The sequence below is a fragment of the Shewanella sp. HN-41 genome, assembly GCF_000217915.1.
GTDB lineage: Bacteria > Pseudomonadota > Gammaproteobacteria > Enterobacterales > Shewanellaceae > Shewanella.
In genome coordinates this window covers 1-57,671 of record NZ_AFOZ01000037.1, presented here as the reverse complement: position 1 = coordinate 57,671, position 57,671 = coordinate 1, and the positions used below count along the sequence as shown (strand labels likewise).

General features: G+C 46.7%; 49 protein-coding genes, 5 pseudogenes and 1 other annotated feature (1 of these 55 running past the window's edge). Of the genes and pseudogenes, 39 read left to right on the top strand and 15 right to left on the bottom strand.

The window, feature by feature from the left end:
- Positions 1-1,188: the 3' portion of a tyrosine--tRNA ligase gene (tyrS, locus tag SOHN41_RS13595; RefSeq protein ID WP_007649952.1), read on the top strand. 6 nt of this gene lie to the left of the window's left edge; 1,188 of the gene's 1,194 nt are visible here — the last part of the coding sequence; its start codon lies off the left edge, out of view; its stop codon occupies positions 1,186-1,188.
- An 87-nt stretch (positions 1,189-1,275) separates the two neighbouring features.
- Here tyrS and SOHN41_RS13590 read toward each other — a convergent pair whose 3' ends face one another.
- From SOHN41_RS13590 to gltB, 8 genes are all read right to left on the bottom strand, one after another.
- A complete protein-coding gene (locus SOHN41_RS13590) occupies positions 1,276-1,710 on the bottom strand; it encodes a hypothetical protein (RefSeq protein ID WP_007649951.1) in 435 nt (144 codons plus the stop codon).
- A gap of 124 nt (positions 1,711-1,834) precedes the next feature.
- The gene (locus SOHN41_RS13585) at positions 1,835-2,326 is read right to left on the bottom strand and encodes a nuclear transport factor 2 family protein (protein WP_007649949.1); all 492 of its coding nucleotides are present in this window, start codon (positions 2,324-2,326) and stop codon (positions 1,835-1,837) included.
- A gap of 1 nt (position 2,327) precedes the next feature.
- Complete coding sequence (locus tag SOHN41_RS13580) at positions 2,328-2,954, bottom strand: trimeric intracellular cation channel family protein (protein WP_007649945.1); 627 nt, start codon at positions 2,952-2,954, stop codon at positions 2,328-2,330.
- Entirely contained in the window at positions 2,951-3,328 is a 378-nt protein-coding gene (locus SOHN41_RS13575) for a DUF2721 domain-containing protein (RefSeq protein WP_037459213.1), read from the bottom strand. Before SOHN41_RS13575 ends, SOHN41_RS13580 begins: the two co-directional genes overlap by 4 nt.
- Positions 3,329-3,384: 56 nt before the next feature.
- Complete coding sequence (locus tag SOHN41_RS13570) at positions 3,385-4,374, bottom strand: cobalamin biosynthesis protein CobD/CbiB (RefSeq protein WP_007649942.1); 990 nt, start codon at positions 4,372-4,374, stop codon at positions 3,385-3,387.
- Between the two features lie 22 nt (positions 4,375-4,396).
- Positions 4,397-5,107, bottom strand: coding sequence for a 5'-methylthioadenosine/adenosylhomocysteine nucleosidase (locus tag SOHN41_RS13565; protein ID WP_007649941.1), 711 nt, complete (start codon positions 5,105-5,107; stop codon positions 4,397-4,399).
- Between the two features lie 232 nt (positions 5,108-5,339).
- A complete protein-coding gene (locus tag SOHN41_RS13560; RefSeq protein ID WP_007649940.1) occupies positions 5,340-6,746 on the bottom strand; it encodes an FAD-dependent oxidoreductase in 1,407 nt (468 codons plus the stop codon).
- Positions 6,747-6,752: 6 nt separating this feature from the next.
- Positions 6,753-11,201, bottom strand: coding sequence for a glutamate synthase large subunit (gene gltB / locus SOHN41_RS13555; RefSeq protein WP_007649938.1), 4,449 nt, complete (start codon positions 11,199-11,201; stop codon positions 6,753-6,755).
- A 586-nt stretch (positions 11,202-11,787) separates the two neighbouring features.
- Here gltB and SOHN41_RS13550 point away from each other — a divergent pair.
- From SOHN41_RS13550 to oxyR, 3 genes are all read left to right on the top strand, one after another.
- Positions 11,788-12,717: a TIGR01212 family radical SAM protein gene (locus SOHN41_RS13550; protein WP_007649932.1), complete on the top strand. Its 930-nt coding sequence runs from the start codon at positions 11,788-11,790 to the stop codon at positions 12,715-12,717.
- 182 nt (positions 12,718-12,899) lie between these two features.
- Positions 12,900-13,265, top strand: a complete 366-nt coding sequence (locus SOHN41_RS13545) for an Hpt domain-containing protein (protein ID WP_007649930.1) — start codon at positions 12,900-12,902, stop codon at positions 13,263-13,265.
- A gap of 252 nt (positions 13,266-13,517) precedes the next feature.
- A complete protein-coding gene (gene oxyR / locus SOHN41_RS13540) occupies positions 13,518-14,429 on the top strand; it encodes a hydrogen peroxide-inducible genes transcriptional activator OxyR (protein WP_007649928.1) in 912 nt (303 codons plus the stop codon).
- Positions 14,430-14,554: 125 nt separating this feature from the next.
- Here oxyR and SOHN41_RS13535 read toward each other — a convergent pair whose 3' ends face one another.
- Together SOHN41_RS13535 and mutH are read right to left on the bottom strand one after the other, a co-directional pair.
- Positions 14,555-15,562, bottom strand: coding sequence for an adenylate/guanylate cyclase domain-containing protein (locus SOHN41_RS13535; RefSeq protein WP_007649926.1), 1,008 nt, complete (start codon positions 15,560-15,562; stop codon positions 14,555-14,557).
- Positions 15,563-15,744: 182 nt separating this feature from the next.
- A pseudogene (gene mutH, locus SOHN41_RS13530) lies at positions 15,745-16,417 on the bottom strand (DNA mismatch repair endonuclease MutH).
- Positions 16,418-17,107: 690 nt separating this feature from the next.
- On the opposite strand from mutH, the gene rppH reads away from it, so the two are divergent.
- From rppH to SOHN41_RS13480, 10 genes and pseudogenes are all read left to right on the top strand, one after another.
- A complete protein-coding gene (gene rppH, locus SOHN41_RS13525) occupies positions 17,108-17,632 on the top strand; it encodes an RNA pyrophosphohydrolase (protein ID WP_007649917.1) in 525 nt (174 codons plus the stop codon).
- A gap of 23 nt (positions 17,633-17,655) precedes the next feature.
- Positions 17,656-19,890 carry a phosphoenolpyruvate--protein phosphotransferase gene (ptsP, locus tag SOHN41_RS13520; protein WP_007649909.1) on the top strand — a complete coding sequence of 745 codons (2,235 nt, stop codon included), beginning with the start codon at positions 17,656-17,658 and terminating at the stop codon, positions 19,888-19,890.
- Between the two features lie 58 nt (positions 19,891-19,948).
- Positions 19,949-20,749, top strand: coding sequence for a sulfite exporter TauE/SafE family protein (locus SOHN41_RS13515; protein WP_007649908.1), 801 nt, complete (start codon positions 19,949-19,951; stop codon positions 20,747-20,749).
- Between the two features lie 42 nt (positions 20,750-20,791).
- A complete protein-coding gene (gene lgt / locus SOHN41_RS13510) occupies positions 20,792-21,598 on the top strand; it encodes a prolipoprotein diacylglyceryl transferase (RefSeq protein ID WP_007649907.1) in 807 nt (268 codons plus the stop codon).
- Positions 21,598-22,393: pseudogene (gene thyA, locus SOHN41_RS13505) on the top strand (thymidylate synthase). Before lgt ends, thyA begins: the two are co-directional and overlap by 1 nt.
- Positions 22,394-22,510: 117 nt before the next feature.
- Positions 22,511-23,680 (top strand): Na+/H+ antiporter NhaA, encoded by a 1,170-nt coding sequence (nhaA, locus tag SOHN41_RS13500; RefSeq protein WP_007649904.1) that lies wholly within the window; start codon positions 22,511-22,513, stop codon positions 23,678-23,680.
- A gap of 2 nt (positions 23,681-23,682) precedes the next feature.
- On the top strand, positions 23,683-24,069 hold the full coding sequence (locus SOHN41_RS13495) for a hypothetical protein (RefSeq protein ID WP_007649903.1): 387 nt from the start codon (positions 23,683-23,685) through the stop codon (positions 24,067-24,069).
- A 106-nt stretch (positions 24,070-24,175) separates the two neighbouring features.
- The gene (nhaR, locus tag SOHN41_RS13490) at positions 24,176-25,084 is read left to right on the top strand and encodes a transcriptional activator NhaR (protein WP_007649902.1); all 909 of its coding nucleotides are present in this window, start codon (positions 24,176-24,178) and stop codon (positions 25,082-25,084) included.
- 84 nt (positions 25,085-25,168) lie between these two features.
- Positions 25,169-25,417, top strand: a complete 249-nt coding sequence (locus SOHN41_RS13485) for a succinate dehydrogenase assembly factor 2 (protein WP_007649901.1) — start codon at positions 25,169-25,171, stop codon at positions 25,415-25,417.
- On the top strand, positions 25,398-25,838 hold the full coding sequence (locus SOHN41_RS13480) for a protein YgfX (protein WP_037459162.1): 441 nt from the start codon (positions 25,398-25,400) through the stop codon (positions 25,836-25,838). Before SOHN41_RS13485 ends, SOHN41_RS13480 begins: the two co-directional genes overlap by 20 nt.
- A gap of 31 nt (positions 25,839-25,869) precedes the next feature.
- Here SOHN41_RS13480 and nadB read toward each other — a convergent pair whose 3' ends face one another.
- Positions 25,870-27,483, bottom strand: coding sequence for an L-aspartate oxidase (gene nadB, locus SOHN41_RS13475; protein ID WP_007649899.1), 1,614 nt, complete (start codon positions 27,481-27,483; stop codon positions 25,870-25,872).
- Between the two features lie 189 nt (positions 27,484-27,672).
- Between nadB and rpoE the strand changes: the two genes are divergently transcribed.
- From rpoE to SOHN41_RS13415, 12 genes and pseudogenes are all read left to right on the top strand, one after another.
- Positions 27,673-28,251 (top strand): RNA polymerase sigma factor RpoE, encoded by a 579-nt coding sequence (gene rpoE / locus SOHN41_RS13470; protein WP_007649897.1) that lies wholly within the window; start codon positions 27,673-27,675, stop codon positions 28,249-28,251.
- Between the two features lie 42 nt (positions 28,252-28,293).
- Positions 28,294-28,920 (top strand): sigma-E factor negative regulatory protein, encoded by a 627-nt coding sequence (locus tag SOHN41_RS13465; RefSeq protein ID WP_007649894.1) that lies wholly within the window; start codon positions 28,294-28,296, stop codon positions 28,918-28,920.
- 12 nt (positions 28,921-28,932) lie between these two features.
- Positions 28,933-29,865: a MucB/RseB C-terminal domain-containing protein gene (locus tag SOHN41_RS13460; protein ID WP_007649892.1), complete on the top strand. Its 933-nt coding sequence runs from the start codon at positions 28,933-28,935 to the stop codon at positions 29,863-29,865.
- A gap of 11 nt (positions 29,866-29,876) precedes the next feature.
- On the top strand, positions 29,877-30,350 hold the full coding sequence (locus SOHN41_RS13455; RefSeq protein WP_007649891.1) for a SoxR reducing system RseC family protein: 474 nt from the start codon (positions 29,877-29,879) through the stop codon (positions 30,348-30,350).
- A gap of 166 nt (positions 30,351-30,516) precedes the next feature.
- Positions 30,517-32,307, top strand: coding sequence for a translation elongation factor 4 (gene lepA / locus SOHN41_RS13450; RefSeq protein ID WP_007649889.1), 1,791 nt, complete (start codon positions 30,517-30,519; stop codon positions 32,305-32,307).
- A gap of 188 nt (positions 32,308-32,495) precedes the next feature.
- Positions 32,496-33,413, top strand: coding sequence for a signal peptidase I (gene lepB / locus SOHN41_RS13445; protein WP_007649888.1), 918 nt, complete (start codon positions 32,496-32,498; stop codon positions 33,411-33,413).
- Position 33,414: 1 nt separating this feature from the next.
- Positions 33,415-34,095, top strand: coding sequence for a ribonuclease III (gene rnc, locus SOHN41_RS13440; protein WP_007649886.1), 681 nt, complete (start codon positions 33,415-33,417; stop codon positions 34,093-34,095).
- Positions 34,092-35,113, top strand: a pseudogene (gene era, locus SOHN41_RS13435) (GTPase Era). The gene rnc and the pseudogene era overlap by 4 nt, the downstream one beginning before the upstream one ends.
- 26 nt (positions 35,114-35,139) lie before the next feature.
- Positions 35,140-35,850: a DNA repair protein RecO gene (gene recO / locus SOHN41_RS13430; protein ID WP_007649882.1), complete on the top strand. Its 711-nt coding sequence runs from the start codon at positions 35,140-35,142 to the stop codon at positions 35,848-35,850.
- Positions 35,851-35,952: 102 nt separating this feature from the next.
- Positions 35,953-36,690 (top strand): pyridoxine 5'-phosphate synthase, encoded by a 738-nt coding sequence (pdxJ, locus tag SOHN41_RS13425; RefSeq protein ID WP_007649880.1) that lies wholly within the window; start codon positions 35,953-35,955, stop codon positions 36,688-36,690.
- Positions 36,690-37,073 carry a holo-ACP synthase gene (acpS, locus tag SOHN41_RS13420; protein WP_007649879.1) on the top strand — a complete coding sequence of 128 codons (384 nt, stop codon included), beginning with the start codon at positions 36,690-36,692 and terminating at the stop codon, positions 37,071-37,073. The genes pdxJ and acpS overlap by 1 nt, the downstream gene beginning before the upstream one ends.
- Before the next feature lie 176 nt (positions 37,074-37,249).
- Positions 37,250-37,774: a DUF962 domain-containing protein gene (locus SOHN41_RS13415; protein WP_007649877.1), complete on the top strand. Its 525-nt coding sequence runs from the start codon at positions 37,250-37,252 to the stop codon at positions 37,772-37,774.
- Between the two features lie 73 nt (positions 37,775-37,847).
- Here the strand turns inward: SOHN41_RS13415 and SOHN41_RS13410 are convergent, their stop codons facing one another.
- A complete protein-coding gene (locus SOHN41_RS13410) occupies positions 37,848-39,122 on the bottom strand; it encodes an HlyC/CorC family transporter (protein ID WP_037459160.1) in 1,275 nt (424 codons plus the stop codon).
- 101 nt (positions 39,123-39,223) lie between these two features.
- Entirely contained in the window at positions 39,224-40,012 is a 789-nt protein-coding gene (locus SOHN41_RS13405) for a cytochrome C assembly family protein (RefSeq protein ID WP_007649874.1), read from the bottom strand.
- Positions 40,013-40,340: 328 nt separating this feature from the next.
- Here SOHN41_RS13405 and ffh point away from each other — a divergent pair, with 328 nt between their 5' ends.
- From ffh to SOHN41_RS13350, 11 genes and pseudogenes are all read left to right on the top strand, one after another.
- Positions 40,341-41,714, top strand: coding sequence for a signal recognition particle protein (ffh, locus tag SOHN41_RS13400; RefSeq protein WP_007649872.1), 1,374 nt, complete (start codon positions 40,341-40,343; stop codon positions 41,712-41,714).
- A gap of 218 nt (positions 41,715-41,932) precedes the next feature.
- Positions 41,933-42,184 carry a 30S ribosomal protein S16 gene (rpsP, locus tag SOHN41_RS13395; RefSeq protein WP_007649870.1) on the top strand — a complete coding sequence of 84 codons (252 nt, stop codon included), beginning with the start codon at positions 41,933-41,935 and terminating at the stop codon, positions 42,182-42,184.
- Positions 42,185-42,204: 20 nt separating this feature from the next.
- Positions 42,205-42,735, top strand: coding sequence for a ribosome maturation factor RimM (rimM, locus tag SOHN41_RS13390; protein WP_007649868.1), 531 nt, complete (start codon positions 42,205-42,207; stop codon positions 42,733-42,735).
- A gap of 15 nt (positions 42,736-42,750) precedes the next feature.
- Complete coding sequence (gene trmD, locus SOHN41_RS13385) at positions 42,751-43,497, top strand: tRNA (guanosine(37)-N1)-methyltransferase TrmD (protein WP_007649866.1); 747 nt, start codon at positions 42,751-42,753, stop codon at positions 43,495-43,497.
- 34 nt (positions 43,498-43,531) lie between these two features.
- Positions 43,532-43,885, top strand: coding sequence for a 50S ribosomal protein L19 (gene rplS, locus SOHN41_RS13380; RefSeq protein ID WP_006080791.1), 354 nt, complete (start codon positions 43,532-43,534; stop codon positions 43,883-43,885).
- Positions 43,886-44,189: 304 nt separating this feature from the next.
- Positions 44,190-45,281 (top strand): 3-deoxy-7-phosphoheptulonate synthase, encoded by a 1,092-nt coding sequence (locus SOHN41_RS13375; RefSeq protein WP_007649849.1) that lies wholly within the window; start codon positions 44,190-44,192, stop codon positions 45,279-45,281.
- A 20-nt stretch (positions 45,282-45,301) separates the two neighbouring features.
- The gene (tyrA, locus tag SOHN41_RS13370; protein ID WP_007649836.1) at positions 45,302-46,441 is read left to right on the top strand and encodes a bifunctional chorismate mutase/prephenate dehydrogenase; all 1,140 of its coding nucleotides are present in this window, start codon (positions 45,302-45,304) and stop codon (positions 46,439-46,441) included.
- Between the two features lie 214 nt (positions 46,442-46,655).
- Positions 46,656-48,319, top strand: a pseudogene (hcp, locus tag SOHN41_RS13365) (hydroxylamine reductase).
- Between the two features lie 76 nt (positions 48,320-48,395).
- A pseudogene (locus SOHN41_RS13360) lies at positions 48,396-49,510 on the top strand (FAD-binding oxidoreductase).
- Between the two features lie 135 nt (positions 49,511-49,645).
- Complete coding sequence (locus SOHN41_RS13355; protein ID WP_007649829.1) at positions 49,646-49,981, top strand: hypothetical protein; 336 nt, start codon at positions 49,646-49,648, stop codon at positions 49,979-49,981.
- A gap of 44 nt (positions 49,982-50,025) precedes the next feature.
- Positions 50,026-51,330: a cation:proton antiporter gene (locus tag SOHN41_RS13350; protein ID WP_007649827.1), complete on the top strand. Its 1,305-nt coding sequence runs from the start codon at positions 50,026-50,028 to the stop codon at positions 51,328-51,330.
- 40 nt (positions 51,331-51,370) lie between these two features.
- On the opposite strand, the gene SOHN41_RS13345 is transcribed toward SOHN41_RS13350, so the two are convergent.
- Both SOHN41_RS13345 and pepA read right to left on the bottom strand, forming a co-directional pair.
- Positions 51,371-53,347, bottom strand: a complete 1,977-nt coding sequence (locus SOHN41_RS13345) for a chorismate mutase (RefSeq protein WP_007649825.1) — start codon at positions 53,345-53,347, stop codon at positions 51,371-51,373.
- 41 nt (positions 53,348-53,388) lie between these two features.
- Positions 53,389-53,505, bottom strand: a sequence feature (Phe leader region).
- A gap of 171 nt (positions 53,506-53,676) precedes the next feature.
- On the bottom strand, positions 53,677-55,185 hold the full coding sequence (gene pepA, locus SOHN41_RS13340; RefSeq protein WP_007649823.1) for a leucyl aminopeptidase: 1,509 nt from the start codon (positions 55,183-55,185) through the stop codon (positions 53,677-53,679).
- 253 nt (positions 55,186-55,438) lie between these two features.
- On the opposite strand from pepA, the gene lptF reads away from it, so the two are divergent.
- Positions 55,439-56,551 (top strand): LPS export ABC transporter permease LptF, encoded by a 1,113-nt coding sequence (gene lptF / locus SOHN41_RS13335; protein WP_007649821.1) that lies wholly within the window; start codon positions 55,439-55,441, stop codon positions 56,549-56,551.
- On the top strand, positions 56,548-57,606 hold the full coding sequence (lptG, locus tag SOHN41_RS13330) for an LPS export ABC transporter permease LptG (protein ID WP_007649820.1): 1,059 nt from the start codon (positions 56,548-56,550) through the stop codon (positions 57,604-57,606). Before lptF ends, lptG begins: the two co-directional genes overlap by 4 nt.
- Positions 57,607-57,671 lie beyond the last annotated feature (65 nt).

The following is a 57,671-nucleotide window of genomic DNA, read 5'->3' as shown; positions in this document are numbered from 1 at the left end:
GATTTAGACCAAGTATTAGCAGAAATTAGACGTGGTACCGATGAGATTTTACTCGAAGCGGATCTGCTGGAAAAACTCAAAGAAGGACGTCCACTACGTATCAAGTTAGGCGCAGATCCTACCGCACCGGATATCCATCTTGGACACACAGTAATTTTAAATAAATTAAGATTATTCCAAGAGTTAGGTCATGAAGTCATTTTCTTAATTGGTGACTTTACCGGTATGGTGGGTGATCCAAGTGGTAAAAATAGCACTCGTCCACCCTTAACCCGTGAGCAAGTATTAGCCAACGCTGAAACCTACAAAGAACAGGTCTATAAAATTCTCGACCCAGCGAAAACTCGTATCGTGTTCAACTCCAGCTGGTTAGAGCCGTTAGGCGCGGCTGGCATGATCCGCTTAGCGTCACAGCAAACCGTTGCTCGCATGATGGAACGTGACGACTTTAAGAAGCGTTATGCTTCGGGTCAATCGATTGCTATCCACGAATTTATGTATCCGCTGCTACAGGGCTATGACTCAGTTGCCCTCAAAGCCGATGTTGAATTAGGTGGTACTGACCAGAAGTTCAACCTGTTGATGGGGCGTGAGTTACAAAAAGCCGAAGGCCAAAAACCCCAAGCCGTGATTATGATGCCATTGCTCGAAGGTTTGGACGGCGTGAAAAAGATGTCTAAGTCGGCGCATAACTACATTGGTGTGAGTGAACCTGCCAATGAAATGTTTGGTAAGCTGATGTCGATTTCGGACGACTTAATGTGGCGCTATTTTGAGCTACTGTCATTCCGTCCATTGGCCGAAATTGAACAGTTCAAACAAGATGTGGCTAATGGGTCTAACCCCCGCGATATTAAAATCGCCTTGGCTAAGGAAATTATCACACGTTTCCACGATGAAGCTGCAGCGCAAAGCGCGCACCAAGCCTTTGTTGATCGCGCTAAGGGCATGATCCCCGACGATATTAAAGATATCGAGTTAGCTGCGGGTGAAGGTATTGCGATTGCCAATCTGTTGAAAGACGCGGATTTAGTGGCATCGACATCGGAAGCGATGCGGATGATTAAGCAAGGCGCGGTGAAAATGGACGGTGAAAAACTGGACGATAGCCGCATGACGTTATCTGCTGGTACTGTCGCTGTATTCCAGGTGGGTAAACGCAAGTTTGCCAAAGTGACGTTAGTGTAAGGGACTTTGGTTTTTAGTTTAAGCCACCGTAGTTAAACGAACAAAAAGAGCACCTTAGGGTGCTCTTTGTTTTTAAGCCTTTTAATTTCACCTGATTAAGGCGCTGTTAGCCTCATGTTCGGCAATGTTGCATCTGTCGGTGCCAAAGTGTTGCCCATCACTGCATTTCCACGCCAACTGTGCCGAATCCACCTGCCACTGTTTAGCGTTCTGCTTTAGGGACATGATCAATAGCATCTGTGGGTGTTGTTTGGAGAGTTCACTCACTTGATAGGTTAAAATGCTGTCTTTACTGGTTTGGGTCCGTACTAAAGTGAATTTATTGCCGGCGTATTGACTGCTGATTTTACTGGGATCCTTGGACCAATCTTGATGTTGCTTCTGGGCGATGCGCAGTTGCTGATTGAAATGGCTCACTGGCTGAACGGCATAGGAAACAATAATGGGTTGTAATGCTTGGGCTTTAGGTGCCAGCATTAAGCCATTGAGGGCGAGTAGGGCAATTAGTCCAAAAAATTTCATACAAACCTCATTGAAACGAAACGGCTTAGCCAGATCTGAGGCATCTAGGCTCAGCAGTATTGACTCATTGGTAAGTTCGACTCGTTTTTAAGGCTCAAGTTTCAACGCGGTGTAAATTTTGTGATTACTGCATCGCTAATTGGTCAGACATAGTCTGGTAATCGATAAGATCCACATGCTCCGTCACCCTATGATTGAGCATATCTAGCTTAAGGCTGGTCACCCCTGGTATCGCCACATCGATAATTTTCCCGGGTTTACCGAATTGCTCGCCCGGCCCCTTGAAGTGGTAGTTACCTATCATCACCACTAATGAACCCGCGTTATACATATGTTCGACGTTGAACTCATATTCCAGCACGCCCTCATGGGCGCGCTCTAAAAAATCAATAATAAAGCGTCCACCAGTGTATTTACGGTTAGCGGTTTTGTCGAAGAAAACACTGTCGCGGTTATAGAACTTTCTGAGGGTCTTGTAATCGTGTTCAGTCAACGCATTCATATATTTTATGGCTAACTGCTGTTCCTGCGGCATTTCACCTGAGTTGGCTTGTGCCGCAGCTGGATTGAGGGCTAGGACAAAAATGAAACACCAAATAAGACACAATATTCGCAAACTATTCCCTCTTGGTTTTGAGATCAAAGGCTGGTAACGACAGATGCCATTTGATTGCGCTTAAGCGGATAATCAATACAGAGGTCATTGCCAGAAACAGCGCCGTTTTTTCCCCCATACCGTAGTTCAAACTGACGGTATAGCCAATACCACCCATAATGGATGCGGTAGCATAGATTTCTGTGCGTAACACCATAGGGATTTGTCTACACAGTAAGTCTCGAATAATGCCTCCTCCCACGCCCGTGATCAAGCCCATCACAACGGCAATCATGCCACTCAATCCCATGTTGAGGGCTTTTTCGGCGCCAATGACAGTAAATAGTGCTAAACCTAGGGCATCGGCTACGGGTAAAGTGTACTGCGACATCTTGCGTGGACGCCGCACTAACAGTAAGCAAGCTAACACGGTTGCGAGTATGACTATGATGTAGTTGGGATCGCGGATCCAAAAGACGGGTGTTGCTCCTATCAGTGCATCACGGATACTGCCGCCGCCAATGGCCGTTACTGAGGCGAGTACAATAACCCCAAAGGGGTCCATTCTGTGGCGACCCGCGGCGAGTGCGCCGGATAATGCAAATACGGCTGTGCCACATAAATCAAAGAAATAGATCCAATGACTCATTTACTCATCTCTTTGATATGAATGTTCAATGCATCTACAGAGATACGGATTTCGATCACGGATAAAATCAGCGAGTAGAGTAGCAGTAACAAACTAGCACCAAAGATCACTGAGCCGGTTTTGTTAAAACCGATATAAATAAAAATCATGCACAGTACGCACAGGGCAAAACTGGACACGCCCGCTTCCTGCATTCTTCGAATAATACGGATCCGTTGGCTAAGGTTTTTAATTTGGTCCTTATGAACGGGTTTCTCTCCGTTACTTAGGGTGCGGATCAATGCGGCAAGAGCAAAAAAACGATTAGTATAAGCCAATAATAACAATGATATAGCTGGAAATAACAAGGCAGGAGTTGTTAGTGAAACGTGCATATTTTCGAGCATGGTAGTCAGCCTTTAACTTCACGTTAAGATAATGCGGCATCATATCACAGGCTTTGTAACCAACGTAAACCCGCCCAAAGCAATGGCAAGAGGATGATAAAGCTAAACCAAATAGCACAGGCCCTAGAGGTGAGTTTCAGTGCAGGTGTAATGGTATCGCTTGTTGGTAGTGGGCCATGGCTGATCCTGGCGATATCGATGCGTTGGCCTGCCAGTTTCTGTGGCCCGCCAAGCTCAATTTTTAAAATGCTGGCGACAAGGTTTACACTCAGTACATAGCCCCGCAGCGCAGGGTGATTCTTTGGAATATGAAAGAGCTTGACTAAGGCGCGAGGACCGCCCTGGATGGCGATTGAGAGACTCCAAAGCCAAGCTGGGATGGCGAGCAGTACAGTTGATAAGCTATTGACTGTTCGGCAAAAGTATTGATACTGCGGCTGTATCGGCGGCCAACTGAGTTCCAGTTGTTTAATCATACGTACCGCAAGCACCATAGGTGCACCGGCAATGGCAAAAAAGAAAATCGTCGAAGCAGTACCATAAATAGGGGCCGTCGATAGCTTTTCTATGGTCGCCTTGGCGAGGCCCACGGTCGATAGGCTGTCGGTATCGCGGATGACCCAGGGTTGGAGTAACTTTTTTGCGCTGGCATTATCTTGACGTTTGAGTGCTTTAGCGATTTCATCAGCAACTTGGCTAAAACCGGCGTCACCTAGGCATAGATAAAGGACTATGAATTCGAAAAACCACGGGAATGCCGCGAGTTCGAGCAAAAAAGTAACAATGGCCCAAAATGGAAACACGAGCAGCAGCATGGCTAAAAAGCCCGCCGTAGCCTGTTGACTCGGGGAGCGTTCAGGTCGATTTACTTTGGCTGCAAGTTGTTTCGCTAAATGGGTAAACCAAATGAGTGGCTGCATTTCCCGGGGCAGGGGAGCTAAGCGAGCGAGCAGTAGGGCGAAGAAAAGTACCAAAAAGCCCTCAAACAAAGCCCCATCAATTTCGACAAGCTGTTGATAAAAAGAACTGTGCATTCGGTACTTTCCGCTGAAATTGTTAGTTTACTAAGCTTGGCTGTAATTGCTCGAGCAATAACATCACCATCAACGCCGAGTGGTAACCCGCTTTAACAAGGTAAGCGTCGAAGTCCACGGGTGAATCATTGTTAGCATTATCAGAGAGTGAGCGGATCACTACAAATGGCACACCAAACTGATGGCAAACTTGAGCAATTGCCGCGCCTTCCATTTCACAGGCGGCCATAGTTGGGAAGTTTTTCAACATGGCTTGGGTGCGAACAGGATCGCAAATAAAGCTATCGCCGGTACAAATTAATCCTTCAATGGCTTTGACTTCACCTAACTGGGCAATGGCTTTGTTGGCCGCTTCTACTAGGTATGGTGCAGGAATAAAGGCCGCGGGTTGCTGCGCCATCTGGCCAATTTCGTAACCAAAGGCCGTGACATCCACATCGTGGTGGCGTACTTCCGATGAAATCACAATATCACCAATGGCAAGACTATCGACAAACCCTCCGGCAGAACCTGTGTTGATCACCGCATCCGGTGCATATTTCTCAATGAGTAGAGTGGTGGCGATACTGGCGGCGACTTTACCTATGCCAGAGCGAGTGACCACTACGTCTTTGCCTGCGAGAGTGCCAGCGATAAATTCAATTCCGGCAATGGTTTGCGATGATGCATTTGTCATAGCCGCAATAAGATGTGCCACTTCTGGCTCCATTGCACCAATAATACCAATTTTCATGGGAGACCTTTTTAATTCAACACGTAAGAGTGGGACTGCAGAATGTCGGCTAATATAGCACAGTTATGCTTTGGCGTTATTGTGGGATTGCGATTGCTTGATAGGGGTAGGGTAAAACGCGCGGCGGGTAAAAAAATGCGCACCCTAAGGTGCGCCAAAATTCACAAGCAAATGGTATGGACTCGTGGGGACGAGTCCGAAACTCACAGGTATAGCGGTACAACAAAAACAGTTAATCCAAATAGTTAAGAATACCTTGGGCAGCATCACGACCTTCGGCAATGGCAGTCACCACTAAGTCTGAACCGCGCACCATATCACCGCCAGCAAATACCTTAGGATTGGTGGTTTGGAATGGATTGTCGGCCAGTTTACTCGCCTTAACACGACCCCATTGATCCAGTTCAATGCCGTAATCGGCAAACCATGGCGCTGGGCTAGGTTGGAAGCCGAAGGCGATAATGATTGCATCGGCTTCGAGTAGCTGTTCGCTACCTTCGATGACTTCGGCCCGTTGACGGCCACTCGCATCGGCTTTACCCATCACAGTTTCGACACATTCGACACCGAGCACTTTGCCATCTTGGGTTTTAATCGCCACGGGCTGACGATTAAACAGGAAGTTAACCCCTTCTTCCCGCGCATTTTGCACTTCTCGGCGAGAGCCAGGCATATTTGCCTCGTCACGACGGTAAGCACACACTACGCTGCTGGCGCCCTGTCTGACTGCGGTGCGAACACAGTCCATTGCGGTATCCCCACCGCCTAAAACCACCACTCTTTTCCCTTCGAGGTTGAGATAAGGGGTTTCTGGATTTGAGGTGCCCATTAAATGGTGAGTATTACCAATTAAATAGGGTAGGGCTTGATAGACGCCTTGGGCCTCTTCGCCCTCAAGGCCCGCTTTCATCGCGGTATAAGTGCCCATGCCGAGGAATACAGCGTCGTATTCTTCGAGCAGTTTAGTAAATGGGATGTCTTTACCGACAGTGACACCGAGTTTGAATTCAATGCCCATGCCTTCTAATACGCTGCGACGGGTCGCCATGACGGCTTTGTCGAGCTTAAAAGACGGAATACCGTAGGTGAGTAAACCACCAATTTGGGGGTATTTATCAAAGACAACGGCTTTTACCCCATTACGGGCGAGTATGTCGGCGCAGCCGAGACCCGCAGGGCCAGCACCTACTATGGCCACCCGCTCAGGGCGTGGGGTGACTTTGCTCATATCGGGACGCCAGCCTTGGGCGATAGCGGTATCGGTAATATATTTTTCAACATTACCTATGGTCACGGCGCCAAAGTCATCATTTAAGGTACAAGCACCTTCACAAAGCCTATCCTGAGGACACACACGGCCACAGATTTCGGGCAGAGTGTTGGTCTCATGCACTAAATCCGCCGCTTCCATGATGCGGCCCTGCTCCGCAAGCTTGAGCCAGTTAGGAATATAATTGTGTAGTGGACACTTCCACTCGCAATAGGGATTACCGCAATCTAAACAGCGATCCGCTTGCTCTGCCACCTGAGGCTGAGCAAAAGGCTGATAAATCTCAATAAACTGAGTTGCACGCTTTGCCGCAGGGTGTTTGGTGGGGTCCTTACGACCCACTTCAATAAATTGAAAATCATTACTCATGCGCCATTACCCCGCTTTTACGACTAATTCTGGGTTTGATTGCTCTAGTTTGAGCAGATCTGCAACCGCAATATTTTTAGGTTTAACTAATACAAAGCAATCCAACCAGTTACCAAAATCACTTAGGATCATCTTGGCATGCTCACTGCCCGTTTCGGCAACATGGGCTTCAATTAAGCCTTTTAAATGCTGTTGATGAATCGGGGATTCCAGCTTTTGGGTATCGACAAGCTCAGTGTTGACTCTGCGATTAAAGCGGCCGAATTGGTCGAACACATAAGCAAAGCCGCCTGTCATCCCGGCACCGAAGTTCACCCCGGTTTTACCAAGGACAACCACAATACCGCTGGTCATGTATTCACAACCGTTATCGCCGAGTCCTTCAACCACGGCAATCGCGCCCGAATTGCGCACCGCAAAACGCTCGCCCGCTTGACCCGCCGCGAAGAACTTACCGCCAGTTGCGCCATAGAGACATGTATTACCGACAATGGCGCTACGCTCGCTTTGGAATGGACTGCCCAGTGGCGGATAAATCACAATTTTACCGCCAGACATGCCTTTACCTACGTAGTCGTTAGCATCGCCGCAAAGTTTTAGTTCAAGGCCTGGGCTGTTCCATACGCCAAAGCTTTGGCCTGCACTGCCGTTAAAGCTCAGCTTGACTGGTGCTTTCGTGCCTTTAACGCCGAGCGTGCTAGCAATATAACCGGACAGTCTTGCCCCCACTGAGCGGTCGGTGTTATTGATGCTGTAAGCCGCATCGAAACACTCGCCCTTATCGACCGCGCTTTGGCACTCGTTGAGCAGATGTTGATTGAGTAGCCCTAAATCCGCGGGGGGATTGGTTTCTTGCCATGTGCGTGATGTGCTGGCTTTGACCTTAGGCTGATACAGGATCGGCGCTAAATCGAGTCCGCGTTGCTTATCGGTTTGGCCTTCTAAGGTATGTAGCCACTCACTACGGCCGACAAGGTCCTCAAACTTGCTGACCCCTAGGGTCGCCATCCACTCACGCACTTCCTCGGCGACAAATTCAAAGTAAGTCATCACTCGCTCTGGCAAGCCGTGATAATGGTTGTCTCGCAGATTTTTATCTTGAGTTGCCACGCCTGTCGCACAGTTATTTAAATGGCAAATGCGCAGGTATTTACAGCCAAGGGCAATCATAGGCACTGTGCCAAAACCAAAGCTTTCAGCACCGAGCAGTGCCGCTTTGATGACATCGGTCCCCGTTTTTAAACCGCCATCGACCTGAAGGCGAATTTTATGACGTAGGCCATTTTCAACCAAGGATTGATGCACTTCGGCTAAACCCAGCTCCCAAGGGCTGCCCGCATATTTCACCGAGGTGATAGGGCTGGCACCCGTGCCGCCATCGTAACCAGAAATGGTGATCATATCCGCATAGGCTTTGGCCACGCCGGTGGCGATAGTGCCTACGCCGGGTTCTGACACGAGTTTCACTGAAATCAGTGCTTTAGTGTTGATTTGTTTCAGATCGAAAATCAGCTGCGCTAAATCTTCGATAGAATAAATATCGTGGTGCGGTGGAGGTGAAATCAGTGTCACTCCGGGACGTGCGTGGCGCAGACCCGCAATTTCAACACTCACTTTGTGACCGGGTAACTGGCCACCTTCGCCGGGTTTTGCCCCTTGGGCGACTTTAATCTGTAACACATCGGCATTGACTAAATAATGGGCCGTGACCCCAAAGCGCGCTGAGGCAATCTGTTTAATTGCAGAGTTGCGCTCAGTATTAAAGCGGCGTGCATCTTCACCGCCTTCACCCGAGTTAGAGCGGCCGCCTAAGCGGTTCATCGCAATGGCTAATGCTTCATGGGCTTCAGGGCTTAAGGCGCCAATACTCATGGCCGCGCTATCAAAGCGAGGATAGAGTTGTGATGCTGCTTCTACATCGGCGATATCAATCGATGCCTGCGCACCCTTAATACCGATTAAGTCACGCAGTGTGGCTACAGGGCGATTGTCGACGAGTTCAGCAAATTTTTTATAGATAGCAAAGTTCTTGTCTTTCAATGACGCTTGTAAGGTGTTGACCACATCAGGGTTGAAACAGTGGTATTCACCGCCTTCAACGTATTTCAGCAAGCCACCCTGGGGGAGTGGTATGTGGGCGCGGTAAGCGGCCTTGTGCAGTAGCGCTTGGTCTTGAGCGATTTCGGCAAAGCCTGCGCCTTCGATGCGGCTGATCACGCCCTTAAAGCACAGTTCAATCACATCACTGGCAATGCCGATGGCTTCAAATTGCTGGCTACAGCGGTAAGAACCCACTGTGCTGATCCCCATTTTGGACATGATCTTACGCAGCCCCTTTTCAATGCCATAACGGAAATTCAGCATTAAGGCCGTAGTGTCGGCAAGATCATGGCGCTTAGCGAGATCTGAGATCGATTCATACACTAGGTATGGATAGATAGCCGTAGCCCCAAAGCCGAGCAGTACGGCAAAGTGGTGCGGATCCCGCGCAGAAGCGGTTTCAACAATGATGTTGGTATCACAGCGTAGGCTCTTATTTACCAGCATTTGTTGCACAGCGCCCACCGCCATCGCTGCGGGGATTACCTGTGCAGACTTGCCAATGGCGCGGTCAGATAGAATCAGTAATGTGGTTCCGCTGCGGGCCAAACGTTCGGCTTCTGAGGTGATGCGACGAATGGCGTTTTCGAGCCCTTCCTGGGGATCATAATTTAAATCGACGATATTGGCGCGATAGTAAGTGCTATCTAGGCCAAGCAACTGATTAAAATCGCTGAATAATAAAATGGGCGAGTTGAACATCACGCGATAAGCGTGCCCTGTGGTTTCATTAAACAGATTCTGTTCGCGGCCGATACAGGTCGCCAACGACATCACGTGTTTTTCACGCAGTGGATCGATAGGCGGGTTAGTGACCTGGGCAAATTTTTGTCTGAAATAGTCATACATTGAGCGAGATTTTTTCGACAGCACGGCCATTGGGGTATCGTCACCCATGGAGCCCGTGGCCTCTTCACCCTGTTTAGCGAGAACCCAAATAACCTGCTCTAATTCTTCGCGGGTATAGCCAAATTGCTTTTGATATTGCAGCAATTGCTCGCTACTCAGTTCACTGGCACCGTGTTGCTCTGTGGTGAGTTGTTCTGCTGGGACCAAAGTGCGACTGTTTTTTGCCATCCATTCTTTATAGGGGTGACGACGCTTAAGATCGTTATCGATTTCAAAGGATTGATATAGGCGACCATTCAAAGTATCGAGCACTAATAACTCGCCGGGCCCAACACGGCCTTTTTCGATCACTTCATCGGCGGCATAATCCCAAATACCGACTTCGGAGGCTAAGGTCAAAATACGATCTTTAGTGATCACATAACGCGATGGACGTAGACCGTTGCGGTCAACGGCACAGGCAGCATGGCGACCGTTGGTCATAACTATGCCCGCTGGACCATCCCAAGGCTCCATATGCATAGAGTTAAAGTCGTAGAAGGCTTTTAATTCGTCATCCATTTCTGGATTACTTTGCCAAGCAGGCGGGATCAATAGGCGCATGGCACGGTATAAGTCCATGCCACCGGATAACAGCATTTCCAGCATGTTATCTAGGGAAGACGAGTCCGAACCCGTTTCATTCACAAAGGGCGCAGCCTGTTGCAAGTCAGGTAACAGTGGTGAATTAAACTTATAGGCACGGGCGCGTGCCCATTGACGGTTACCCGTAATAGTATTGATTTCACCATTATGGGCTAAATATCTAAAGGGTTGAGCGAGTGGCCATTTAGGGGATGTGTTCGTTGAAAAGCGCTGGTGGAACAGGCAAATAGAGCTTTTTAGACGAATGTCAGCCAGGTCGGGATAAAAGGCGGGCAGATCCACAGGCATCATCAGGCCTTTGTAGACTATGACTTGGCCTGAAAGGCTCGCGACATAAAAATCTTTATCGTCAGTAATTTGCTGTTCTAAACGGCGGCGAGCCATGTAGAGACGACGTTCAAGATCTTTCTCACGCCAGCCAATGGGGGCGTTGATCAGCACTTGATAAATTTGTGGCAGGCTAGCCTTGCCGATCTCTCCGAGCACATCGGGATTTACGGGGACCTTGCGCCAGCCCGCAATGCTCAGGGTTTCACGCTCGAGTTCGCGCTCAAGGATAAACTTAGCTTGGTCGGCCAGTTCTTCATCTTGACTTAGAAACAGCATACCTACAGCAAACTTGCGGCTTAAATGCCAATCATTTTCCGCTGCAATCGCTTCAAAAAACTGTACGGGCAGTTGCATCAATAAACCACAGCCGTCACCAGTGCGACCGTCGGAGGCGATACCGCCACGGTGCTTCATGCGATCGAGGCCATGGATAGCCGTGCGCACGATACGATGGCTGGCTTCACCATCCATTTGTGCTATCAACCCAAAACCACAATTGTCCCGCTCAAAACTGGGATGATATAAGCTCATACAAAAACCTCCCTAGACCTCAACTAATTACTACTCGGGGAGAAATGTAAAGACTTTCTATAGATATGCACCCGAACCACCCAAATTAGCCTGAGATTCACTAAAGGTCAAACCAAAATTTTGCATAAAATATGGATATTAATTCATGTTTTATACACAAATCACAATTGGCTTACGTTAACGTTAACTGATAAAAGTGCCGTATAACATTATGAATAAAAAGAATTTTAAAAATAACAACACTCATGGTTTACCAAAGTGTAACATTAGGGCTGATTGTTTTTGATTTAGAAATAGTGATTTTTATTGCAAATACAGTGATAGATTAAAAATTTAAAATAAGTGAATTGTTATTCCTTTTTGGCGTGAGGCGAGTCACAAAGTGTAAATGAAATGGGAACTGTGGCTCAGGTTATTGCCGCCAGTGCTGACTATCGAGCAGGAATTTGACTTGTCGCTAAAACATTAAGGTCAGCTTTGTTTATAATAGGATTTTTATTTTGTTTAACCCGCATTTTTCTTTGCAATTTGTGGTTTTATCTTGGTTATTTTAAATGAAACGATATGAAATTTGGTGGATGACGTAATGGGGCTCGATGCATATGTCAACACATTCGGCGCCGTGTGTAAGGCTAAATATGGTGAGCGGTTGCGTAAGCTAACGATAGATGCCCAATTCACTTGCCCTAACCGAGATGGCACCCTTGGGCGTGGAGGGTGCACTTTTTGCAATGTCGCTTCTTTTAGCCACCAGGTGGCCCAAGAGCTGAGTATCACAGAGCAACTCTCGCAGGGGAAAATACGTTACCGTGAAGCAAAGCCGAAACAAAATGCAGATAAATTTATTGCTTATTTTCAAGCCTATACTAGTACCTATGGTGAGTATCAAGTGCTGATGGATAAGTACGATGAGGCCGTGGGGGACGGTGATATTGTCGGCCTTTGTGTCGGCACGCGACCCGATTGTGTGCCCGATGAAGTGCTTGATTTACTAGTGAACTATCAAAAGAAAGGGCTCGATGTTTGGTTGGAGTTAGGGCTACAAACGGCAAACGATGCAACGTTACACAAGATTAACCGTGGCCATGATTTTGCCTGTTACTGTGATACGGTTGCTCGGGCGAGGGGACGTGGCCTTAAAGTATGTACTCATCTTATCCTTGGCTTGCCAGATGAAACCCATGATGATGTTATGGCAACACTAACAGCCGTACTGAAACAAGGTGTTGATGGGTTTAAATTGCATCCTCTCCACATTGTTGAAGGTAGCACTATGGCTAAAGCTTGGCGAAGCGGGCGTTTGCCGCTGCTCACGATAGAAGAGTATGCATCGAGCGTTGGAGAATTTATCCGGCATACACCAAAAGATATCATTTTTCATCGAGTCACTGCTTATGCGAAAAAACCTATGTTATTAGCGCCCGATTGGTGTGCCTATCGCTGGAATGGTTTAGTGGCGATTGTGGATAATTTGCAGCGTTTGGGTGGACAAGGGGATGCATTAGAGGGACGATGATAAGCACTGCATTTGGCTATGAATGCGACAAATTGACGGCATTTACTTATTTAAATAGTTGATTTTTTGTTAAATTGAAGCCTTGTTGGACAACAAATGCCGCTATAAGTTGCACAGACAATTTTAGTGGGTATCATGTCATAAACTCATTTTAAGCTTTGGACTACTTAAGGGGGGCCTAGATGGCCACAGTTGAATTAGAAGCAATCCTAGACCTCAATACTCTGGAACAGTACTGTAGTGCCATTGGCGCGGGAACATTACTCAAGAGTGTGGTGTTATTTGAGCAATTAATGCCTGAATATGTGGGGAATCTAGTAAAGGCTAACGATGCTGCAGACAAAGATACCCTCTGCTCTGAAGCCCATAAATTTAAAGGGGCTGCGGGATCCGTTGGTCTAAAACGTATTCAGCAAATTGCCCAGTTATTGCAGCACGGCGAAGAAGCGCGTTGGGATGTTGAACACGGCTCTTGGGTCGCCCAGATCGTTGAGTTTGCCAGTGCCGATTTACAGCAGCTCAAGTTATTCCTACAGGCTAAGGCTTAATCCATTAGTTTGATCGCCATTGGCGCAGTGATTATCTAAATTCTGAGTAAGCTGCGCCAACTCATCTGTTTATTTCCCCTCTAAAATAGGCTGTTGTTCCTGCAAACTGCTGTGTGCTGCCTGCCTCTGTCTGTGTATTACGGAATATCGATTCTGCTCACAGTCTTGATAACTAATACCAGCTTATTGTTGTTCACTTGTGGTAGAGTAGATTTAATTTTCTAATCCATAACCTTAGTGGCAATCGATAAAATGAAAAGCTTACCTAGCCTAAAAAATTTATTTTATTTGGTAAATCTCCATCAGGAACAAAATTTTAACCGCGCCGCTAAGGTGTGTTTTGTCAGTCAATCAACCTTGTCTAGCGGTATTCAAAATTTAGAAGAGCAGCTTGGACACCAGTTGATTGAGCGGGACCATAAGTCCTTTATGTTTACCGCTATTGGTGAGGAAGTCGTGCAGCGTTCCCGTAAAATTCTCACCGATGTGGATGACTTGGTCGAGCTGGTTAAGAATCAAGGCGAGCCGATGACGGGGGATATACGTTTAGGCTGTATTCCCACCATAGCCCCATTTTTATTGAGCCGGGTTGTGCGTCAATGCCAACAGACTTACCCTGCGATGAGTCTATTGCTAAAGGAAGATACGACTGAGCGTTTACTGGACGCATTAGGCAAAGGGGAGTTGGATTTATTGATACTAGCATTGCCGGTAGATACCAGTGGCTATCACAGTATGAAGGTGGGAATCGATCCCTTTAAAATGGTGATCCATAAAGATCTCGCGGGTGGTATTCATCAACCCATTGATTATCAAGCTTTGCCGGACGAGAGCATATTTCTATTACAGAGTGAGCATTGCATTACGGGTCATGCCATTACTGCTTGCCAACTTGGTGATAGCGCTAAGGTCAATCCCTTTGCGGCGACGAGTTTGCACACCTTAGTGCAGATGGTGAACAGCAAACTCGGTACAACTTTCTTACCGCAAATGGCCATAGATGCAGGGATCTTAAATGATACCGATCTCGTGGTGATGACACCGCCGGGTGAAGCGCCTTACCGGGATATTGGCTTAGTCTGGCGGCAAACGACCAGTCGTATTTTAACCTTCCGAACTTTAGGCCTAATGATCCAAAAGTTGCTGGCTAAAGATACGGAATAATAACCTATAGCCAACCTGGCTCAAGATGTTGAAACTTTTCACTCAAAGTCGCTTACGACTCACTTAATGCCATTTGTGAGCAAAGGATTTAGAAGGGGGAGCGGATTATACCAATCGTATTGGTACTAAAGGGGGGAAACACCAAACACTTCAATAGAGTGTTGTTTTCCCTTGAGTTTAACTGGCCCTAGATGGGTTAGACGATACTCACTATTCGGATTATCTAAGCGTCCTGCCAATGCACCTGATATCAACATACGTTGCCCGAGGGGATTACACTGATCTTGCAGTCTCGCTAAGGTGTTGAGTACGTCACTAAAGAAGCTAATTTCTTGTTTTTGCACGCCAACAACCGCCGCTACCACTTGCCCACAGTGGGCCGCCGCCTTGAACTTAGGCACAAAACCGTAGTGCTCTTCAAAATAACGTCTTTGCCAATTGAGCTGCTGGCTAAACTCAAAATAGATATTCATGCAGCGATCGTGTACCACACCTTCTTCCAATGGCCAATGGATGAGCACTGCATCGCCCATATAACGATAAATTTCGGCTTCGTTGTTCGTTACCGTATCCGAAAGTAGGCTAAAACTGTCTTGAATTAAACGACTAAAGCGATAATCTCCGAGGGATTCAGCATGTGTGGTTGAGGCAACCATATCTAAATAAAGGAATAAACGCTGTTCATAGCGGGGTTTGTGGTATTTACCCAATCCAATGTTGAGCAAAATACGTGGCCCCACTAGGAGTGCCATTTGTTCGACAAAGGCTAAACTCACACGCACAACGACTAAATATACAATTAAGGCTTGGAACGAAGGGCTGTACAGAATATGTGCCGTCAGCATCTGTCTTAAGGTCGACATATGGTTTTCAATGGCCCACATATTTAAAAACTGGGTCATGTACGCCAAAGTCGTCGCACCTAATAACAGGAATAATCCTTTAAAAATAACGGAAAATACATAGGGTAGGCGATTGATGGCACTGAAATCGGCAATGAGGTTTGACATCCAATGCAGGCTACCGAAGATAATTCCCATGTAAACTGCAAGTGTCGCGAGATCGGCAGAGCCTACCGCCCATTGGGGCAGTTCGGGTGACTGTGCATATCGAAAAAACACGAAAGCAGCCATGGCAATCGCCCAAGCTAATATTGCAAAAAGAAGTTTTTTCGCTTGTCTACGTGTTCTCACTACTCGCTTTTTATCCGGATACGGCCATTATTTCGGGATGCCGTAGTTTATAGAAAATCATCACTAAAGTACCAGTGATATTTGTGATCTGGATCAATACAAGTCTATATTGCTACGAAAATTTAACCAAAAACCTTATTAAGTATCATTGCTGTAAAAGCTGTTTTTAAATAGAAGCCGCGGGGGTTGGTCATTTTAAGGTTGCCGTCCTCGTCAATGCTTTGGGTTAGTGCCTTACTATTGGCCGCTTTAGGGCGCAATTGTAATACTTCACCGTGGCGGGCGGTGAGCTTTTCAACCCGACCTAGGGCGATAAGTTCCATAATTTCTTCCCAGTCCTGTTGTAATAGCTCTAGCTCCTGCGGATCTGGCTCCCACAGGACCGGTGTCCCTATTCGTCGCTCACCAACAGGGATTTGCCGTTCTCCCTCTACGGGAACCCAAAGTACCCGTTGCAACTTGTGACACACTAAACTGTTTTGCCAAGTGAGCCCTTCGATGTTAATTAGCGGAGCGACGCATACATAAGTCGTTTCGAGTGGTTTTCCCTGCGCATCGATAGGAATCGTCTTAAGCTCAACGCCTAAATGTAAAAAAATCCTGTTCCGGCTTTGAACCCGCAGTAGCCCCTAGCTCCATTTCAACTAACTGACCGATCCAGCCCTTATCATGTTTAAGATCCTTGGGGACGGGAATGCCTCTCTGGGCGGCAATTTGGGCCAAGCTAATGCCCGCCATCATATGGGCGCGCTCGAGTAACTCGGTAAGATTCTGGGGAGGAATTATGGGTTTCATACGGGAATTTTACTGAAAAATAAGCGCTTAGCAACAGAGGTTAAAAAATGAACTGCGCAGAAGGCGTGCGAGATTTAATTGGTAGTTAATTCTAACAATATGATTTAGTTGGTTATATAAAGTTAATTTCTCTCTTTTGTGAAAAGTGTTCAAAGTTACTCTCGGCTTTCCCTTGCATTTCCCACATAGTTATCCACAGATATTATGGATAACTCCTGAAAACCGCCTCCTTAACCCAATAAAAAATGCAAGTCAATGGTAAAAACCGTCCTTATCTACCCTAAATGTGGACAGTTTTTTGTGTGTTCTGTGTATAACATTGGCACTGATTTAATAAATAATCACCATAACCGTTATGGGTTAAAAAATAACCTTTAATGTTATTTCATACATTAAGCTGCAGGTTGTTTTGTCCAACTTATTGGATTTAAATTATATTTTTCCAATTTAGTAAAAAGGGGAAATTGAACTTAATTGACATTTTTTGAACGATCTAACAAGTTTACGGGAGTTTCAAACAGAGATATCCACAGAAAATGTGGATATCCCCCATTTGTCAGCCCTTGCTTTGTTGATAAATATGAGTAGGTGGTTTATTTATCCAAAGCTCGGCTTAAAATAGAGGTTTGCTGAGAGACTAGCTTTATGAAACAATCGGTTTATTAAAATTTATCCTTATACGGAGTCCATGTGATTGATAGCGACGGCTTTCGCGCAAATGTGGGCATAATAATTTGTAACAGATACGGCCAAGTCATGTGGGCCAGACGCTTCGGTCAACACTCATGGCAATTCCCCCAGGGTGGTGTCGACGATGGTGAGTCGGCGGAGGAGGCTATGTACCGTGAGTTATACGAAGAAGTGGGCCTAAGACCCGAGCATGTACATATATTAACTTCGACTCGCTCTTGGTTAAGGTATCGTTTGCCAAAGCGTTTAGTGAGGCAAGATAGTAAACCTGTGTGTATTGGGCAAAAGCAAAAGTGGTTTCTGTTACAACTGAAAAGCCAAGACAGTGCGATTAATTTGAGTTCTTCGGGACATCCTGAGTTTGACGATTGGCGTTGGGTAAGTTATTGGTATCCTGTACGGCAAGTCGTCTCATTTAAGCGTGATGTTTATCGTAAGGTAATGAAAGAGTTTGCGGTAACGGCATTGTCATTCCAGACCCAAGAAATACCGAGAAAGCGGGGAAGGCAAAAGGCAACAGGCTGATTTTCAAAAGAGGATTGAAAACAGTGTTAAATACGCTCAGGGATATCACCCAGGCAGTGGCATCTGCCCATAGTCTAGAAACCGCATTAGAAGTCTTAGTTTCATCGACAAAAGCAGCGATGGAAACCCAATGCTGCTCAGTTTATATCCTAGAGCAGCAGGAACTCGTATTATCTGCAACCGACGGCCTTGAAAAAAGTGCCGTCGGCCGAGTGCGTATGCCCCTCAGCCAAGGATTAGTCGGTTTAGCCGCCGAACGAGAAGAAGCCGTTAATTTAGCTGATGCCCGTTTGCATCCGCGCTTTAAACTCTTTCCTGAAGTGGCCGAAGAGGAATACCGCGCCTTTTTAGCTGTACCTATCATCTACCAGAAAGCCGTTGTTGGCGTTATCGTTGTCCAGCAAGCGAGTGCCCGTCAGTTTAGTGAGGGTGAAGAAGCCTTTTTGATGACGCTTGCAGCTCAGTTAGCTATGGCGGTGCGCGGCTTAAAACAAAAGGCACAGGTGAGTTCACATCACCAACAGATTCTTTTTCAAGGTACTTCTGCCTCGAATGGCATCGCCATTGCCCATGCCTTTGTTCTGGGCGGGGAAATTTCCCTAGAGCAGCCCGATATACGTTGCCAAGATATCGCACTGGAGTCTAGCCGATTAGTCGCCGCAATGGCGCGGTGCAAAGAGGCCATTGGCGCCTTATCCCAACGATTCGATCGTGAACAGGATGAAGAAGTCGTCTCTATCTTTAATGCGTTGCAGCTGTTGCTCGATGATGCCAGCTTAGGTGGAGAATACGCCCGTGAAATTCAGTTGGGATGGGAGGCTGAATCCGCAGTCAGCCGAGTGTCCCTTAGGTACATCCAGCAGTTTCTGGCCATGGAGGATCCCTACCTCAAAGAACGTGCTAGCGATATTCGTGACCTTGGGCAAAAGGTATTGAGGCAGCTGATTGAGCCGGAGCGTTTAGAACTTGAGCCCGATAAGCCCGTTATCTTAGTGACCCGTGAAGCCGATGCGACTATGTTGGCAGAATTTCCAAGGCAAAAGCTGGCGGGGATTGTGACTGAGCTTGGTGGCGTTAATTCCCATGCCGCTATTCTTGCTCGGGCGCTGGGTGTGCCAGCGATAACGGGTGTTGAGCAGCTATTATCCGCCGATATAGATCAAAAACTTTTAGTGGTTAACGCCAGTCGTGGGCAGTTGATGGTGTCACCATCCCCCGCGATTGTCAGTGAATATCGCAGTTTGATTTCGGCGCAAAAAGCCCTGCAGCGTCAATATGCTCAGGAGCTATCTTTACCTTCAGTAACGACGGATGGCTCTCGTATCCGTCTGTATTTAAACGCAGGTTTGCTCAGTGGTGTTGCCTCTGAAATTGCCGAAGGCGCCGATGGTATTGGTCTCTACCGCACTGAGATCCCTTTTATGTTGCAACAACGATTCCCGAGTGAATCTGAGCAAGTGAAAGTATATCAGCAGGTGTTATTGGCGGCGTCTGGTCGGCCTGTCGTGATGCGTACCTTAGATGTGGGCGGTGATAAACCTTTACCCTATTTTCCGATTAAAGAAGATAACCCTTTCCTCGGGTGGCGGGGTATTCGGTTGTCACTCGATCACCCTGAACTATTTTTAGTGCAGTTAAGAGCCATGCTGCTGGCTGGGGCGCAAGGGCGGCAATTGAGCATTTTACTGCCTATGGTCAGTAATTTAGATGAAATTGATCAGTCCCTTGAATATTTACAACAGGCGTTTATTGAATTAAAAAATGACGTCAATAGCGCGATTGTCATGCCTAGAATAGGCATAATGCTTGAGGTTCCTGCGCTGTTATACCAACTCGATGAAGTGGCTAAACGTGTCGATTTTGTTTCCGTTGGTAGTAACGATCTAACTCAATATCTGTTAGCCGTCGACCGTAATAACCCTAGAGTAAGCTCATTATTCGATAGCTACCACCCAGGGATTTTACGGGCATTACATCAGGCCCATCTCGATTGTCGTTACCATAAACTCGATATTAGTATTTGTGGTGAATTGGCGGGCGAGCCTATGGGGTCAATCCTATTGGTGGCCATGGGGTATAATCAGCTGAGCATGAACCAAGGTAGCCTAGCACGCATCAATTACCTGTTGCGCCGAGTGGCTCGCGCTGATTTAGACCAATTGCTGGCACAGGCTTTAAGCCTATCCAATGGCTTTCAAGTGCGTGAGCTAGTTAAAGAATATTTGAACTCTCAGGGCCTAGGGACAATTCTTAATTAACTAAAGTTATTTTTTGCTTTAAGCTAAGGCTTCAATTTATCACGCTGTAGGTGCTCGTGTGGATAGTTTGCTGTCGGTGTTCTTTATTTGCTTGGCTTTAGGCGCTTTTGTCGGTTTTATGGCGGGGTTACTGGGCATCGGTGGTGGTTTAATTGTCGTGCCCGCACTGCTTTATATCTTACCTTCGGTAGGTATCACTTCAGCTCAGTTACCCCATATTGCGATTGCCACTTCCCTTGCGGCAATTATTTTAACCTCAATTTCCTCCGCCAGAGCGCACCATAAGCGTGGCAATGTGCCCTGGGGGCTGTTTCGAACCATGTTGCCTGGGATTATTCTCGGCGCCTTGATGTCAGGCTTTATTGCCGAACAAATCCCGGCTGCGACCCTCAGGCAAGGATTTGCGGTGTTTGTGATGTTAATGGCGATTCAAATGGCTTACCCCTTTAAAGCCGAATCAAACCGAGAACTGCCCAACTCGGCGATTTTGTTTGTGGTGGCAGTGATTATTGCCGCGATTGCAGGATTAATGGGGATTGGTGGCGGCGTCTTGTTAGTGCCGTTTTTAACCTATTTTGGCTTGCAGATGCGCTTAGCTGTGGGATTTTCCGCCGCGACGGGATTATTAATCTCCTTGTCGGGCAGCTTAGGGTATATAATCGCGGGCTTTAACGCGCCGGATCTCCCAGAGGGAACCTTAGGGTATATCTATTTACCTGCGCTATTTGGTTTAATCACAACCTCAATTTTAATGGCTCCAGTAGGCGTTAAGGCGGCAAGCACTTGGCCTACCTCAGTCCTTAAAAAAATATTTGCACTTTTACTCCTGTGTGTCGGTCTTAAGTTAATTCTGACTTAGTTTTTATTTTTACCTCTGCCTGAGGCTGCTAATGGATGTGTTATGGCGCTGAGTTTCCCCAATATCGATCCCGTGATTGTTAAATTGGGTCCCTTTGATCTTTTTGGACAAACCTTTGAGCCAGCCTTACGTTGGTATGGTTTTACTTATCTAGTGGGATTTGTCGCCGCTATGTGGCTACTCAATCGCCAGGCCGACCGCTCCAATGGTTTATGGACGAGGGAACAGGTTTCCGATCTGCTGTTTTATGGCTTTTTAGGGGTGATATTAGGCGGTCGCATTGGCTATGTACTCTTCTATCATTTCGATTACTTCCTCGCTAGCCCTATGTATTTATTTAAGATCTCAGAGGGCGGGATGTCCTTCCATGGCGGTTTAATGGGGGTGATTACCGCCATGGTTTATATCGCGTGGAAGCAAAAGCGCACCTTCTTTGCCGTCGCAGATATGGTGGCACCTGTGGTGCCAATAGGCTTAGGTGCTGGGCGTATTGGTAATTTTATCAATGGAGAGCTTTGGGGACGAGTGACAGATGTTCCTTGGGCCATAGTGTTTCCAAGCGGTGGACCTGAGCCACGTCATCCGTCGCAGTTGTACCAGTTTGCGCTCGAAGGCCTTGCCCTATTTCTGCTCTTATATTGGTTTAGCAAACGTACAAACAAAGTCGGTGCCGTGTCGGGAATGTTCTTACTCGGTTACGGTATTTTCCGTGTGCTGGTGGAAACAGTGAGACAACCCGATGCACAGTTGGGACTTTATTGGGGCTTTATGACAATGGGACAGATCCTATCTGTGCCAATGATTTTATTCGGTTTATATTTAATCTTTCGTCCACAGGGTAAGCAGTAATGCAACAGTATTTAGACTTAATGAAGCACATCTCAGCCGAAGGTGTGGATAAATCCGATCGCACAGGTACTGGCACTCGTTCGGTCTTTGGCTACCAAATGCGTTTCGATTTGAGTAAGGGGTTCCCCTTAGTGACCACTAAAAAGTGCCACATGCGCTCAATTATCCATGAGTTGTTGTGGTTCCTGAAGGGCGATACCAATATTGCTTATCTTCGTGAAAATAAAGTCAGTATTTGGGATGAATGGGCCGATGAAAAAGGCGACTTGGGGCCCGTTTATGGTGCACAGTGGCGCAGCTGGCCAACTCAGAGTGGCGATGCAATCGATCAAATCGCTCAGGTGATTGCGCAGATAAAATCCCAGCCCGATTCACGCCGTTTGATTGTATCGGCATGGAATGTGGGCGAGCTGGATAAAATGGCTCTGGCGCCTTGCCATGCATTTTTCCAATTTTTATGTTGCCGAGGGGAAATTATCTTGTCAGCTTTATCAGCGCAGCTGTGATGTTTTCCTTGGGTTGCCATTCAACATCGCAAGTTACGCACTACTGACCATGATGGTGGCTCAGCAATGCGATCTCGCCTTGGGGGATTTTGTATGGACTGGCGGTGATACGCATTTGTACTCCAATCATATGGAACAAACGGCGTTGCAGTTGAGCCGCGAGCCAAGACCTTTGCCTACCATGACCATACTGCGTAAACCCGCCTCTATCTTCGATTATCAATTCGAAGATTTCGAGCTGACCAACTACGATCCGCATCCGCATATCAAAGCTCCAGTCGCTGTCTAGTGGCGAAATAATCGACTAACACCTCGGAATTGCCGAGGTGTTTTGTCGAAACTATCGATTATACTTGTTGTTTCTCTTCGTCTACACTCAGTCCATTATGATTTTTTGGAGTGCAAGATGGAAAAAGCAATTAGAAACTTTCTGAGCCAAGAATCGGCGGGGGGCATCCTATTATTGGTTGCTGTTGCCCTAGCCATGTTGATGGCGAATTCTCCTTTATCTGGGCTTTACCAAGGATTTTTAGGCACAGACGTACAAGTTAAAATTGGCGAGCTCGATATTCATAAGCCGTTAATTCTGTGGATCAACGATGGCCTGATGGCTGTATTCTTTTTGCTTATTGGTTTGGAGGTCAAACGCGAATTGCTCGAAGGAGCGTTGTCGAGTGTTACTCAAGCTTCCTTACCCACCTTTGCTGCAATTGGTGGCATGATTGCTCCTGCAGGGATCTATCTGTTGTTCAACTATGGCGATCCTGTAACACAGGCGGGGTGGGCGATTCCTGCTGCAACGGATATTGCGTTTGCTTTAGGTATTATGGCGCTGCTTGGGAGCCGCGTTCCCGTTTCACTGAAAGTCTTCTTACTTGCTTTAGCTATTATCGATGACTTAGGCGTCATAGTGATTATCGCGCTGTTCTACAGCACAGACCTATCAACCATCAGTTTAGTGATTGCCAGTTTAGCGATTGCGGGACTAGTTGGGTTAAACCGCAAAGGGGTCACCTCACTTTTACCCTATGGCATCTTAGGATTAATCCTTTGGGTCGCCGTACTTAAGTCAGGAGTGCATGCGACTCTGGCTGGCGTCATCATCGCTTTCTGCATTCCATTACGGGCAAAGGATGGCAGCTCACCTTCAGAAGGCTTAGAGCACAGTTTGCACCCTTGGAGCACCTTCTTCATTCTGCCAGTGTTCGCTTTCGCTAATGCGGGTGTTTATGTCGGCAATATGAATTTGGAGACGTTAATTTCTCCGGTACCTGTCGGTATTGCACTGGGCCTGATGTTAGGTAAGCCCATTGGTGTGATGGTGTTTAGCTATATTGCGGTAAAACTTAAACTCGCTCAGTTACCCGATGGCGTAGGTTGGAAGCAAATTGCCCCAGTCGCGGCCATGTGCGGTATTGGTTTTACTATGTCTATGTTTATTGCGTCGTTAGCTTTTGAACATGCAGACCCTATGTACGGTGACTTAGCACGCCTAGGCACCTTAATGGGGTCGATTCTAGCAGCCTTAGTTGGGTATTTCTGGCTATCAAAAGTGTTACCTAAAAAAGGAGTATGACTATGATAAAGTTGAAATTAATAGGAATAACTGCACTCTTAAGCTTATCTTCAACTGTGATGGCATCTCAAATTGATGCCTGCAATAAAGACGTGGCGTCACGGACCTGCCAGAGCTACCTTGAAGGTATAGTCGATGGTGCTTTGATGTTTAAATCAGAAGCATTAGGCGCAAGACTCGAAACCAACGGTTATCAGTCGCGCGCGCTGAAATACCGTGGTGGCAAGCGTTTTCAAGAAGCAAATCGCACCTATTGCGCCAGTCGTATCCCCAATCGCGATACTTTAGTCTTGGGGGTGACAGAAGCCGTCAGTACTGGGACCGCAGCCGATCTAGAACAATTACAGGATATAGTGATTAACTTATTGGATTGTCAGCGTTTAAAATAGCCACTAGGATTCAGATAGCTGAGCGCTATGGTGAATCTTTACAATACTGAGAACTGTTGAGTGTACTTAAACGCAGCGGTATAAGTGATAGAAAAGGTGAGTGGCTATGCTGCATTTGAATTACAACCATCTGTATTATTTTTGGATGATTAAGAAAAAGGGCTCGGTTGCTAAGGCGGCTGAAGCCCTCTGTTTAACACCGCAAACCATAACGGGGCAGATCCGTGCCTTAGAAGACAGACTTAAAGGGAGTTTATTTAAGCGAGTAGGGCGCACCTTAGAGGCGACTGAATTGGGTGAGTTGGTGTTTCGTTATGCGGATAAAATGTTCAGTCTTAGCTACGAAATGCTGGATCTACTTAATTATCAAAAAGATGATGCGATCCTTTTTGAAGTAGGCATTGCCGATGCCTTATCTAAGGCCCTCGCTAGTCGTGTTTTGCTAACTGTAGTCCCGAACGATGGATCGATGCATTTGGCTTGTTATGAAGCGACGCACGAGAGTTTGATGGCACGGCTGCGTGAACATAAGCTAGATATAATCCTCTCGGATTGTGCGGGCGAGTCTTTGAAGTACCCTGAAATCCTCTCTAAGAAGCTTGGCGAATGTGGCGTGAGTTTCTTCTCTGCCGATACCTATAGTGCAGATTTTCCGGCTTGTTTAGAACAAGGTCAGTTACTGATCCCTGGGCGTAGAACTTCCCTTGGTCAGCAGTTATATCGTTGGTTTGATGAACAAAATCTCAATGTGAGTATTTTAGGTGAGTTTGATGATGCGGCAATGATGAAGGCATTTGGATACTTGAAGCGGGGCATTTTCGTTACGCCGTCTATTTATCGTCAGGAGGTCATCTCCCATGGTATGCATTTACTCGGTGAAACCCTCGATGTCAAAGAGGAATACCATGTGATGTTTGCCGAGCGGATGATCCAACACCCGGCGGTAAAACGATTATTAGACACGGATTTCAGTGATTTATTTGCGGGTCTCGATGCTCAAGTGCAGCAATGCTAATTTTGGACGTTGCACGAGTCCTTAATCGACACCCTAGTGAATGAACTGGTAGACTAAGGCCAAATTTGTTTTGGGAGAAAAACCTTGGAATTAATGAACATTGCACGGGTGCGTTGGGCATGTCGCCGCGGAATGCTGGAGCTAGACGTACTGTTTCAACCTTTCGTCGAACATGTTTATCAAGATTTGTCCGATGAAGATAAGGCCGTGTTTATTCGCTTGCTAGAATGTGAAGATCCGGAATTATTTGCGTGGTTTATGGGCCATGAAATCTGTCCTGATGCCGAATTAGCTCGTATGGTAGTTAAAGTCCGTGGAAGAGCGGCACCATAGTTTTAGTGTCAAAGCGTCCTTCGACCAACGACTCTCGTTGGTCGTTTTTATTTCTGTTTGTCTATCATCATTACTCGTTTGGCCCCAAACTGATTCCTTTGGCATTCTTCTATTAAAACTGACGGTTATTTCGCTGAATGTGTGTTTTTTGCTGTATCAACTTTGGCGGCTTAAAGATTGGCAGTTAAGCTTTATACTCAATCTAAAAGGTGAAGGGCGGCTTTCTACGGGGGAGCACTTTCAGGTTTTGCGGCGAACTTGGGTGACCCCATTTGTATGTTTGATGTATCTGGATATCGACGCTAAAGCTAGGTTATTGCCACTTTGGGCTGATATGTTTACCGATGCCGATTATCGCCATTTATGTCGTTTACTGCTAAATGCCAAAACATTGCAGGCTAATTCTCACACTGAGATTTAGCCTGCAGAATGTTGAAGTGGTTTTTACAGGCTTATTTCTCTGGCTGTAAAATGGTCGGCAGTGGTGAGTCTAGTTTGCCTGGATGATCAATATTGTAGTGCAGCCCACGACTCTCCTTACGCTCCATTGCACAGCGAATGATCAGTTCTGCCACCTGCACTAGGTTACGCAGTTCGAGCAGGTTATTGCTGACCCTGAAGTGGCTGTAATATTCTTGGATTTCCTGCTGAAGCATCAAACAGCGGCGCAGTGCACGTTCGAGACGCTTATCTGAGCGCACAATGCCGACATAGTCCCACATAAATAGCCGCAGTTCGTGCCAATTGTGGGCAATCACAACCTCTTCATCCGAATTTGATACTTTACTCTCATCCCAAGGTGGAATTTGTCCTGGTAGGGAGATTTTATGCAATTGGCTCTCAATATCCTGTGAAGCGGCGCGGGCAAATACTAGGCATTCGAGCAGGGAATTGCTAGCAAGACGATTAGCACCATGAAGGCCGGTATAGGCGACTTCGCCAATGGCATAGAGCCCATTGAGATCCGTTTGCCCATGCAAGTCTGTCATCACGCCGCCACAGGTGTAGTGGGCGGCGGGGACGACAGGGATAGGATCTCGAGTGATATCTATGCCTAATTCTGAGCAGCGACTGTAAATCGTCGGGAAATGCTTGATGATAAAGTCGCTGTCTTTATGGCTAATATCCAAATAGACACAGTCGGCCCCGAGACGCTTCATCTCATAATCGATAGCACGGGCCACAATATCACGGGGAGCAAGCTCGGCGCGTTCATCAAAGTCTGGCATAAAACGGCTACCGTCGGGGCGACGCAGATAGGCGCCTTCACCGCGGAGTGCTTCGGTTAGCAAAAAGTTACGCGCATCGGCATGGTATAAACACGTCGGGTGGAATTGGTTGAATTCCATATTGGCGACACGGCAACCTGCACGCCATGCCATGGCTATGCCATCACCGCTGGCGACATCGGGATTTGAGGTATATTGGTAAACTTTAGAACTACCACCCGTGGCCAAGGCAACAAATTTGGCCTTAACGGTTTCAACATGCTCGGCATTTCGGTTCCACACGTAAGCACCTAGCACTCTGTTTCCAGGGCGGTTAAGTTTACGGGTGGTGATAAGATCGATTGCGTTATAGCGTTCTAAAACTTGAATATTGGGATGGGCAAGAGCGCGTTCTTGCAGTGTCGTTTGCACTTCTTTGCCCGTCGCATCTGCGGCGTGCAAAATACGCCTATGACTATGTCCACCTTCACGGGTGAGATGATAGGGGGCATCCTTAGCATTTCCATCGTTGGTTTCTTCTTTATCGAAGGCTACGCCACATTCGATAAGCCATTGCATGGCACTTTTGGCGTTTTCTGCAGTAAAGGTCACTACTTCTTTATCGCATAAACCCGCTCCGGCGACTAAAGTATCAGCCACATGGGATTCAATAGTGTCACTTTCATCGAAGACGGAGGCTATTCCGCCTTGGGCATAGTACGTCGACCCTTCCGAGAGTGGGCCTTTTGAAAGCAGAATTACGTTTGCTTTTTCAGCAAGATGCAAAGCTAGTGTCAGACCTGCGGCACCGCTACCTATGACTAATATGTCAGATTGGTGTTCAACTACTTGTTTCATCGGGTATCATGATGTGACTGAGAGTGCCATCTATGGTAAACCAACTGACGAAATATGGGTACTTTCCTTTTATCCTTACTTTTTTTGTATAATTTTAAGAACTTTTTCAAAGCACGCTAGTCTACATAAGTGAATATGATTCGAGCGACTGAGAAATCAGCATTTTAGATTTGGGAGAAGTCGGCTCGGATGAGTGGACAAATAAGTGATCAACAATTAGTTGAGCGCGTGCAACGGGGAGATAAAAACGCTTTTAACCTGTTAGTGCTTAAATATCAAAGTAAAGTTATTAGCTTGATTTCGCGGTATGTGCGTAACCAAGCGGACGTTACCGATGTGGCACAGGAAGCGTTTATCAAAGCTTATCGGGCTTTGCCAAACTTTCGCGGAGAAAGTGCGTTTTATACCTGGTTGTATCGCATTGCAGTAAACACTGCGAAGAATTATCTCGTATCACAGGGGCGTAGGGCGCCCGCGAATGATGTTGATGCCGAAGATGCCGAATATTATGAAGGCAGTGATGCACTAAAGGAGTTTGCTTCCCCCGAGCGACTCATGTTATCGGATGAAATCAAAAAAGTGATTTTCGATACCTTAGAGGCATTGCCAGAAGAATTACGAATGGCCATCTCCTTGCGTGAACTCGATGGTATGAGTTATGAAGATATTGCCATCGTTATGGATTGCCCCGTCGGGACGGTAAGATCGCGTATCTTCCGTGCTCGAGAGGCCATTGATAAAAAGCTCCAGCCTTTACTGGAAGCCTAAGTTCTTATACTAAGAAAACTCTTATATTTAGACAGGTGAACAATGGATAAATTAGGTCAAGAATGGGTATCTGCCGCGGTCGATGGAGAGACTGATGCGCAAACCATGGCAGAATTAGTTGCCGATACGCATTCGCATAATAAATGGCATAACTATCACATGATAGGTGATGCTATGCGGGGTGAGTTACCTCAAACTATTGTGTTAGATCTTTCCGCTAGCATTGCCGCTGCAATTGAACTTGAACCTGCAATTGTCGCCCCTCAAGTGACTGCGCCTGCAGTCGATTATCCAGTAACGACACAAGTTGCTGTTAATGCTGGAAATAGCCGTGTTGTGCCATTGTTTAAGCAGTTTGGTCAATACGCTATCGCGGCAACCGTGGCCATGTTTGCGATTGTCGGCGTGCAGAACTACAACCAAACGGCCGATGATGAAGCGTCTCCGTCACCCGTGTTGATCACCCGTCCTTTGGTGGGCAGTGCTTCTCCAGTAAGTTTACAAACTGGGCCTGTGCAACAAAACCAAGGTTACACTAATGATCAAATGAACGAACAACGCCGTCGAATTAATACTTATATTCAAGATCATATGTTGCAACAACGATTGAATACTGGGGCGGTTATAGAAGACAATACCGAGGTTATTCCCGTTCCTGTCAATCAGTAGTAAGGAGTTAGCTTGCGTCTAATCCTGTTGGCTTTGTTAGCCTTGGTATTTCCTGCTATGGCGCAGGAAGATATGCCCGCCAAAGTCTGGCTCGATAAAATGAGTCAGGCTTTAAAAGAGAAAGAATTTAAAGCATCGATTATTCAACTTCAGGCCGATCACATTCGGCCTTTGGTTTATCTTCACGGTAAAGTAAATGAGCAGGAAGTTGCTTTTTTAGAGTACCTCAATGGTCCCCCTAAGAATGCGGTACGTGTGGGGAATCGTGTGACTTTTATTGAACACGACCAACCAGCATACAGTATTATTTCCAATCATATTCAAGGTGTTTGGCCCGCGGCATTTTCCGCCCAAATGAACGATTTAGAAGTCGGTTATCAATTCGTGCTCGGTGGTCGAACACGTATTGCGGGCCGCCCTGGGCAAATGATCCGCTTGTTACCCAATGATGAATATCGCTATGGTTTTCAGATCTGGCTCGATATGGAGACATATTTGCCGCTGCGATACGACATGCTGACTCAAGACAAACAATTGCTTGAGCAGATCATGGTGATTGAACTCATCGAATTCAATGAGCCGCCCACTATTTTACAGGAAGCCTACAAACAAGAGTGGCCAGCGGTTATCGATCAAGCGGAGCGGCAAGATGGTCAAAATTGGCAATTCTCTTGGTTACCTGCGGGTTTCACCGTCGTTGTACGCGACCATCACCGTTTAATTGGGAGCCATGAAGCGGTGGAATATATTGCATTGACCGATGGACTCGCCAATATTTCCGTTTATGTGGCCAGAGCGGGCTCGAGTCCATTGCCGGAGGAGTTAATCACCCGCAATGGTTTATCGTTGGTCTCTGAAAAAGTGGGTAATGCTGAAGTGGTCGCCGTAGGTAAAGTGCCGACAGAAACCCTTACGCGAATTGCAAAAAGCCTCAGACTAGAATAGGGCGCAGCACTATGATGGAAGAAGTGGCAAGGGTGATTGCCTGTGATAATCAGGGCTGGCTCAGGGTTGAAGTTGAGCTTAAGAGCACCTGTAAGAGTTGCAGTAGTAGCGAATCCTGCGGTACTTCCGCTGTGGCGCAGGCTTTTTCAGCCAAGACCCAACAATTCTCCATTCAAAGTGAGCGTCCCTGCGAACCCGGTGAACTTTTGAAGTTGGGTCTTCCCGAGAGTGTTATTCTAAAAGCGGCCGCCCTGGTCTACCTTTTGCCTTTATTGGGTTTGTTTGTCGGGGCAGTTTTAGGGCAATTTGTTGGTAATCTCATCCAATTTAATCCTGATCTGAGTGCCATGGCTTTTGCTGCCCTTGGAACTTTGTTGGCTTGGTGGTTTGGAAAACAGCGGGCAAAATGGCTCGAAGTGGACGCAAAGCCCGTGATTTTGGCTTATTTAGGCATGGGTGTCAGTTTGGGTAAATTAACCGATTAGTTTCAGTCTATTAGTCGTTTAGCATAGGAAGTTAATTTGAGACTTTCATACCTTTTGGCGGCATAAATGCAACTAGGAGTGAATCTGATTGGTATTGAAACCGCAATCAGGTACAATTTCGCTCCTTTGAACCGTATCCATTTTCAGTATTAGTCATTGCAGCATAATGAAACACATTAGAAACTTCTCAATTATTGCCCATATCGACCATGGTAAATCGACGCTATCAGATCGTCTTATTCAGGTTTGTGGCGGTTTAACCGACCGTGAAATGGATGCTCAAGTGCTCGATTCTATGGATCTTGAGCGTGAGCGTGGTATCACGATTAAAGCACAAAGTGTCACCCTAGACTACAAGGCTAAAGATGGCCAAGTCTACCAACTCAATTTTATTGATACCCCTGGACACGTTGACTTTTCCTATGAGGTGTCACGTTCATTAGCGGCCTGTGAAGGCGCACTGCTGGTGGTGGATGCGGGTCAGGGCGTAGAAGCTCAGACTCTGGCAAACTGTTATACCGCACTGGATATGAATTTGGATGTGGTGCCTATTTTAAACAAGATCGACCTACCGCAAGCCGACCCTGAGCGTGTTGCCGCCGAAATTGAAGATATTGTCGGTATCGATGCGATGAATGCCGTGCGTTGTTCCGCTAAAACCGGCGTCGGCGTCGATGATGTATTAGAAGTGATCGTTGCACAAATCCCGCCGCCTGAAGGTGATCCTGATGCGCCACTGCAAGCCTTAATCATAGATTCTTGGTTTGACAGCTACTTAGGCGTAGTGTCCTTGGTACGCATTAAACACGGTAGCCTGAAGAAAGGCGACAAGTTCAAGGTAATGTCTACCGGACAAAACCACACTGCAGACCGCGTAGGTATTTTCACTCCAAAGCAAACCGACAAGGCCGAGCTAAAAACCGGTGAGGTAGGTTTCGTGATCGCAGGTATTAAGGAGATCCACGGCGCGCCAGTGGGTGATACCTTGACACTGGCGAAGAATGGTGCGGATAAGCCTTTGCCTGGTTTTAAAAAGGTAAAACCGCAGGTTTACGCGGGCGTATTCCCGATTTCGACCGATGAATATGAAAACTTCCGTGATGCGTTAAACAAACTCAGCCTGAACGATGCTTCATTGTTCTTCGAACCTGAAAGTTCATCGGCCCTTGGCTTTGGTTTCCGTATTGGCTATTTAGGCCTGCTCCATATGGAAATCATTCAAGAACGTTTAGAGCGTGAATACAATCTTGAGCTGATCACTACGGCACCGACGGTAGTCTATGAAGTGGTGATGACTAACGGTGAAGTTGTCTATGTCGATAACCCGTCAGATTTACCCGCGATTAACAATATCGAAGAAATGCGTGAGCCGATTGTTGAGGCCAACATTTTAGTGCCAAAAGAATACTTAGGTAACGTCATTACTCTTTGTATTGAAAAACGTGGCACGCAGGTGAACATGGTTTACCACGGTAATCAAGTGGCCGTGACCTACCATCTACCAATGGCGGAAGTGGTGATGGATTTCTTCGACCGCTTGAAATCAACCAGCCGCGGTTATGCTTCGCTCGAATATAACTTTATTCGCTTCGATCCCGCAGACATGGTGCGCTTAGACATCTTGATTAACGGCGACAGAGTCGATGCTCTCGCTATGGTCATCCACAGATCAAACATTCGTCACCGCGGTTTAGCGTTAGTTGAAAAGATGAAAGAGCTGATCCCACGTCAAATGTTTGATATTGCGATTCAAGCAGCCGTTGGCAGCCAGATTATTGCCCGTTCAACCGTAAAAGCCCTACGTAAAGACGTTACGGCTAAGTGTTACGGCGGCGACGTTTCCCGTAAGAAAAAACTCTTAAATAAACAAAAAGAGGGTAAGAAACGGATGAAGCAGGTGGGTAACGTTGAGGTGCCGCAGGAGGCATTTTTGGCGGTACTTAAACTCAATGAGTAGTCCTGAGTAACAGCATGACAATTTAGTCAACTATTGCGCCGCAGTTTGCGGCGCTTTAGTTAGGTTATCGCATGATTTTGTGGTGTTTATGATGAAATGCGGTAAGTTAACTAAAGCTCGATAGTCGAAATACAATAGTCGCTAAGTTAAGAACCTTTAATTATTTCAAGGCAGGAGTTCAATAAGCAATGGCAGCCTATTTTTCCATTATTTTAGTGCTGGTAACCCTGATCTCAGGGCTTATCTGGTTAGTCGATGTGCTAATGTTTGCCCCTAAGCGTCGCGAGAGTTTGGCGCTGGCAAAGGCATCACAAGCGAATTTAACCGAAGAAGCCGAGTACCAAATCATTCGTGAGTCGACCATAGTCGAAACTGCGCATTCTATCTTCCCTGTGATTGCCTTTGTGTTGCTCCTGCGTTCCTTCATTTATGAGCCATTTCAAATCCCCTCGGGGTCTATGATGCCAACCCTGTTGGTGGGCGATTTTATTTTGGTGGAAAAATTTAGTTATGGCCTCAAAGATCCCGTATGGCGAACTAAACTGGTTGAAACGGGCAAGCCTGCACGTGGCGATGTGATTGTGTTTAAATACCCAGAGAATCCGCAAATTGACTATATCAAACGCGTTGTCGGATTACCGGGTGATCGAGTTATTTATCGTAATAAGCAGTTGATGATCCAAAAGGCCTGCGGTGCTCAGCAGACCAATTGCCCTGAAGCGGAAGTGGTTGCGCGTACCGAGATCAGTCGTGGTGATTATAGCCAAGATGGGGTGCCATTATTACGTTATAAGGAGCAATTGGGCGAAGTGGCTCACGATATCTTAATCAACCCAAGCCGTCCTGATATGCTGGGTTACTTTAAACGTGAAGGTAACTTACCAGCAGGTGAGTTCCTCGTGCCAGAGGGTCATTACTTTGCCATGGGGGATAACCGTGATAACAGTACCGACAGTCGCTTCTGGGGCTTTGTCCCCGAAGAAAACCTGGTTGGTAAAGCGGTAGCGATTTGGATTAGTTTTGAATTTGACCGCACACCCGCCGATTTCCTCCCAACTTGGGTACCAAGCGGTGTGCGTTTTGAGCGTGTAGGTGGAATAAAATAGCATGGAACCGATTAAAAATTTGCCTCGTTTGTGTCGTACCTTAGGTTATGAGTTCAAGAAAATTGAGTTGTTAACCCAAGCCTTGACCCATAGAAGCGCGGCAAATAAACACAACGAACGTCTAGAGTTTTTAGGTGATTCTATTTTATCTATCGTGATATCCGATGCACTTTATCATCAGTTTCCGAAGGCGACTGAAGGCGATTTAAGCCGGATGCGCGCCACCTTAGTGCGTGGCGACACTTTAACGCTTATTGCCCAGGTTTTTAAACTAGGAGACTATTTATACTTAGGTCCTGGTGAATTAAAAAGCGGTGGATTCCGCCGCGAATCAATTCTTGCCGATGCGGTAGAAGCCATTATCGGCGCGATTTATCTTGATTCAGATCTAGAGATCTGTCGTAAGTTATTGCTGAACTGGTATGCCGAGCGTTTAGCGGAAATTAAACCCGGCATAAGCCAGAAAGATGCTAAAACCTTGCTGCAAGAATATTTACAAGGGTTAAAAAAGCCACTACCAGATTACCAAGTAATCAATATAGAAGGCGATGCCCATGACCAGACATTCACCGTTGAATGCCGTATTGAAGACTTGAGCCAAAGTGTAATAGGGGTTGCGAGTTCACGCCGCAAAGCCGAACAGATCGCCGCGGCGCAAGTATTGGAGTTACTGAATAAATGACCAAAAAAACAGACTTGCCAGCTGTCGATGCCGCTAACGCGAGCAATGAGCCGAGCTTAGATGAATTACTGGCAAGGATGAATGCAGCGAGCGCGGCGGCGCCGTCTGTTCACTACGATGTGACCTACTGTGGCATGGTGGCGATTATTGGACGCCCTAACGTGGGTAAATCGACTCTGCTGAACCGTTTGCTTGGGCAAAAGATCAGTATTACCTCGAAAAAACCGCAAACGACCCGCCACCGTATCATGGGTATCCATACCGATGGTCCTAAGCAAATCGTGTTTATCGATACGCCGGGGCTGCATATTGAAGAACAACGCGCCATAAACCGTTTGATGAACCGTGCAGCAGCCAGTTCACTTGCCGATGTTTCTATGGTGATTTTTGTTGTCGATGGCATGACTTGGACCGCCGATGATGAAATGGTATTAAGTAAACTGCGTCGCGGTGGCGAAGAGCGTAAAACCATTTTAGCTATTAATAAAGTGGACAATATCAAAGATAAAGAAGCCCTTTTCCCCTATTTGGAAGAAGTGGCGAAGAAGTATCCCTTCGATGAAATTCTGCCGATTTCAGCCAGTAAAGGCACTAACGTTAAGCGGATTTTGGAATTAGCGGCTGACTCCCTGCCGGAGAACCCCTTCTTCTTCCCTGAAGATTATGTGACTGACCGTTCACAGCGTTTTATGGCCTCTGAAATTGTCCGTGAAAAACTGATGCGATTCCTCGGCGACGAATTGCCCTACGATGCAACGGTTGAAATCGAGCAATTTAAGATGATGGAAAACGGCGTTTACCAAATTAACGCCCTGATCCTCGTTGAGCGCGAAGGCCAAAAAACGTATGGTAATAGGGAGCAAGGGCGAGCGTATTCGTACTATTGCGACCCAAGCTCGTTTAGATATGGAAACCTTATTTGATAATAAAGTTTTCCTCGAAGTGTGGGTGAAAAGTGAAATCCGGCTGGGCCGACGATGAGCGTGCCCTACGTAGCTTAGGTTACGGTGACGATTAATTTTTGCCATTTGAGCATGCTTATCGATGAAACGTGGTTATGTTCTACATCATCGTCCATACCGTGAGTCCAGTGCCTTAGTTAACCTGTTGGTTGACGGCATTGGACGAGTCGATGCGGTTGCCAGAGTGGGCAGTGGTAAACGCTCTATCAAAAGTATTCTCCAACCCTTTCAACCGCTGATCTTTGAATTTAGCGGCAAGTCTGAATTAAAAACCTTAACGCAAATTGAAGCGGCGGCTCCCGCCGTTCCGCTTAGCGGCCACAGCCTATATGCTGGCATGTATATCAATGAGTTGCTGATACGAACCTTGTCTGTTCAGCACAATGCCGAAGCGTTATTCCTTATTTATCATCGCGCCTTAGTCGGTCTTGCAGCAAATTTTTGCCAATCTCAGCTGCGTTATCTTGAGTTAGCGCTACTGCGGGAGTTAGGAGCTATGCCCTCCCTTAGTCGCGATACCCAAGGTGAGGCGCTGATCCCTGAAGATTACTACCAACTCATCCCCGAGTTAGGCTTTCAATTTGTGCTTAATTCCCGTGCTCGCAACGCTTATCAAGGGGCGATGCTAACGGCACTTAACGATAATCAATTAGTGGAGGAGCATTTTTTAAGTGCAAAGCGGTTGATGCGTTCTATGCTACAACCTCTGCTTGGCACTAAACCTTTGCTCAGCCGACAATTGTTTCAGAGTGCCTTGACGTCAAAGTATGATGGGGATAATTCACCCGAGTAGCTGTTTTTAGTGAGCGTCTCAGTGTTTTTTCATCTGGGTGTCAGTACAATAGGGCGCAATTTCAGCGTTAATTCTAGCCTTACAAACATAAAGGAGTTCCCGATGAGCCGTATCTTATTGGGTGTAAATATCGACCATATTGCGACCCTACGTCAGGCGCGCGGCACCAATTACCCCGATCCAGTCCATGCGGCAGCCGTTGCAGAACATGCGGGGGCCGACGGTATCACTATCCATTTGCGTGAAGACAGGCGTCATATCATCGACCGCGATGTGTATTTATTAGCAAAAACGTTAAAAACCCGCATGAACTTCGAGTGTGCCGTTACCGAAGAAATGCTCACTATTGCCTGCGAAGTGAAACCCACTTATGTTTGCTTAGTACCTGAAAAGCGTCAGGAAGTGACCACAGAAGGTGGCTTAGATGTGGCAGGGCAACTTGAGAAAATCACCGCCGCAGTGGCTCGTTTAGCCGCAAATGGTATTCAAGTATCCTTATTTATTGATGCGGATAAGACCCAAATCGATGCCGCGGTTGCTTCTGGCGCACCGGTGATCGAAATCCATACGGGTTGCTATGCTGATGCGAAAACAGAAGCAGATGAAGCCCGTGAATTAGCCAGAATCAGCGAAATGGCAAAATATGCCCATGGCAAAGGGCTTATTGTCAATGCGGGCCATGGACTGCATTACCACAATGTTAAGCCGATAGCGGCGATCCCTGAGTTGTACGAACTCAATATTGGCCATGCCATCGTTGCCCGTGCGGCTATCGATGGTTTAGCAACCGCCGTTAAAGATATGAAAACCCTAATGCTTGAAGGGCGTCGGGGCGAATAATGGCAATTGTTGGGCTTGGTACTGACATAGTTGAAATCGAGCGCATCACGGCCCATGTGGCACGTTCCGGCGATAAGCTGGCTAAACGTGTACTGACAGAGGCTGAGTTCGATATCTATCAACAGCATAGCCAACCGAGCCGTTATTTGGCTAAACGTTTTGCCGCCAAAGAGGCCGCAGCTAAAGCTTTGGGGACGGGGATTGGACGTGGGGTATCTTTCCAGCATATCCACATTGGGAATACGCCCGATGGTGCCCCGACGATTGATTTTACGGAAGGGGCGCTGCAGCGTTTAGCTTTGCTCAATGGCATGGTCGGGCATATTTCAATCGCGGATGAAAAATCCTACGCAATCGCTACTGTTATTATCGAGTCTCGCTAACAGCTTGGTCTGTGTCATTAAGGGAGCCTTATGCTCCCTTTTTTATCGCGTTAAGATGGATTGCAACATTTTTGTTACTTTTTACTGTTCAGCTTCGCATTTTTGGGCTAGGTTAAGGTCAAAAGTTATACTTAGATGCAAATAAATTTGCAGGGACACAGCAAAAGGAGCCCCAGATGAAATCCGCCGTAGAGCAGTTATCAACCTATAAGAGTGTGCATTTAAATCATCGAAATATTCAAACGCACTTTATTGGTATTCCATTAATTATTTGGTCGGCATTTTTGTTGTTGGCGACTGTCAGAGTGCCACTTGGAAGCTTGGGAGAAACCAGCTTAGGACTGATCTTAGGTGTCGTTGTGCTACTGTATTATGTCCGCTTACACCTGAAATTGGCTATTGGGCTAACCCTTTTTTTAATTCCCGTGCTCTATACCACTGAACTGGTATCACATTCGGCTAATGCTATCTGGCTGGCGTTGGGCGTTTTTATCCTAGGTTGGGTTTTCCAGCTTATTGGGCATCGATATGAGAAAGCCAAACCTGCCTTTGTGGATGACTTAAATCAACTGCTTATCGGGCCGTTTTTTTTAATGGCCGAAGTGTATTTTATGCTAGGTCTGGAAAAGTCGCTGAATGAGGAAATCACGCCCATAGCGATCGAAAAACGCCGCGCCATCGAGGCGCAAAAAAATATCTAGTTTTCTCGGGGGAGAGCAAAATCGGCTGAACCTATTGGGTTCAGCCGATTTTTTATATGGGGTAATGTGTGGCTTATGAGCGTGGCGGGTGGTAATGCTGCGGGATCAGTCGTACCGTTTTGACCATATTATCAGCCACTTCAATGACCTCTAATGGATAACCCGCGAGGCGTAAACTGGTGTTTTCCGAGGGGATCTCTTCTAAATATTCCAAGATTAATCCATTGAGTGTCTTAGGACCGTCCGTTGGAAAATTCCACTTCATTTCTTTATTGAGATCTCGGATGCTGATGCTGGCGTCGATCAAGTAGCTACCATCTTGCTGGATATTAATATCTTCGCTCGGCGTCGCAATCATTGAGGTGGTAAAATCGCCAACAATTTCCTCCAAAATGTCTTCTAAGGTGACTAGGCCTTGGATATCGCCATATTCATCCACCACTAGGCCTATCCGTTCCTTATTGTGCTGAAAATTCGCCAACTGCACATTTAACGGTGTGCCTTCGGGAATAAAATACAGTTCCTTTACGGCGCGCAATAGGGAGGATTTACTGAATTGTTCCTTAGATTGTAGACGCAGGGCATCACGCAGATGAATAAAGCCAACCGCATCGTCAATGGTGTCACGGTAGACTAATACTCGGGTGTGTGGGCTTTGAATAACCTGGCGATTAATGACTTTAAATTCATCATTAACATTAATGGCGTAAATATCCGAACGTGTCACCATAATATCTTCAACGGTGACTTTCTCTAAGTCTAGGATAGATAACAACATTTCTTGGTGACGTTGGGGGATGAGCGCCCCCGCTTCATGCACTACGGTGCGCAATTCTTCCTGGCTTAAGGCATCACTACTGCTGATACTTTTGATACCGAATAAACGCAATATGCCCGTAGTGATGAGGTTTACGCTGGTAACAACATAGGCAAATACTGTCGACAGCACGATAAGGAAGAAGCTCGATGGGAATGCAATACGTTCTGGATTTAATGCAGCAATGGTTTTTGGGGTTACTTCCGCAAAAACTAATACGACTAAGGTGAGGACCCCTGTGGCGATCGCGACCCCTAAGTCTCCCCAGAGTCGCATACCAATGATTGTCGCAATGGCTGAGGCTAAAATATTGACTAAGTTATTACCGATCAGGATTAAACCTATTAAGCGGTCAGGGCGTTCTAACAATTTGAGGGCGCGAATGGCGCCCTTATGGCCATTGGATGCTAAATGCCTTAGACGATAGCGATTGAGGGTCATCATGGCGGTTTCTGAGCCTGAAAAATAGGCAGAGAATAGAATGAGCACTAGTAAAAAAATGAGGAGTGCGCTTGTCGATATAGCGTCCAAAAAGTCGATCCCAAATTAGCCAGCAAACTTAAGTAAATACCGATATTTCAAAGGAGTGTCAAGCCAGCGAAGGCATTCATCATATCGCAGGCTTAACATTATTAGCTGAGGATTAACTCTTTAACAATACGCGCGCCAAAATAAGCCAGTGAGAGCAGGGTTGCACCCGTTAAAGTGTAAATAACGGCGGTGCGGATCTTGCAGCCGACCGAATATTGCTGCCATAGCATAGTGATATACACGAACCAAGCCATAATCGACAGAATTGCCTTATGGCCTTTGCCATCGGCAAACATGTCATCGAGGAATATAAATCCAGTGGCGAGGGATAAACTCAGCAAGATAACGCCAATGATCACAAGGTGATATAGCTGTTTCTCAACCGTCATCAATGGTGGAATACCCGGACTTAACATCAGTTGTTTCTTCTTGAGCTTATTTTGGATCATCGCCAGCTGAATCGCATACAGGGCGGCGATCATTAAGGCACTGTAGGCCATAAGTGACAGCACTACATGGGCTAAGACTTCAGGGTAAAGCTCAAAGTGGGTAATAAACTTGGGCGGCAATAACCACAGTAGCGCAACGGATAACACGGAACAGGCATAAACCACCGGAACGACCACAATCACTTTTAGTCGGAACATCAACACAGTAAAGGTGAAGGCGATAATCCAGTTCACTAATGAAATCACATTAGTCAGACTGAAGTTTTGTCCGTCGCTGGTAAATATCGCTTGGGATAGCGCCGCGGCATGTAAAATAACGGCAATCGCCGCCACACCCGCAACGGCTCGGCGATTAGGCCCCTCAGGGTGGAACAGTCGACTTGTCACTAATACCAATGCAATGCAGTAAAAAAACATGGCTGAGGCGGAAAAAATGACCATGGGTAATTAACCTATTCGTGTTGTTAAAGGTGCCTTAAATTCCCGCAGAATCCTGCATCTTCAGGTTGTTTGGGTATTAACTTGGCATACAGATCAATATTTTCCTTAGAATAACATGAGCTGTCGACAAATGGGCAGTGACATGAGTTGCAAAATTTAGCAGATTCTTATTGTTAGGAGTAAATAGTTCGCCTCTAACGGTAAAATATGAGCCAGTGCAAGAAAAATGCTTAAGTGCCCGCAAGATGAGTGTGGCAGTAGCATAATGCGCCCGCATCGTTATAATACAGTCCATTAATCGAGATCCTTAAAGGTATAGAGCAGGATAATGTTTGAGAATCTAACCGACAGACTGTCACGCACGCTGAAAAATATCAGTGGCCGTGGTCGCTTAACTGAAGAAAACGTTAAGGAAACCCTGCGCGAAGTGCGTATGGCACTGCTGGAGGCCGATGTTGCCCTGCCCGTGGTGCGTGAGTTCGTTAACAATGTCAAAGAGCGCGCCGTTGGCCAAGAAGTGGCGAAAAGTTTAAGCCCAGGCCAAGCCTTTATTAAGATAGTTCAAAGCGAACTTGAAAAATCCATGGGCGAGGCGAATGAAGCCTTAGATTTAGCGACTCAGCCACCCGCCGTGATTATGATGGCAGGTTTGCAAGGTGCCGGTAAAACCACCAGTGTTGCCAAGTTAGGTAAATTACTGCGTACTCGCCATAAGAAATCGGTATTAGTGGTCAGTGCTGACGTTTATCGCCCTGCGGCAATCAAACAGCTTGAGACCTTGGCTAGTGAAGTCGATGTGGCGTTTTTTCCATCGGATGTGAGCCAAAAACCCATAGATATCGCGAAAGCGGCCATTGCCCACGCGAAACTCAAATTTATTGATGTGGTGATCCTCGATACCGCTGGCCGTCTGCACGTCGATGAAGCCATGATGGATGAAATCAAGGCGCTGCATGCTGCGGTTAAACCCATCGAAACTCTCTTCGTTGTCGATGCGATGACGGGGCAAGATGCGGCCAATACCGCCAAGGCCTTTAATGAAGCCTTGCCGTTAACGGGCGTCATCTTAACTAAGGTCGACGGTGATGCCCGCGGCGGTGCGGCATTATCGATTCGCCATATCACAGGCAAGCCAATTAAATTCCTCGGGGTGGGTGAAAAGACCGATGCCCTAGAGCCTTTCCATCCGGACCGTATTGCCTCACGTATTTTGGGCATGGGCGATGTGTTATCGCTTATCGAAGAAGTTGAACGCGGCGTCGATAAAGAAAAGGCGATGAAGCTGGCTTCGAAGGTGAAGCAGGGCGGCAGCTTTGATTTAGAAGATTTCCGTGAGCAGTTACAGCAAATGAAAAACATGGGCGGCATGATGAACATGCTGGAAAAGTTGCCCGGTGTCGGCCAATTGCCACCAGAGGCCTTAGCACAGATTCAAGACGGCAAGATGACGGGCCAAATGGAGGCCATCATTAATTCTATGACGGCCAAAGAGCGCAAAAACCCGGATTTAATCAAAGGCTCACGTAAACGTCGTATCGCAGCGGGTTCAGGTACACAAATCCAAGACGTAAACCGTTTATTGAAACAGTTTACCCAGATGCAAAAGATGATGAAAAAAATGTCGGCCAAGGGCGGCATGCAAAAAATGATGCGCGGAATGCGTGGCATGATGCCGGGTGGAATGAAATTTCCCGGACGTTAATTTCAACAATTTTGACCAAAGTTAATGTTTTATCAGTCGGTTGATTAAGCTTAGACCGACGAGCGCACTAGGGTGGCAGGTTTAATAATCGCCAGATTTGGTTGCATTCGTTGAAAAGTCAGGTAAAATCTTCCGGCTTTCTATCTGGGACTCTTCGCGAACACGGGGTTCCAGTTTTTATTTTTGCTTCAAGCAAATCATTAGAGGATTGAAAACGCATGGTTACCATTCGTTTAGCTCGTGGCGGCGCTAAAAAGCGTCCATTTTACAACATCGTTGTTGCTGACAGCCGTAACGCTCGTGACGGTCGTTTCATTGAGCGTGTTGGTTTCTTCAACCCATTGGCCCGCGGCCAAGAAGAAACTTTACGTTTAGACCTAGCTCGCGTTGAGCACTGGGTTTCTAACGGCGCTGCGACAACTGATCGCGTAGCAAAATTGATCAAAGACGCTCGTAAAGCAACTGCTTAATAGCGTTAAGGTATAGATTGATGAGCAGTAACCAACAGCCAGTCGTACTGGGGAAATTAGGCTCCTGTCATGGCATTAAAGGTTGGCTGAAAATCACCGCCTATACCGATTCTGTTGAAGGTATCTTTGACTATTCGCCTTGGCTTATTAAAGAAAATGGTGAATGGCGTGAAGTAAAGGTCACTCAGTGGCGATACCAAGGCAAGGCCGTAGTAGCCGAACTTGAAGGTGTCAACACGCGGGAGAGAGCGCAAATGCTCACAAATTGTGAGATTGCAATCCTGCCGCAACAGATGCAAGCATTGCCAGAAGATGAATTCTATTGGCGTGATCTCATCGGTTGTGAAGTGGTCAATACAACGGGTTACAACATGGGCATAGTCGATCAGATCGTGGAAACAGGATCGAACGATGTGCTGTTAGTTAAGGCCAACACTAAAGATAGTTTCGGCAAAGTGGAACGTATGATCCCCTTTGTCCCAGAGCAGTTCATCAAAACGGTGGATCTGCAAGGTAAACAGATTTTAGTGGATTGGGATCCTGACTTCTAAGTCGAGGTACAACAGATGTGGTTAGGGGTAATAACCCTGTTCCCAGAGATGTTCCGTGCCGTGACAGACTTTGGTGTTACGGGTCGAGCCGTGAAAAACGGCCTGCTGGAGTTGCAAACCTGGAATCCCCGCGATTTCACCCATGATAGACACAGTACGGTAGATGACCGACCTTACGGCGGTGGTCCCGGCATGTTGATGATGGTGCAACCCTTGCGCGATGCCATCCATGCAGCGAGAGCTGCTGCGGGTGAAGGTGCGAAGGTGATTTACTTGTCACCTCAAGGACGTAAGCTGGATCAGCAAGGCGTTTCTGAGTTGGCGCAATCATCACGTTTGATTTTGGTCTGTGGTCGATACGAAGGTATTGATGAACGCATTATTCAAACGGAGGTGGATGAGGAGTGGTCAATTGGTGATTACGTGCTTTCGGGCGGCGAATTACCAGCAATGACACTCATAGATGCAGTATCGAGATTGGTTCCTGGCGTGCTAGGAAAACAAGCCTCGGCGGAGCAAGATTCTTTCTCCGACGGTCTACTGGATTGTCCTCATTACACTCGCCCTGAAAGCCTAGATGGACTCGATGTGCCAGCGGTGCTGCTAAGTGGCAACCACGAACAAATTAGACTCTGGCGTTTACAGCAAAGCCTTGGTAGGACTTTTCTAAGACGACCAGAATTATTTGAAAATCTAGCTCTGACTGACGAACAAACGACTCTTTTAGCGCAGTTCGTTGAAGCAATGGACAAGCATGCTTAGTCGTAGCTCAGTTAATTCTAGAACGGAGTAAGTTATGAACAACATCATTAAAATGCTCAACGATGAGCAAATGAAACAAGACGTACCTGCGTTTGGTGCTGGTGATACAGTAGTAGTTCAGGTTCGTGTTAAAGAAGGTGACAAAGAGCGTTTACAGGCTTTTGAAGGCGTTGTAATTGCTAAGCGTAACCGTGGTCTGCACTCTGCATTCACAGTACGTAAAATCTCTAATGGCGAAGGTGTTGAGCGTGCATTCCAAACGCACAGCCCGCTGATCGCTAGCATTGAAGTTAAGCGTCGTGGTCGCGTTCGTCGCGCCAAACTGTACTACTTACGTGATCGTTCAGGTAAATCTGCACGTATCCGTGAAAAGCTGGCTACTAAGTAATAGTACCCGCTACAGAAAACAAGACGTAGTGTTCGCACAGAAAACCGCCCTAGTGGCGGTTTTTTGTTATTGTTTTTTAAGTCAATTTCCGCTTGTTGCTGTCTCTTCGCGTTGCTCAAGTACTATTTCTAACACTTCTCCTTGATCTTCAAACCGTTTGCAGGCATAGTGACTCCCTATTGTAATGGTGTAGCATTACGGAATTACATTGGTGATGTCATCATTTTTTACGAACAAACTCACACCCAAGCTTTTGAAGATGAGCTTTAAAACAGGGTATAACACTCAGTCTCAGGTGGTAAGCATGCAGCAGGATACGATAAATAACGTACACATTAGTTCAGAGAAGATCTTAATTACGCCGCAAGAGCTTAAAAATGCGCTGCCACTCTCCGAACATGCCTATCGTTATATCCTCAATGCCCGCAAAACCGTCGCCGATATTGTCCATAAACGCGATAACCGAGTGCTGATTGTCGCTGGCCCTTGCTCTATCCACGATATCACTGCGGCTAAGGAATACGCCTTAAAACTTAAAAAGTTGCACGATGAGCTCAGTGATGAGTTTTATATTTTAATGCGAGTGTACTTTGAAAAGCCGCGCACCACAGTGGGTTGGAAGGGGATGATTAACGATCCCGATATGGACGAGTCCTTCGATGTCGAGAAGGGCTTAAAGATGGCTCGTGAGCTGATGATTTGGCTGGCCGAACTCGAGTTGCCTGTCGCCACCGAAGCGCTCGATCCTATCAGCCCACAATATATTTCTGAGTTAGTGACTTGGTCGGCGATTGGTGCTCGCACCACTGAATCGCAAACCCATAGGGAGATGGCTTCGGGCCTGTCTATGCCCGTCGGCTTTAAAAATGGCACAGATGGTAAGCTCGATGTGGCAATTAATGCACTTAAATCGGCGGCCAGTAGCCACAGATTTATGGGCATTAACCAGCAAGGCCAGGTTGCACTATTGCAAACGGCGGGTAACCCCGATGGGCATGTGATCCTGCGTGGCGGCGCGACACCCAATTACGATGCCGCCAGCGTGGCTGAATGTGAAGCGCAGCTACATAAGGCCAAGCTCAATGCTCGCCTTATCATCGATTGTAGTCATGGTAACTCCTCCAAGGATTATGCACGGCAAATTCCCGTGTGCGAGGATGTTTTTACACAAATCTACCATGGCAATAAGTCTATTATCGGTGTGATGTTAGAAAGTCATTTAAATGAAGGAAATCAGAGCTGTGATAAGCCATTAAGCGAGTTAGCGTACGGTGTTTCTGTGACGGATTCCTGTATTAATTGGGAAAAAACCGAAACCGTTTTACGCCAAGGTGCATCGAAGTTATCTTCGATACTCACCACACGTTTTAATACGTTGAAAGTGGCAAATGCCTAAGTGCTTAATGGACTCAAAGTATGAATGAAAAAACAACGGCCGAGCTAGAGAACCTTCGTGGACTTATCGACGGTGTCGATCAGCAATTATTGCATTTACTGCGTAAACGATTGGATTTAGTCGCACAGGTTGGTACGGTAAAACACGCCGCAGGACTACCAATTTATGCGCCACAGCGGGAAGCGGCTATGTTGGCTAAACGCCGTGAAGAAGCCAATGCGATGGGGATTGCACCACAACTAATTGAGGACATTCTACGCCGCTTGATGCGTGAGTCTTATCTCAATGAAAAAGATGTTGGCTTTAAACAAGTCAAAAAAGATCTCGGCCCAGTGGTGATTGTCGGTGGTAAAGGTCAGCTTGGCGGCTTATTCCAACAGATGCTGAAGCTGTCGGGTTATCAAGTTAATATTCTTGATAAAGATGACTGGCAGCAAGCGGATAGTTTATTTGCCGAGGCAGGAATGGTGTTGGTGACAGTGCCTATTGCCATCACCTGTGAGCTTATTCGTGAAAAACTGACTCAGTTGCCAAAGGATTGCATTTTAGCCGACTTAACGTCCATCAAAACTGAGCCAGTTAACGCCATGCTCGAGGCCCATAAAGGCCCCGTGGTGGGATTCCACCCCATGTTTGGTCCCGATGTTGGGAGCTTAGCAAAGCAAGTCGTCGTGGTGTGTCACGGACGTGAGCCTGATAAATACCAATGGTTGCTCGAACAGATCACCATTTGGGGGGCGCGGATTGTCGAAGCTGAGCCCGAGCGCCACGACAGTGCGATGCAGTTAGTGCAGGCGATGCGCCATTTCTCGACCTTTGTCTATGGTTTGAATCTGTGTAAGGAAGAGGCGGATATCGATACTTTACTGCAATTTAGCTCGCCGATTTATCGTTTGGAATTAGCCATGGTCGGGCGTTTATTCGCCCAAAGTCCTGAGCTTTACGCAGATATTATTTTTGCCCAGCAGGATAGCCAGCACGCTATCGGCGATTATTTAGATAACTACCGTGAAGCATTAGAGCTGCTAAAGCGTGGTGATAGGGATGAGTTTATTAAGCAGTTTCAAACTGTTGCTACGTGGTTTGGGGAGTTTGCACCGCAGTTTCAGCGTGAAAGTCGCATTATGTTACAATCGGTTAGTGATATGAAAGCTAATTAATAAACAATTAGTTATGTAAGAAACGTCCATCAATGATGGGCGTTTTTTTATGGGCGTTAGCTAGGATTTTTATATTTATTAGCATTTGCTTAAGGTGATCTTTCTCTAACATTTGATATTGAATTTTAGAAATTGCTGTCGCTTATACAGGGTTTCGGTAGACTAGTTTTAAACATGCATAAATAAAGCATGAATTTAAATTAGGAGTCTATCCATGTTTTGTATTCAGTGTGAGCAAACCATCCGTACACCCGCTGGCAATGGTTGTAGTTATTCCCAAGGTATGTGTGGCAAGTTGGCGGCAACGTCCGATCTGCAGGATTTATTGATTTATATGCTGCAGGGCGTGTCTGTGTATGCGGTCAAAGCTCGCGGGCTGGGCATTATCGATGCCGAAGTTGACAGTTTTGTGCCTAAGGCATTTTTCTCTACGCTGACTAACGTCAATTTTGACGATGAACGCCTTATTGCCTACGCGCAGCAGGCCGCTAAGTATCGTGCGAGTTTAAAGCTTGCCTATGAAGCGGCATGTGAGACGGCGGGAATCGTTGCAGAGCAGGTTCCTGAAGTCGCTCAATTAGTGTTGGGGACGACCAAAGTTGAAATGCTTTCTCAGGCGCCTATTGCACTTTTGAATAAAGACAAGCATGAAATCCATGAGGATATCCTAGGGTTAAGGCTGCTTTGCCTATACGGCCTTAAGGGCGCAGCAGCCTATATGGAGCATGCTCGAGTATTAGGTAAAACGGATGCCAGCATCGCAGAACGTTTCCATGAAATTATGGCATTCTTAGGTGAGCCTAGTGTCGATGGAGACAAGTTATTCACCACTGCGATGGACATAGGCCAGCTTAATTATCGCATTATGGCGTTACTCGATGCGGGTGAGACAGAGGCCTTCGGCCACCCTGAGCCTACAGTGGTGAATACTAAGTCAGTTAAAGGCAAGGCGATTTTAGTCTCCGGCCATGATATGAAGGACTTAGAGCTTATCCTCGAGCAAACCGCAGGCAAGGGCATCAATGTGTATACCCACGGTGAAATGTTGCCAGCACTCGCGTATCCCGCCTTTAAAAAATATCCTCACCTTGTCGGTAACTACGGTAGCGCTTGGCAGAACCAACAAAAGGAGTTCGCTAACTTCCCCGGTGCTGTGGTGATGACATCAAACTGCATTATCGATCCCAATGTGGGCAATTATAGCGACCGCATTTTCACCCGCAGCATTGTCGGCTGGCCTGGGGTGACACATATTGTGGGTGATGATTTCTCGGCGGTGGTAGATAAAGCCCTTGCTTTAGAAGGCTTTAATTATGATGAAATTCCACACAACATCACCATTGGTTTTGCCCGTAATGCCTTAATGGCTGCGGCTCCTGCCGTGGTTGATAATGTGAAAAATGGCTCAATCAAGCACTTCTTCCTCGTTGGGGGCTGTGATGGCGATAAGGCTGAAAGAAGCTATTTTACCGATCTGGCTAAATCTGCCCCTAAAGATTCAGTGATCCTGACCTTAGGTTGTGGCAAGTACAAGTTCAATAAACTCGACTTTGGTGATATCAACGGAATCCCGCGTTTACTCGATATTGGCCAGTGTAACGATGCTTATTCTGCCATTCAGCTTGCGATTGCACTTTCAGAGATTTTTGAGTGCGATATTAATGAATTACCCCTTAGCTTAGTGCTTTCATGGTTCGAGCAAAAAGCCATTGTTGTATTGTTGACCTTGCTCTCCCTTGGGGTAAAAACATTCGTACAGGCCCAACCCCTCCAGCCTTCCTAACGGCGAATTTAGCCAAAATTTTGGAAGATAAGTTTGGCCTACGCAATACCACGACCGTTGAGGCTGATTTGAAAACCATGTTAAACGTGGCCTAAGTCAACCGAGAACCCTTGCTTAACTGCGGTTTTAATCGTTTGAGTAAAGCCGCAGTGTTTTGTGGATAAAAATGCTATGAATATGAGTCTGATGTCGAGGGAGGGGGCATTATCCTTTTCTCCCCAAAGACAGGAGAGTTTCAATCAATTAGTGTGCGTCGAACGCTGGAACGAAACCGCTGATGTGGTGAGCTTTCGTTTTCAAGCGGGTGAGCCAATGAAGTTTGATTATAAGCCTGGTCAGTTTATGACCTTAGTGCTTGAGATCAACGGTGAGCAAGCTTGTCGCAGTTATACTTTGTCCTCTACACCATCGCGCCCTTATTCCCTTATGGTGACCATTAAGCGGGTCGAAGGAGGACTCGTCTCCAATTATCTTATTGACCATTTGCATCCGGGGCAAAGTGTTCGGGTATTACCACCCACAGGACAGTTTAATCTGTTTGATATTCCTGCAAAAAATATCTATTCTTGAGTGCTGGCTGTGGTATTACCCCTATGTACTCTATGTCTCGTTATCTTACCGATAGCCAGATGGACGCCGATATTGCCTTTGTACATAGTGCTCGCTCCGAAGCAGACATCATTTTTAAATCCTCCTTAGCCACTATGGCGCAGCGTCATAGCCGTTTTAAGCTGCGTTATATGTTGGAATCCATCACAACAGAAACACTATGGCATGGGGATGAAGTTCTACATGATATTGGGCGTTTAAGTGCCAAAAGTTTGCTTGACTTGGTACCCGACTTTGCGGAACGGACCGTATTTTTATGTGGTCCAGAGCCCTATATGCAGGCCGTGAAGCGCTTACTGGGCGAGCTTAATTTTGATATGGCTCAACTGCACCATGAAAGCTTTGCCACCGCGGTCAAAGAGGCACAACACAGAGTCAAGCAAGCTGAAATACAGGCCATAGAGCCAGCCAATTCCAGTTCGTCTTTTATGTTATCTATCGGCGATAGAAAGCGCGCGTTAACCCCAGAGCAAAGCTTACTCGAAGGCATTGAAGCTGAAGGTTTGCCGATTATTGCCGCCTGCCGCTCTGGCGTGTGTGGTGCCTGCAAATGCCAAGTGCTTGAAGGGGAGACCGAATCCAGTAGTACTATGACATTAACTCCCGCGGAGATTGAGGCTGGCTTTGTGTTAGCCTGCTCGACTAAGTTGAAGTCCGATATCACTTTGTCCTTGTAGTCTGAATGGGGACATTTGCTTTCGAGCGGAAATATTTTAACTCCTTAGTTGCGATTATTTACCCGAGAACGTAAGGTTAAAGACAAGGGCGTTGATTGTGAGCGCCCAGTCCCATCGTCTGGCTGGAGTCTCTCAATGACAACGACAACTACCTATGCCGCAAAAATTGAAGATCATAGCCTTGGGCATTTGCTTTATGCCTTGATGTCGGGCTTTCCACTACTCTTGCTTCCTGTACTCTTGAGTCTGTTTATCAATGTATCGCAACGCCAAACACTGAATAATGGGCTACTTGCTTCGCATCTGCGTTGGCAGCGCCATTCCACTATTATTTTTATCGGCCTGTTGGCACTCGGTTATTGGGTGCCTGTCACTTGGCTCAGTCTTTCGATTTATCTCTTTGGTATTATTTGGTTTTGCCATCGAATCCTAAAAGGTTGGTTAAGCTTATTGGATGGTTTAGAAATCTAAATATGTGCTAGAGTCTCTGCACCTTGGCGTTGAAAGAGACTCCCATGTCTAGTTATCAAATTCTCTGTATTCTCTGTGCGTTAGCCTTAGTCACCTCTGTAATCTCTTCACGGGTGCATAAATTACAAGAAACCGTTGCTATCACGGCTTTGGCCCTAGGGATGAGTTTATTGCTGCTCCTCGGTGGTAAGGCGCTTGGGGGCGAAGTATATGGCTATTTTGTAGTTGGGCTTGAGAAACTCGATTTTCAGGCGCTCTTACTGAATGGCATGCTCGGTTTCTTACTTTTCGCTGGCGCCCTGCAGATCCGCTTATCAATATTAAAGCACCAAAAGTGGGAGATCCTCATCCTTGCCTGTGTGAGTACATTGCTGTCGACCTTTATCATTGGTGGCCTGCTATTTTGGGCTGCGCCCCAGTTGGGATTACCCCTAGCGCTCACCCATTGCCTACTCTTTGGCGCCTTAATTTCTCCCACAGATCCGATTGCCGTACTGGCCATTTTAAAGAAAATGGGAGCCCCAGAGGATATCGCCATTCAAGTGGAGGGAGAGTCCCTATTCAATGATGGTATCGGGTTAGTCGTTTTTGTGGTGTTATCCCAAATGGCGTTTTCGACTGAGTCGATTACGGCTCTGCAGGTATCGGCCTTATTTATCCACGAAGCGATAGGTGGTTTGATTTATGGCGCGGTATTAGGTGTCTTATTACATCATTTTTTCCGTTACTGTGAGGAAGAAACCCAATTGATGTTAGTGACTTTGCTTATTCCGACAGCGGGTTATGTGATGGCGGAGGTTTTTGGGGTATCTGGACCGCTCGCTATGGTAAGTGCCGGTATTATCATAGGTAACTTCAGTGTGCCTAAATATTTTGTTCGTCAGGAAAGGGTTAAGTTACTGACATTTTGGTCACTGATCGAATCCTTCTTCAATGCATTACTCTTCCTGTTACTTGGCTTATTACTGTTACTCGTGACTTTTAAAGCACCACTGTGGTGGTTTATGTTTTTAGCGATTCCGCTCGTACTATTGGCGCGTGCCGTCAGTGTGTTACTCCCTTATCGGGGATTTAGAATGGTTAAATCCTACAACCCCTATGCAGAGTCTATTTTGATTTGGGGTGGGCTACGTGGCGGATTGGCACTGGCAATGGCCATGAGCCTACCCCAGGGGATAGTGGTTGATACGAGCAGTGGTGTGGAGCTACGCGAGCTCTTATTGGTGATGACCTATGCGGTGGTGGTGTTTTCTATCTTAGTGCAAGGTTCGACTATGGCAGGACTTATTCGCAGGAGTAATGCCGTGCCAGTCAATGCGAAACAAGGTAGTGTGTCTGCGCGGGGATAAGCCACAACTCGGTGCTGTGGCTTATCTTCTACCCTAAAGGTTAACGATATAATTCCCGGACAACTTGGGCCGTGAGTTCGAGATCATTGTCTTCGAGTGTGCAGTTAAGCACTAAGCCATCGGCCTTAAGTTGTTTAATCCCTTGGGTTTGCAGCACCAAAGCGTCCTGCGCAATGGCATAACAAGGGTTGATCACTATGGGTAAATGACTAGTGGCCTTAATTTGGATCAGGCTCGCTAGATCTAAGGTCGGAAGATTCGCATGATTAAAGGTGCGAACTCCCGAGTCGCAGAGGATCAACTGCTGATTACCTTGGCTTAAAATAATCTCGGTCGCTGCCAAAAATTCCTCATAGCTTGCCATATCATTACGTTCGAGCAATAGTGGCATTGGCAGTGTGCCAGCTTGGGTCAATAGGGCTTGGTTAAACATTTGTTTTCCCGTGATAAACAACATGTCTGCCTGTTGGGTTGCCAGTGCCATATCCGCGCTTTGTTCTACGGCGACAATGCACAGTAAATCGTACTGGTGCAGGATTTGACGCAGCTTAGGTAAGGTTAACTCGGGTGAGACTAAGAGGTTTACCGCCTCCAAAATAATGGCTTGAAACCCCACTTCCTTAAGCTGTTTTACCCTACGCTCAAATTGAGATAAAGCTAAGGGAGACAGTTCCTTTGTCAGGCTAATCTTGGCTATCGCCCCAATGTGTCCTGCACCTATGCTCAATGGACCGCTGCTAATTTCACTGTCCTGTGCTTTATAGGCTTTGCTGTATCTATAGGGGTTTAATTCCGGCGTATTGTGGCTGATATTCTGAGTCTTAGAGGTGCTAGGCTCAATCAGCAGTTGGCTGTTGCTCAGCTGTGTTGGTTTAACTGTTTCGCAGGGATAGCAACCTAAGACTTTGATAAAACGTGTGATCCGCTCTAATTGCTTCAATCCCGCCTGCATGGCTTCACTGGATATATTGGCATCGATATCGAGGTAGAACATTTCTTCCCAGGGCGTGCCCGGGATTGGGCGAGACTCTAACTTGCTCATATTCAATTGATGAGCCTTCAGTACTAGCAGGGCCTCGACTAAGGCTCCGGCCTTTTGACCCGTTGCCATGATTAAAGTCGTTTTCGCGGGCAGTTGTTCAGGCACTGCCACGGCTTTACGGGCTACAACAATAAAACGGCTTTGGTTGATTTTTTGATTGGCAAGGCCCGCTTCTATGGACTCTAACTGATAGAGCGCACCACCTTCGGTGCTACCAATAGCTCCTGCACTATTGTCGGCACTTTGATTGACCTTTTCCATCGCCTCGGCGCTGCTCGAGCAATATTCTAGCCTTAAATCTTTGTGTTGACTGAGATAGCGACTGCATTGGCTGATAGGTTGCGGATGGGCGTAAACGGTCTTGATATCACTCAGTTTGCTACCGGGTTTGCCAAGTAGACAATGGCTTACTTCTATGGTGGTCTCGCCGACGATAGAAAGACTGGTATGTTGCAGCACATCATACACTTCGTTGATCGAACCCGATGAGGTATTTTCAATCGGTAGAAACCCATAATCGGCATGGCCCGATTCAACCGCTTGCACAATTTCATCGAAACTTTGGCAGCCTAAATCCAACATATCGACTTGACGGCGTAGGCAATAACGGGTCGCGGCAAGGTAAGAGTAGGAGCCCCTAGCGCCAAGGTAGGCGATACAATATTGCTGTTTTTGCGTTTCAGGATTGGCGCGGCCGTGTAAATAAGCCTGCTGATTGAGCACTGAATCTTCAATAATGCTCTGATAAAGGGAGATCACATAGTGGGCATCTAAGCCTTTTTCCCGTCCCTCCTTAACCAGTCTAGTCAATAATTCCTTTTCTCTTTGGGTATCCCTAATGGGTCTGATATCGACCTCTTTGCTGCGGGCCACTTCTAAACTTAAGCGGCGACGCTCGGCGAGTAATGAGAGCAGTTCATTATCGAGTTGAGTGATTTGTTCTCGAGTTTGGTTTAAAGGCTGTGGTTTATGCATTCTGACCTCAATTGCCGCCGTGTATTTGACCAATCGTTTAAGACAAAAAAGCCTCCCAGTGGGGAGGCTTTGGATTTTTACTTTCGTTTTTACACAGTAAATCCGCCTCCTAGAGTGGGGGTGTAAAAAAGAAAGTAAAAAAAGCTGTCGTCATCGTTTTCATGGGGTTAAAACTAAAGGGCTGGGGCGTGGCTGTCAATCAAAAGTTACTCATAAAAGCGCATCTTATTCAGCATCTACCGTGTTTGGGTTGATAATTGTCGCGCTTAAGCACAAGCGAAATAAAAAAGGCGAAGCATTACGCTTCGCCTTTTTGTAACACATTGCGATTACTCGCCTAATTCAATACCTGCACGGTTGATTAAGAACTGAGTCAGAATCGGTACTGGACGGCCAGTGGACCCTTTATTGGCTCCGCTGTTCCACGCAGTTCCGGCCACATCTAGATGTGCCCAATTGTACTTTTTCGCAAAACGTGACAGGAAGCAGGCCGCGGTAATAGACCCCGCTGGACGACCACCTAGGTTGGTCATGTCCGCAAATGGGCTGTCGAGCATATCTTGGTACTCATCCCATAACGGCATGCGCCATGCGCGGTCACCGCTCTGCTCACCGGCATTTAACAGCTCGTGTGCCAATGGGTTGTGGGATGAGAATAGGCCTGAAGCATGCTTACCTAAGGCGATCACGCAGGCACCCGTTAAGGTGGCGGTGTCGATCACTAATTCAGGCTCGAAACGCTCAACATAGGTCAATACATCACATAGCACTAAACGGCCTTCAGCGTCGGTATTAAGCACTTCAACGGTTTGGCCCGACATAGTGGTCAGAATATCACCTGGACGATAGGCATTACCCGATGGCATGTTTTCACAACCCGCAAGTACACCGATGACATTGATAGGTAACTTCATCTCACAGATGGCTTTCATGGTGCCAATCACACCCGCAGCGCCGCCCATGTCGTATTTCATTTCATCCATAGCTTCGCCAGGTTTTAAAGAAATACCACCAGAGTCGAAGGTTAAACCTTTACCAACCAACACAATCGGCTTCTCTGTGCTGTCGATAGCGCCTTTATACTCCATCACTGTCATGATGGACTCGTTGGCACTGGCACGCCCCACTGCGAGGTAAGAGTTCATGCCTAGCTTGGCCATTTGCTCTTCACCTACGGTAGTGACATGCAGGTTTTCATGTATTTCAGCCAGTTGGCGTGCTTGTGAGGCTAAATAGGCTGGATTGCAGATATTGGGTGGCATATTGGCCACATCGCGGCATAAATGCACACCCGCAGATACGGCCATACCGTGCTCAATGGCGCGTTCGCCTAAGGTTAATTCGCGGCGAGTTGGCACGTTGAACACTAACTTACGCAGTGGACGACGGGTTTCACCTTTGCGACTTTTTAACGCATCGAAACTGTACAAGCTGTTGTTGGTGGTTTCGACGGCTTGACGTACCTTCCAATAGGTATCACGACCTTTAACATGCAACTCGGTTAAAAAGCACACGGCTTCCATCGACCCAGTTTCATTCAAGGTGTTGATCGTCTTAGTAATGATCTGCTTATACTGGCGTTCGTCTAGTTCTCGTTCTTTGCCACAACCAACTAATAACACTCGTTCACTCAATACATTAGGAACGTGATGCAGCAATAACATCTGGCCAGGCTTGCCTTCCAGATCGCCGCGACGCAACAGATTACTGATATAACCTTCGCTAATCTTGTCTAATTGCTCGGCGATACCCGATAGACGGCGAGGTTCATAAACACCGACAACGATACAAGCTGAGCGTTGTTTTTCGGGGCTACCGCTCTTTACGCTAAACTCCATGAGCACTCCTAGATTCTTAAAGACAAATTTTTATATTTATTGGATAATGTCTGCTTGTCCCGGAAAGGGCCTAAGTTATTACTCCAAAGGTGATTTATTCTCGGCATTTGAGTCACGTGTTTGTGAAACACTCGTATACTTAAGTTTGCCAGGAACCCCTGAAGCTGGTCAGAAAACTATCAAAAGTAAACAGTTTACATGAAAGTTAGTCTGTTACCAGCAAAAAGATAAGTTTAGAGACCGGATCCTACCTGTGATTGTATTTAGATACCTTATTCGAGAAGTTTTAAAAGCGCAAATTGCAGTACTTTTTGTACTGTTAACTATTTTTATTAGCCAGCATTTCGTGCGTATACTGGCCGATGCCTCCGATGGTGAATTCCCAGCCTCCCTCATTGCGACATTAATAGGCTTAAACCTCCCCTATTTAGTGGTGCTCGTTTTACCCTTGAGTTTGTTTCTTGGGATCTTGATGGCCCACGGCCGCATGTATGCCGAGAACGAAATGGTGATCCTCCATGGGGTCGGCGTGAGCGAGTGGTATGTTACCCGCGTGACCCTAATTCTTGCCGTCATTAATATGCTGTTTACGGGATATTTGTCCCTATATGTCGCTCCTTGGGCGGAGGAGCAACAAAATCAAGTGCTGGAGAAAGCACAATCTGAAGCTGGATTAGCGGCACTGGTGCAGGGGCGTTTTCAGGCGAGTCCTAACGGTCGCGCCGTGTTATTCGTCGAGCGCATCGGCAAAGACAATGAACTGGACAAAGTGTTTGTGGCCCAGTTACCCGATCCCAGTGATGAAACGGGCTTAACCAATGTGGTGGTGGCGAAAGGTGGCCGCGTATTGGAAGACAATTTCGGCGCCCAGCAATTGCAGTTGAATGATGGGGTGCGTTATCAGGGGAGTCCGCAGCTGAAAAATTACCAGATAATTGAATTTGGTGATTATAAAATGCAGATTAAAGAGCAACAAGTCGATGAACGCCGTCGCAAATTATCGGCTCTTCCACTGAAGGATTTACTTAAAGTTGAAGGTTCAGAAGCCGTGGCAGAATTCCAGTGGCGCCTCGCCATTCCCTTGGCCATTCCTATCATGACACTTATCGCAGTGCCATTAGCAAGGGTGAATGTGCGCCAAGGTAAATTTGCCAAGATGCTGCCAGCAGTACTCTTGTATTTAGGTTATTTTGGTCTGATGGTGGCTGGACGTAAAGCGCTCCAAGATGGTGTGATCCCGCAATATTTAGGCATGTGGTGGATACACTTGTCTGCTTTGACCATGGGGATCCTCCTGCTCGGTAAAGACAGGCCCTTGTTCGCGCGGTTATCCACTGCGATGGTACGTAGAAAGGCGGCTGCATGAAGATCTTAGACCTTTATATTGCTAGGGTATTACTGAGCACTTCGGCGCTGTGTTTACTGGTACTCACCGGCCTTTCTGGCATTATCAAGTGGGTGGACCAATTGCGTTTAGTCGGCCGTGGAACTTATACCATGATGGATGCCGGCATCTATGTACTATTTTTAGTGCCACGGGATATCGAAATGTTTTTTCCGATGGCCGTTCTGCTCGGTGCTTTAATCGGTATGGGTATGTTGGCGTCGAACTCCGAACTTGTGGTGATGCAGGCATCGGGGATGTCGCGGCTGCAGATCACGCTTTCTGCCATGAAAACGGCGGTGCCCTTAATGCTGATGGTAATGGCGCTGGGTGAGTGGGGTGCGCCGATTGCAGAGCAGAAAGCCAACGAGTTGCAAGCGATCAAGTTATCCGGCGGAAGTTTAATTAAATCACACCGAGGTATTTGGGCTAAGGATGGAGATCTATTTGTCAATATTGGGGAAGTTGAAGATATCAATAAACTCAATAACATTACTCTCTATAAATTTAATAGTGAGCTTAAGCTCACTAATGTTGTACACGCTGAACGAGCCCTATTTGCGAAGGATAGTTGGCGTTTATTTGGAGTTGAGCGCACTGAAGTTACCTCAGATCAAGTGCGTTTAGATTACCTCGAAGAAGAGGTATGGAAATCGAGTTTAACGCCAGATAAGCTCAGTGTTGTGTCGATTAAACCTGAGGCGCTCTCTATTCGTGGCCTACTGGGCTATCTTGATTATCTGAAAACCAATAGCCAAGATCCTAGCCGTTATGAGCTCGCCCTGTGGCGTAAATTTATGCAACCTATTACCGTTGGCGTCATGATGCTGGTGGCCCTCTCTTTTGTATTTGGCCCGCTGCGAACCGTGACTATGGGGGCTAGGGTGTTACTTGGGGTAGTGGCAGGTTTTAGCTTTTATATCAGTAACGAAATCTTTGGCCCTATGAGCATAGTTTACGAGTTGCCCGCCTATGTGGGGGCTGTGGCACCGAGTCTCTTATTCACTGGGATTGCCTTCTACTTTATTCGACGATGATACGCATTCCGTTATTCCGAATATAGCCCATAAAAAAACACGACGACTAACGCGTCCGGTTTTTT

Excerpts from the sequence above, each read along its gene's own strand:
- SOHN41_RS13590 (WP_007649951.1), bottom strand. The coding sequence starts at position 1,710 with ATGAAATTTTTTGGACTAATTGCCCTACTCGCCCTCAATGGCTTAATG.
- SOHN41_RS13580 (WP_007649945.1), bottom strand. The coding sequence starts at position 2,954 with ATGAGTCATTGGATCTATTTCTTTGATTTATGTGGCACAGCCGTATTT.
- SOHN41_RS13575 (WP_037459213.1), bottom strand. The coding sequence starts at position 3,328 with ATGCACGTTTCACTAACAACTCCTGCCTTGTTATTTCCAGCTATATCA.
- SOHN41_RS13570 (WP_007649942.1), bottom strand. The coding sequence starts at position 4,374 with ATGCACAGTTCTTTTTATCAACAGCTTGTCGAAATTGATGGGGCTTTG.
- SOHN41_RS13565 (WP_007649941.1), bottom strand. The coding sequence starts at position 5,107 with ATGAAAATTGGTATTATTGGTGCAATGGAGCCAGAAGTGGCACATCTT.
- SOHN41_RS13560 (WP_007649940.1), bottom strand. The coding sequence starts at position 6,746 with ATGAGTAATGATTTTCAATTTATTGAAGTGGGTCGTAAGGACCCCACC.
- gltB (WP_007649938.1), bottom strand. The coding sequence starts at position 11,201 with ATGAGCTTATATCATCCCAGTTTTGAGCGGGACAATTGTGGTTTTGGG.
- SOHN41_RS13550 (WP_007649932.1), top strand. The coding sequence starts at position 11,788 with ATGGGGCTCGATGCATATGTCAACACATTCGGCGCCGTGTGTAAGGCT.
- SOHN41_RS13545 (WP_007649930.1), top strand. The coding sequence starts at position 12,900 with ATGGCCACAGTTGAATTAGAAGCAATCCTAGACCTCAATACTCTGGAA.
- oxyR (WP_007649928.1), top strand. The coding sequence starts at position 13,518 with ATGAAAAGCTTACCTAGCCTAAAAAATTTATTTTATTTGGTAAATCTC.
- SOHN41_RS13535 (WP_007649926.1), bottom strand. The coding sequence starts at position 15,562 with ATGGCTGCTTTCGTGTTTTTTCGATATGCACAGTCACCCGAACTGCCC.
- lgt (WP_007649907.1), top strand. The coding sequence starts at position 20,792 with ATGGCGCTGAGTTTCCCCAATATCGATCCCGTGATTGTTAAATTGGGT.
- nhaA (WP_007649904.1), top strand. The coding sequence starts at position 22,511 with ATGGAAAAAGCAATTAGAAACTTTCTGAGCCAAGAATCGGCGGGGGGC.
- SOHN41_RS13495 (WP_007649903.1), top strand. The coding sequence starts at position 23,683 with ATGATAAAGTTGAAATTAATAGGAATAACTGCACTCTTAAGCTTATCT.
- nhaR (WP_007649902.1), top strand. The coding sequence starts at position 24,176 with ATGCTGCATTTGAATTACAACCATCTGTATTATTTTTGGATGATTAAG.
- nadB (WP_007649899.1), bottom strand. The coding sequence starts at position 27,483 with ATGAAACAAGTAGTTGAACACCAATCTGACATATTAGTCATAGGTAGC.
- rpoE (WP_007649897.1), top strand. The coding sequence starts at position 27,673 with ATGAGTGGACAAATAAGTGATCAACAATTAGTTGAGCGCGTGCAACGG.
- SOHN41_RS13465 (WP_007649894.1), top strand. The coding sequence starts at position 28,294 with ATGGATAAATTAGGTCAAGAATGGGTATCTGCCGCGGTCGATGGAGAG.
- SOHN41_RS13455 (WP_007649891.1), top strand. The coding sequence starts at position 29,877 with ATGATGGAAGAAGTGGCAAGGGTGATTGCCTGTGATAATCAGGGCTGG.
- lepA (WP_007649889.1), top strand. The coding sequence starts at position 30,517 with ATGAAACACATTAGAAACTTCTCAATTATTGCCCATATCGACCATGGT.
- lepB (WP_007649888.1), top strand. The coding sequence starts at position 32,496 with ATGGCAGCCTATTTTTCCATTATTTTAGTGCTGGTAACCCTGATCTCA.
- rnc (WP_007649886.1), top strand. The coding sequence starts at position 33,415 with ATGGAACCGATTAAAAATTTGCCTCGTTTGTGTCGTACCTTAGGTTAT.
- recO (WP_007649882.1), top strand. The coding sequence starts at position 35,140 with ATGAAACGTGGTTATGTTCTACATCATCGTCCATACCGTGAGTCCAGT.
- pdxJ (WP_007649880.1), top strand. The coding sequence starts at position 35,953 with ATGAGCCGTATCTTATTGGGTGTAAATATCGACCATATTGCGACCCTA.
- acpS (WP_007649879.1), top strand. The coding sequence starts at position 36,690 with ATGGCAATTGTTGGGCTTGGTACTGACATAGTTGAAATCGAGCGCATC.
- SOHN41_RS13415 (WP_007649877.1), top strand. The coding sequence starts at position 37,250 with ATGAAATCCGCCGTAGAGCAGTTATCAACCTATAAGAGTGTGCATTTA.
- SOHN41_RS13405 (WP_007649874.1), bottom strand. The coding sequence starts at position 40,012 with ATGGTCATTTTTTCCGCCTCAGCCATGTTTTTTTACTGCATTGCATTG.
- ffh (WP_007649872.1), top strand. The coding sequence starts at position 40,341 with ATGTTTGAGAATCTAACCGACAGACTGTCACGCACGCTGAAAAATATC.
- rpsP (WP_007649870.1), top strand. The coding sequence starts at position 41,933 with ATGGTTACCATTCGTTTAGCTCGTGGCGGCGCTAAAAAGCGTCCATTT.
- rimM (WP_007649868.1), top strand. The coding sequence starts at position 42,205 with ATGAGCAGTAACCAACAGCCAGTCGTACTGGGGAAATTAGGCTCCTGT.
- trmD (WP_007649866.1), top strand. The coding sequence starts at position 42,751 with ATGTGGTTAGGGGTAATAACCCTGTTCCCAGAGATGTTCCGTGCCGTG.
- rplS (WP_006080791.1), top strand. The coding sequence starts at position 43,532 with ATGAACAACATCATTAAAATGCTCAACGATGAGCAAATGAAACAAGAC.
- SOHN41_RS13375 (WP_007649849.1), top strand. The coding sequence starts at position 44,190 with ATGCAGCAGGATACGATAAATAACGTACACATTAGTTCAGAGAAGATC.
- tyrA (WP_007649836.1), top strand. The coding sequence starts at position 45,302 with ATGAATGAAAAAACAACGGCCGAGCTAGAGAACCTTCGTGGACTTATC.
- SOHN41_RS13355 (WP_007649829.1), top strand. The coding sequence starts at position 49,646 with ATGACAACGACAACTACCTATGCCGCAAAAATTGAAGATCATAGCCTT.
- SOHN41_RS13350 (WP_007649827.1), top strand. The coding sequence starts at position 50,026 with ATGTCTAGTTATCAAATTCTCTGTATTCTCTGTGCGTTAGCCTTAGTC.
- SOHN41_RS13345 (WP_007649825.1), bottom strand. The coding sequence starts at position 53,347 with ATGCATAAACCACAGCCTTTAAACCAAACTCGAGAACAAATCACTCAA.
- pepA (WP_007649823.1), bottom strand. The coding sequence starts at position 55,185 with ATGGAGTTTAGCGTAAAGAGCGGTAGCCCCGAAAAACAACGCTCAGCT.
- lptG (WP_007649820.1), top strand. The coding sequence starts at position 56,548 with ATGAAGATCTTAGACCTTTATATTGCTAGGGTATTACTGAGCACTTCG.